Source organism: Alitiscatomonas sp. (genome assembly GCF_037242085.1).
GTDB lineage: Bacteria > Bacillota > Clostridia > Lachnospirales > Lachnospiraceae > Alitiscatomonas > Alitiscatomonas aceti.
Genome location: NZ_JAXXBR010000114.1, coordinates 1 through 57,671, shown reverse-complemented (window position 1 = coordinate 57,671; position 57,671 = coordinate 1). Strand labels below are relative to the sequence as shown.

50 protein-coding genes and 1 pseudogene (1 of these 51 running past the window's edge) are annotated in these 57,671 nt (G+C 52.0%); 6 read left to right on the top strand and 45 right to left on the bottom strand.

Annotated elements, in window-relative coordinates:
- From WIH05_RS12005 to WIH05_RS11970, 8 genes and pseudogenes are all read right to left on the bottom strand, one after another.
- Positions 1-1,490: the 5' portion of a translation factor GTPase family protein gene (locus WIH05_RS12005; RefSeq protein WP_337425436.1), read on the bottom strand. 1,462 nt of this gene lie to the left of the window's left edge; only the first 1,490 of its 2,952 coding nucleotides appear in the window; the start codon lies at positions 1,488-1,490; its stop codon lies off the left edge, out of view.
- Positions 1,491-1,662: 172 nt separating this feature from the next.
- Positions 1,663-1,992 (bottom strand): annotated as a pseudogene (locus tag WIH05_RS12000) (relaxase); the annotation flags it as partial.
- A gap of 83 nt (positions 1,993-2,075) precedes the next feature.
- On the bottom strand, positions 2,076-3,095 hold the full coding sequence (locus WIH05_RS11995; RefSeq protein ID WP_022272157.1) for a PDDEXK nuclease domain-containing protein: 1,020 nt from the start codon (positions 3,093-3,095) through the stop codon (positions 2,076-2,078).
- 407 nt (positions 3,096-3,502) lie between these two features.
- Positions 3,503-5,695 (bottom strand): hypothetical protein, encoded by a 2,193-nt coding sequence (locus WIH05_RS11990; RefSeq protein ID WP_337425435.1) that lies wholly within the window; start codon positions 5,693-5,695, stop codon positions 3,503-3,505.
- Positions 5,696-5,728: 33 nt separating this feature from the next.
- Positions 5,729-6,661, bottom strand: coding sequence for a DMT family transporter (locus WIH05_RS11985; protein WP_337425434.1), 933 nt, complete (start codon positions 6,659-6,661; stop codon positions 5,729-5,731).
- A 51-nt stretch (positions 6,662-6,712) separates the two neighbouring features.
- Entirely contained in the window at positions 6,713-7,879 is a 1,167-nt protein-coding gene (locus WIH05_RS11980) for a CapA family protein (protein ID WP_022273196.1), read from the bottom strand.
- A gap of 129 nt (positions 7,880-8,008) precedes the next feature.
- Positions 8,009-8,443, bottom strand: coding sequence for a RidA family protein (locus WIH05_RS11975; protein ID WP_022273197.1), 435 nt, complete (start codon positions 8,441-8,443; stop codon positions 8,009-8,011).
- Positions 8,444-8,460: 17 nt separating this feature from the next.
- Entirely contained in the window at positions 8,461-9,672 is a 1,212-nt protein-coding gene (locus WIH05_RS11970) for a pyridoxal phosphate-dependent aminotransferase (RefSeq protein WP_337425433.1), read from the bottom strand.
- Between the two features lie 206 nt (positions 9,673-9,878).
- Between WIH05_RS11970 and WIH05_RS11965 the strand changes: the two genes are divergently transcribed.
- Positions 9,879-10,667: a LytTR family transcriptional regulator gene (locus WIH05_RS11965; protein WP_022273199.1), complete on the top strand. Its 789-nt coding sequence runs from the start codon at positions 9,879-9,881 to the stop codon at positions 10,665-10,667.
- A gap of 48 nt (positions 10,668-10,715) precedes the next feature.
- Here the strand turns inward: WIH05_RS11965 and WIH05_RS11960 are convergent, their stop codons facing one another.
- Positions 10,716-11,684: a LysR family transcriptional regulator gene (locus tag WIH05_RS11960; protein WP_022273200.1), complete on the bottom strand. Its 969-nt coding sequence runs from the start codon at positions 11,682-11,684 to the stop codon at positions 10,716-10,718.
- The gene (locus tag WIH05_RS11955) at positions 11,671-12,204 is read right to left on the bottom strand and encodes a shikimate kinase (RefSeq protein ID WP_337425432.1); all 534 of its coding nucleotides are present in this window, start codon (positions 12,202-12,204) and stop codon (positions 11,671-11,673) included. Before WIH05_RS11955 ends, WIH05_RS11960 begins: the two co-directional genes overlap by 14 nt.
- A 138-nt stretch (positions 12,205-12,342) precedes the next feature.
- Between WIH05_RS11955 and aroE the strand changes: the two genes are divergently transcribed.
- A complete protein-coding gene (gene aroE / locus WIH05_RS11950; protein ID WP_022273201.1) occupies positions 12,343-13,212 on the top strand; it encodes a shikimate dehydrogenase in 870 nt (289 codons plus the stop codon).
- Between the two features lie 125 nt (positions 13,213-13,337).
- Here aroE and WIH05_RS11945 read toward each other — a convergent pair whose 3' ends face one another.
- The 5 genes from WIH05_RS11945 to gdhA form a co-directional block, all read right to left on the bottom strand.
- Positions 13,338-14,120: a DUF4179 domain-containing protein gene (locus WIH05_RS11945; RefSeq protein WP_215653210.1), complete on the bottom strand. Its 783-nt coding sequence runs from the start codon at positions 14,118-14,120 to the stop codon at positions 13,338-13,340.
- Positions 14,102-14,668, bottom strand: coding sequence for a sigma-70 family RNA polymerase sigma factor (locus tag WIH05_RS11940; RefSeq protein ID WP_022273204.1), 567 nt, complete (start codon positions 14,666-14,668; stop codon positions 14,102-14,104). Before WIH05_RS11940 ends, WIH05_RS11945 begins: the two co-directional genes overlap by 19 nt.
- Positions 14,669-14,801: 133 nt before the next feature.
- Positions 14,802-15,980, bottom strand: a complete 1,179-nt coding sequence (locus WIH05_RS11935; protein WP_337425431.1) for an amidohydrolase — start codon at positions 15,978-15,980, stop codon at positions 14,802-14,804.
- Between the two features lie 79 nt (positions 15,981-16,059).
- Positions 16,060-17,028 carry a hydroxyacid dehydrogenase gene (locus WIH05_RS11930; protein WP_022273206.1) on the bottom strand — a complete coding sequence of 323 codons (969 nt, stop codon included), beginning with the start codon at positions 17,026-17,028 and terminating at the stop codon, positions 16,060-16,062.
- 201 nt (positions 17,029-17,229) lie between these two features.
- Positions 17,230-18,582, bottom strand: coding sequence for an NADP-specific glutamate dehydrogenase (gene gdhA / locus WIH05_RS11925; protein ID WP_022273207.1), 1,353 nt, complete (start codon positions 18,580-18,582; stop codon positions 17,230-17,232).
- A 443-nt stretch (positions 18,583-19,025) separates the two neighbouring features.
- On the opposite strand from gdhA, the gene WIH05_RS11920 reads away from it, so the two are divergent.
- The gene (locus WIH05_RS11920; protein ID WP_022273208.1) at positions 19,026-20,336 is read left to right on the top strand and encodes a hypothetical protein; all 1,311 of its coding nucleotides are present in this window, start codon (positions 19,026-19,028) and stop codon (positions 20,334-20,336) included.
- Positions 20,337-20,365: 29 nt separating this feature from the next.
- Here the strand turns inward: WIH05_RS11920 and WIH05_RS11915 are convergent, their stop codons facing one another.
- From WIH05_RS11915 to WIH05_RS11905, 3 genes are read right to left on the bottom strand one after another with little or no spacing between them, the layout of a single operon-like run.
- The gene (locus tag WIH05_RS11915; RefSeq protein ID WP_158358445.1) at positions 20,366-20,797 is read right to left on the bottom strand and encodes a flavodoxin; all 432 of its coding nucleotides are present in this window, start codon (positions 20,795-20,797) and stop codon (positions 20,366-20,368) included.
- Positions 20,798-20,816: 19 nt separating this feature from the next.
- On the bottom strand, positions 20,817-21,407 hold the full coding sequence (locus WIH05_RS11910) for a DUF3793 family protein (RefSeq protein WP_022273210.1): 591 nt from the start codon (positions 21,405-21,407) through the stop codon (positions 20,817-20,819).
- 17 nt (positions 21,408-21,424) lie between these two features.
- On the bottom strand, positions 21,425-21,706 hold the full coding sequence (locus WIH05_RS11905) for a DUF2325 domain-containing protein (protein ID WP_022273211.1): 282 nt from the start codon (positions 21,704-21,706) through the stop codon (positions 21,425-21,427).
- A gap of 203 nt (positions 21,707-21,909) precedes the next feature.
- On the opposite strand from WIH05_RS11905, the gene WIH05_RS11900 reads away from it, so the two are divergent.
- Positions 21,910-22,281 (top strand): metal-dependent transcriptional regulator, encoded by a 372-nt coding sequence (locus WIH05_RS11900; RefSeq protein ID WP_022273212.1) that lies wholly within the window; start codon positions 21,910-21,912, stop codon positions 22,279-22,281.
- A 128-nt stretch (positions 22,282-22,409) separates the two neighbouring features.
- On the opposite strand, the gene WIH05_RS11895 is transcribed toward WIH05_RS11900, so the two are convergent.
- The 25 genes from WIH05_RS11895 to yaaA form a co-directional block, all read right to left on the bottom strand.
- Positions 22,410-24,011, bottom strand: a complete 1,602-nt coding sequence (locus WIH05_RS11895) for a D-aminoacylase (RefSeq protein ID WP_022273213.1) — start codon at positions 24,009-24,011, stop codon at positions 22,410-22,412.
- Between the two features lie 25 nt (positions 24,012-24,036).
- Complete coding sequence (locus tag WIH05_RS11890; protein ID WP_337425430.1) at positions 24,037-25,440, bottom strand: DUF2812 domain-containing protein; 1,404 nt, start codon at positions 25,438-25,440, stop codon at positions 24,037-24,039.
- Positions 25,437-25,817 (bottom strand): helix-turn-helix transcriptional regulator, encoded by a 381-nt coding sequence (locus WIH05_RS11885; RefSeq protein WP_022273215.1) that lies wholly within the window; start codon positions 25,815-25,817, stop codon positions 25,437-25,439. Before WIH05_RS11885 ends, WIH05_RS11890 begins: the two co-directional genes overlap by 4 nt.
- 915 nt (positions 25,818-26,732) lie before the next feature.
- Positions 26,733-28,010: a TRAP transporter large permease gene (locus tag WIH05_RS11880; protein ID WP_022273216.1), complete on the bottom strand. Its 1,278-nt coding sequence runs from the start codon at positions 28,008-28,010 to the stop codon at positions 26,733-26,735.
- Complete coding sequence (locus WIH05_RS11875) at positions 28,000-28,506, bottom strand: TRAP transporter small permease (protein ID WP_022273217.1); 507 nt, start codon at positions 28,504-28,506, stop codon at positions 28,000-28,002. Before WIH05_RS11875 ends, WIH05_RS11880 begins: the two co-directional genes overlap by 11 nt.
- A 29-nt stretch (positions 28,507-28,535) precedes the next feature.
- Complete coding sequence (locus tag WIH05_RS11870; RefSeq protein ID WP_022273218.1) at positions 28,536-29,633, bottom strand: TRAP transporter substrate-binding protein; 1,098 nt, start codon at positions 29,631-29,633, stop codon at positions 28,536-28,538.
- Between the two features lie 31 nt (positions 29,634-29,664).
- Positions 29,665-31,269: an amidohydrolase gene (locus WIH05_RS11865; protein ID WP_022273219.1), complete on the bottom strand. Its 1,605-nt coding sequence runs from the start codon at positions 31,267-31,269 to the stop codon at positions 29,665-29,667.
- Positions 31,270-31,296: 27 nt separating this feature from the next.
- Positions 31,297-32,418: an ATP-NAD kinase family protein gene (locus WIH05_RS11860; RefSeq protein WP_022273220.1), complete on the bottom strand. Its 1,122-nt coding sequence runs from the start codon at positions 32,416-32,418 to the stop codon at positions 31,297-31,299.
- Positions 32,405-33,964 carry an aminomethyl-transferring glycine dehydrogenase subunit GcvPB gene (gene gcvPB / locus WIH05_RS11855; protein ID WP_337425429.1) on the bottom strand — a complete coding sequence of 520 codons (1,560 nt, stop codon included), beginning with the start codon at positions 33,962-33,964 and terminating at the stop codon, positions 32,405-32,407. The genes WIH05_RS11860 and gcvPB overlap by 14 nt, the downstream gene beginning before the upstream one ends.
- A gap of 4 nt (positions 33,965-33,968) precedes the next feature.
- A complete protein-coding gene (gcvPA, locus tag WIH05_RS11850; RefSeq protein ID WP_022273222.1) occupies positions 33,969-35,351 on the bottom strand; it encodes an aminomethyl-transferring glycine dehydrogenase subunit GcvPA in 1,383 nt (460 codons plus the stop codon).
- 15 nt (positions 35,352-35,366) lie between these two features.
- Complete coding sequence (locus WIH05_RS11845; RefSeq protein WP_337425428.1) at positions 35,367-36,344, bottom strand: glucose 1-dehydrogenase; 978 nt, start codon at positions 36,342-36,344, stop codon at positions 35,367-35,369.
- Between the two features lie 21 nt (positions 36,345-36,365).
- Positions 36,366-37,844, bottom strand: coding sequence for a PLP-dependent aminotransferase family protein (locus WIH05_RS11840; protein ID WP_022273224.1), 1,479 nt, complete (start codon positions 37,842-37,844; stop codon positions 36,366-36,368).
- A 125-nt stretch (positions 37,845-37,969) separates the two neighbouring features.
- Positions 37,970-40,609 carry a pyruvate, phosphate dikinase gene (gene ppdK, locus WIH05_RS11835; RefSeq protein WP_022273225.1) on the bottom strand — a complete coding sequence of 880 codons (2,640 nt, stop codon included), beginning with the start codon at positions 40,607-40,609 and terminating at the stop codon, positions 37,970-37,972.
- A gap of 256 nt (positions 40,610-40,865) precedes the next feature.
- On the bottom strand, positions 40,866-41,324 hold the full coding sequence (locus WIH05_RS11830) for a divergent PAP2 family protein (RefSeq protein WP_022273226.1): 459 nt from the start codon (positions 41,322-41,324) through the stop codon (positions 40,866-40,868).
- A 22-nt stretch (positions 41,325-41,346) separates the two neighbouring features.
- A complete protein-coding gene (glgA, locus tag WIH05_RS11825; protein WP_022273227.1) occupies positions 41,347-42,792 on the bottom strand; it encodes a glycogen synthase GlgA in 1,446 nt (481 codons plus the stop codon).
- A 125-nt stretch (positions 42,793-42,917) separates the two neighbouring features.
- Entirely contained in the window at positions 42,918-43,730 is an 813-nt protein-coding gene (spo0A, locus tag WIH05_RS11820) for a sporulation transcription factor Spo0A (RefSeq protein ID WP_022273228.1), read from the bottom strand.
- A 273-nt stretch (positions 43,731-44,003) separates the two neighbouring features.
- Positions 44,004-45,320: an ATP-binding protein gene (locus WIH05_RS11815; RefSeq protein ID WP_022273229.1), complete on the bottom strand. Its 1,317-nt coding sequence runs from the start codon at positions 45,318-45,320 to the stop codon at positions 44,004-44,006.
- Positions 45,320-46,966 (bottom strand): dihydroxy-acid dehydratase, encoded by a 1,647-nt coding sequence (gene ilvD, locus WIH05_RS11810; RefSeq protein WP_022273230.1) that lies wholly within the window; start codon positions 46,964-46,966, stop codon positions 45,320-45,322. Before ilvD ends, WIH05_RS11815 begins: the two co-directional genes overlap by 1 nt.
- Before the next feature lie 27 nt (positions 46,967-46,993).
- Positions 46,994-48,007 (bottom strand): ketol-acid reductoisomerase, encoded by a 1,014-nt coding sequence (gene ilvC, locus WIH05_RS11805; RefSeq protein WP_022273231.1) that lies wholly within the window; start codon positions 48,005-48,007, stop codon positions 46,994-46,996.
- Between the two features lie 55 nt (positions 48,008-48,062).
- Entirely contained in the window at positions 48,063-48,611 is a 549-nt protein-coding gene (ilvN, locus tag WIH05_RS11800) for an acetolactate synthase small subunit (protein ID WP_022273232.1), read from the bottom strand.
- A 4-nt stretch (positions 48,612-48,615) separates the two neighbouring features.
- Complete coding sequence (ilvB, locus tag WIH05_RS11795) at positions 48,616-50,277, bottom strand: biosynthetic-type acetolactate synthase large subunit (RefSeq protein WP_215653198.1); 1,662 nt, start codon at positions 50,275-50,277, stop codon at positions 48,616-48,618.
- 488 nt (positions 50,278-50,765) lie between these two features.
- Entirely contained in the window at positions 50,766-51,560 is a 795-nt protein-coding gene (locus tag WIH05_RS11790; RefSeq protein ID WP_022273235.1) for a hypothetical protein, read from the bottom strand.
- A gap of 140 nt (positions 51,561-51,700) precedes the next feature.
- On the bottom strand, positions 51,701-52,339 hold the full coding sequence (locus WIH05_RS11785; RefSeq protein WP_022273236.1) for a hypothetical protein: 639 nt from the start codon (positions 52,337-52,339) through the stop codon (positions 51,701-51,703).
- Positions 52,340-52,483: 144 nt separating this feature from the next.
- Positions 52,484-53,359, bottom strand: coding sequence for a methionyl aminopeptidase (locus WIH05_RS11780; RefSeq protein WP_022273237.1), 876 nt, complete (start codon positions 53,357-53,359; stop codon positions 52,484-52,486).
- Positions 53,360-54,166, bottom strand: a complete 807-nt coding sequence (gene yaaA / locus WIH05_RS11775) for a peroxide stress protein YaaA (protein ID WP_022273238.1) — start codon at positions 54,164-54,166, stop codon at positions 53,360-53,362.
- 203 nt (positions 54,167-54,369) lie between these two features.
- Here yaaA and pcp point away from each other — a divergent pair, with 203 nt between their 5' ends.
- Positions 54,370-55,011: a pyroglutamyl-peptidase I gene (pcp, locus tag WIH05_RS11770; RefSeq protein ID WP_022273239.1), complete on the top strand. Its 642-nt coding sequence runs from the start codon at positions 54,370-54,372 to the stop codon at positions 55,009-55,011.
- A 95-nt stretch (positions 55,012-55,106) separates the two neighbouring features.
- Here pcp and WIH05_RS11765 read toward each other — a convergent pair whose 3' ends face one another.
- Both WIH05_RS11765 and WIH05_RS11760 read right to left on the bottom strand, forming a co-directional pair.
- The gene (locus WIH05_RS11765; RefSeq protein ID WP_022273240.1) at positions 55,107-56,327 is read right to left on the bottom strand and encodes a dicarboxylate/amino acid:cation symporter; all 1,221 of its coding nucleotides are present in this window, start codon (positions 56,325-56,327) and stop codon (positions 55,107-55,109) included.
- A gap of 26 nt (positions 56,328-56,353) precedes the next feature.
- A complete protein-coding gene (locus WIH05_RS11760) occupies positions 56,354-57,397 on the bottom strand; it encodes a threonine aldolase family protein (RefSeq protein ID WP_337425427.1) in 1,044 nt (347 codons plus the stop codon).
- Between the two features lie 143 nt (positions 57,398-57,540).
- On the opposite strand from WIH05_RS11760, the gene WIH05_RS11755 reads away from it, so the two are divergent.
- The coding region (locus WIH05_RS11755) for a LysR family transcriptional regulator (protein ID WP_337425440.1) at positions 57,541-57,671 on the top strand (131 nt) is incomplete at its 3' end.

The window sequence follows — 57,671 nt, the reverse complement described above, 5'->3', positions numbered from 1 at the left end:
CCCGCCGTCAGAGTGATCCTCATATCCGTGATTTCTGAGCCAGTCAAAGTCCCCCGGTATTTTTTTTCTTCCAGGTGGGTCAGCACCAGTCGCTGCCAGTTCCGGTCCAGAAGATCCTCGCTGCAGTCACACCCCAGCACCAGGCCGCTTCCCGGCTCCAGAGGCTCCATCAGCAGATGGACCTCCGCATAATGGCGCAGCGGCTCAAAATGCCCCACTCCCTCCACTGGCCGCTGGATGGTTTCCTTATATACGATATTTCCAGTCCCGAAATCCACCTCCACGCCGAACCGTTCCAGGATCTGGCTTTTCAGGATCTCCATCTGCACCTGCCCCATGACCTGGGCCCGGATCTCTCCCAGAGTCTCATCCCAGACAATATGGAGCAGGGGATCCTCCTCCTCCAGAAGCCGGAGGTTTTTCAGCATTACATGGGCATCTGCCCCATCGGGAAGGATCACCTGGTAGGTAAGTACCGGCTCCAGAAGCGGGCTCTTCCCCGATCTCTCCACACCGAAGCCCTGTCCCGGGCGGGTATCTGATGGACCTGTGACCACGCAGATACAGCCCGCCTCCGCCTCACTGGCCAACTCGAACTTTTCCCCTGAATAGATCCGGATCTGGTTGACCTTTTCCGTCTGCTCCTGATCCAGAAAGCTCTTTACCTTCAGGCTTCCTCCGGTGATCTTTAAATGGGTCAGCCGGTTTCCCTGGCTGTCCCGGGATATCTTAAAGACCCGCGCGCCGAATTCCCGGGAATACCCGGTCCCGGCGGTGAAGGTCTCAAATCCCTTTAAAAACTCCTCCACGCCCGTAAGCTTCAGGGCCGACCCGAAATAACACGGAAACAGCCGCCGCTCCTTCACAGCCCGGCGAACCGGGTCCACAGACAGGATCCCCCGCTCCAGATACTCCTCCAGAAGCTCCTCCCCGGCCATGGAGATCTCCTCAAAAATCTCCTCTCCGTTCTCTCTGTCTCCGCTGTATGAAAGAATCCCGTCCGTTCCAGCCATCACTCCCGTAAAATCTGTTACCGCGCTGTCCAGACGGCGCTTTAATCCGGAAAGCAGCGCCTCCCGGTCCGTTCCCGGCTGGTCCATTTTATTGACGAACAGGAACACCGGGATCCTGTACCGCTTCAGAAGACGCCAAAGGGTCTCCGTATGGCCCTGGACGCCGTCCGCCCCGTTGATCACCAGGACCGCATAGTCCAGCACCTGCAGCGTCCGTTCCATCTCTGCCGAGAAATCCACATGGCCCGGCGTATCCAGGAGAGTCACCGCCGTATTTCCCAGTGTAAGCTCTGCCTGTTTGGAAAAGATCGTGATCCCCCTGGCCCGTTCCAGCTGATATGTATCCAGAAAAGCGTCCTTATTATCCACTCTCCCCAGCTTCCGTATGGTCCCGGTGGTATATAGGATGGCCTCGGAAAGGGTGGTCTTTCCCGCATCCACATGGGCCAACAGACCCGTACAAATATGTTTTTTCATTCCTTCAGGCTTCTGTCCGCCCATGAAAAGCGCCTCCATTCATGATTGCATAATGCTAAATTATACCATAAAAGGAGGCGTTGGTCGAGATGCTGTTGCTCTCGGTTCATATAAACTTTATCGCATAGGAATTTTAGGATAAAGCTCATTGTGATGTGCCGTGGCAGCCGCAGCCTTTTCCTGCCTGCAATTTTGCCTGAATGTCCACCAGCAGATTGACCTTCGGCGGCTCTGCCTGTGTAACAGTTTTCTTTCGTGGGATATGCACTTTCTTCCCGGAGAGAACTGCCTGCAAATCCTCCAATCCATATCCTTCGCCCAGGCTGTCCAGGCGGGCGGCTTTCTCCCAGCCTGGGAGCTTCAGGCGATACGATTTTCCGCGCTTTGATACCTCACAGCCAGACTCTTTCAGCAGTTCCTCAAAGTCAACAGGACTTTGTGATCATGCGTTGTCAATCGCCACACGAAGCAGCTCCCGGCAAGAAGGCTTTGCCTGATCGCCCGACTTTCTGTGCAGCCAAACCAATAAACTGCTGTTTCATTTTCCTGCCACAATTCGGACAGATTTTGTTGTTAGCACCCATATCATTCTTCCAGCTTATAAAAATCGTCCAAATTTAATTCATGCTTCAATTCTTCTTCTGTCGGCAGATAAGTAAAATATTTTGATGCAAATATCTGGTGATTATCTTCCGGCAGCGTGTACTTTACAATAGAGTCGCCCTTGTCTGCACAAAGGACAATACCGATAGGCTGTGAATCTCCCTCATTCATCATTTCACGGGTATAATAGTTCACATACATCTGCATTTGTCCCAGATCCTGATGGGTCAGTTTTCCCATCTTCAAATCAATCAGAACAAAGCATTTCAAAATGTAATTGTAAAATACTAAGTCGATGAAAAAATCCTGTCCATCCAGTGTAAACCGCTTTTGCCGTGCTACAAAAGAAAATCCTCGTCCCAGTTCCAGAAGAAAATGCTGGAGGTGGTCAATCAATGCCTGTTCCAGCTCACCTTCATATACATGGGTATCTGGCTGAATCTGCAAAAATTCCATCACATAAGGATCTTTGATTATTTTTTCATATTCAGGTTTCGGTTCTGTTGTTTGAATTTCTTTTGAAACAGCTGCTTTGTCTTGGCTTGCTAAAATTCTCTGATAGTACATCGTGTTGATCTGCCGTTCTAACTGTCGGACGCTCCACGCAGACTTTACACATTCCTCCATATAAAAGGTTCGTGCCTGTTCATCTGATACACGCATCAAAAGGCGGTAATGTGACCAACTCAATTCAAGACACAGTGTGTCTCGAATTGGGAATGTACAGTAGAACTGCCTCATCTTACGAAGATTTGATTTGTCAAAACCTTTTCCAAACTCAACAGTCAATTGAGCTGAAAGATAGTCCAACAAATTTTTTCCGTATGCTGCTCTGTCATTTTCTCCACACGCTTTATAAATCTGTTCCCCAATTTCCCAGTAGGTTATTACCATTGCGTAGTTCACCGCAGCACTTAACTTATGCTGTGCTGATACAATAGACTGGCGAATAGAATGATAGGTCTGTTCTGCATTTTGATTTATTTGCAAATTGTTATCCATTTTGTACCCTCCTCACTGTGGGTGCTATTAAAATATTGTACCACAAAAGGAGCTTCTTGTTCATCCTTTCATATCATTATTTTTCATGATATATTTTTTCCTTGAAAACTGGATGAAAGGGAGCAGAAATCCCAAATATAGAAAAATCCTGCGTTCCAGCAGTGGATCGGAGGATGGCCTGCGTGTTTCCGATATTCATGCCCGGAAAAACTTTCTAAAGACCAGAAGATACTGGATCACATGGATAGTGAGGAATCAGGCGCAAACCTGTTCCGCATTACACAGACGGAGGCCAGAATGCGCCGGGATTCTCCACAAGGGCTTGATGAGCGCCGGCCCCATCCTCCATACGGGGAAGGCCCAGGGTTTGGAGGTATGATGGACCGTGCTGTAAATGCTCTGCTGCCTTACGGCTCCCACACGCCGTTTTCATCGACCCAGTAGCCGTCCGGGGTGCGGCTGTTTTTATAAAGGACCCCTTCAGTGCTGTCCTGGATCTCCCGGAAATAGTACCATACGCCGCCGATCTGGTGCCAGCCGGTGTACATATAGCCCTGTCTTCCATCAGAAACCACATGGAGGTAATAGGTCCGTCCGGCTGCGTCGGTAAACCAGCCGGTCTGCATATAGCCTCTCTCGTCAAAACGATACCATTCTGCCGTATTCTGGTAAGCCAGCCTCTGCCAGCAGGACACCGGATAGGTGCCGTTGGCTTTCCGGTACCACCAGCCAGTCTGATCCCGGACCCAGGTCCCTGCCGGTACTGACCAGGTATCCGGGCTTCCGGAACCGCCGGAGCCATCGGAGTCGTCGGAGCTGTCGGAGTCGTCGGAAGAAGAGCTTCCGCCGCCGGAAGAGCCGCCATTGCCGACGTCTTTCTCAAACACTGCTTTTACGATCACATTTTCCCCCGGCATGATAAACCGGCCGCCGTTCATGATAACACCTCCGGCAACGTCCTCCCATCCTTTGAAATAATAGCCGCTGGCTGCGTCTGCCGTCAGCGTGACGGTTTCTCCCATCGCCGCAGACGCAGGGGAAGCAGAAGCAGTGCCCTGCCCCTCCGTTTCCACGGTCACGGTATATTCCGCCAGGTCATAAAAGAGGTTCAAACTAACAGTAACAACACCGTCCCCAGTTAAAGTACCCACGCCTTCCAGTCGCCCATCCCCGGTGATGGTGCCGTGGTTGGTGAGAGTTACGCCTTCGGGAATGTTTAAGCTTCTAGCATCAGGAATGGTCAGCGTTACGCCCTCTGGAATGGTATAGCTGGCGGGATACTTAGGCAGGGTCAGGCTGCCCCAGACCTCATAGCTGCCGCCGTCGGTGGGCCGGATACCCTGGCCGTCATCCCACTGGCTAGGTCGTCCGTCTGTAAATCCAAACCCTCCGCCAATGGGATTTTCTCCTTGACTGCCCTCTACCTCTACGTTTTTCCCAAGAATCACGACCATGCCGCAATCTTCACCTGGGCCACGCATTCCGGCTGGCCAGGTACTTTTTCCATTTTTCCCGCCTATCCCTACGCTGCCCATGCCGATCGTTCCTGTGCCTCCCATTACAGACAGAAAACCTTTTCCCTGGATAACAAGCACAGCGTCCTTTGGAACATGAATCCCCGGATTATTTTCATCCACTTTAGAATAATCAACGCTTATTGTATTGGTGGATCCTGCTTGAAGTATAATGTTTAAAGCTGCGCCGCTGCTTACATCAATAGCGCTTTCTTCATTATCAAATGTTCCGCCAATATTCACACCGTTGAGGATGACCGTGGCCTTTGCACCACTGTCAATCACAATACGGTCAGACGTCTGTCCGTTGGTGGAGATCGTCAGCTCTGCACCGTTATTGATGGTCAGGACGCCGTCGGCGTAGGCGTAGTCGTTCCCCGATGTGCCGCCAGTCACTTCAAAGCCACCGGCAGCAGCAGCCGCATTTATCATTCCATTGAACACACCAAACAGGCTTTCAAAAATCCCTGCCCCGGTGACTTCTGCTTTCTGCCCGTCCGTGAGAGCCTCATAAGCGTCATAGGCTGCCTGCAAATCGGCGTAGACCTCCTGCTGTTCCTCCTTTGTCATGGCCTGCAATTCTTCCGCTGTGGGCAGGTCGTCGATCATTTCCTGCACCTGCTCCGGAGTGACCGCCAGAGCGTCGGGCGGTGCAGCGGGAAGCAGGCCTTTGCAGGCGGCGAAATCTTCGCTGCATACAGGACAATCCTCGTTGATCTTATCCCCGGTACAGGGTTCTGTGCAGATACATTGATCCTGGCCGGCCTGGGGCTTCTCCTGGGAATGGCAGGTCCCGCAGACATAGGTGCAGGGAGTTCCCTCTGTGGCAGGAGTATAGCCGCACTCACTGTCGTGTTCGTGGCGGCAGTCCAGCACCTGCTTCACACAGCCGCTGTCCTCGCTGCACCGGTGGGTACATTCTGTCGGTTCCCGCCGCTCTGCGCCAGCCGGAGTGGCCGTATTGTCAGAAGTGTCATCCTGCGGGTAACAGTCATCCGTATGCACATGAATGCAGTGTTCCGCCAGCTTATAACAGTCTTCCGTGTGCCGGTGACCGCAGGCTGTCCCCTGCTTTGTTTCGTTCATAATTTTTATTATATCAGCATTCCTGCCGCCTGTCTAACGTTTTTGCACAGAAGCTCCGTTCCCCTTCTTCAGATCTCCATATCCCAGTATCAGGATCGTGGCAATGATCATGGAAAAACCCAGAAAATCAATGGGCTTAAACGGCGCCTTCAGCCACACAGCCGACAGCAGCGTGGCCGCAATGGGCTCCACACAGGCGTAGAGACTGGCCCGGGCCGGGCCGATGAGCTTTACCCCCTGCATATACAGGGTAAAGGCCGCCATGGACCCCAGAAAGATAATGGCCCCCAGGGCCAGAAGAAAGGGGAGATCCAGGGTATAGCGGTATCTCCATGGCTGAAAGACCAGGGCCAGGACGATCCCGCCGATGGTCATTCCCCAGGCCAGAAGGTATGCTGTGGGATAATAGGCCATGAGCCGCCGGGGCTGCATATTGTAAAGGACCACTGTGGCCGCCGACAAAAGCCCCATGACCAGGGCCTCCCTGGAGATCACCATCTGATGGACATTTCCATGGGTAGCGATCAGAAAGATCCCCGATATGGCCAGGATAAGGGACAGGACCTCCACTGCCCTGGGAAGCCGCTTTTCCATAAAGCACACCAGCACCATGATGAGCACCGGAGACAGGTACTGGATCACAGTGGCCGTTCCGGCATTGGAAAGCTCGATGGTGACAAAATATGTATACTGGCAGAGCATGAGACCGGCGATCCCGTAGATCAGCACCTCCGCCGCGTCCCTGCCCTTTTTCCAGATCCGGAAGGCCGCTCCTCTTTCCTTAAAAATATAATACAGCAGCATGGTCAGGCCGGCCATGGTCAGGCGGATCGGCACCAGCCACCCCGAGGTCACGCCCTTATACTCAAACAGATACTGTCCGCAGGCCCCCGATAGCCCCCAGAGCGCTCCCCCCAGGATCGTGATCAGGACTCCCGCCTGTGTTCCCATAGTCTTCCGTTCCATGCTCCGTTCTCCCTTCTTCTGCTTTCCATGCATTTTCATACGCCTATATTTTTATTTCAGCCTTGTGTATCCGCCGGAAGAGGTACACGGGATCTCCGTCACCTGGATCTCCTCCCCGTCCAGCACCACCTTAAACAGAATGGTGCTGGGAATACTGCTGCCAAACACGAAATTCCCCAGGCTGTACACAATGGGCTTTCCATTATAGTATTCCACCGGCTGCAGCACATGGGGATGGCTTCCGATGACCAGGTCAGCCCCGGCGTCGATATACTGGCGGCCCATGGCCCTCTGGTAATCCTTTGGCTCTGTCTCCCGCTCCACGCCCCAGTGGACGTAGACCACCAGGTAATCACACTGGCCTCTGGCCGTCTTTATGGCCTCCAGGGCCCGGGCCGGATCATAGGTGGAAAACACACCGGGATGGTCCGGTCCCGCCGCCCAGTCAGCGGACATATAGACCCGGGACGTCCCCAGGAACCCGATCCGTTTTCCATGGACCTCCAGGATCTCCAGGCGCTCCGCCTGGTCCCTGTTTTCTCCTGCCCCCACATGGCGGATCCCCGCCCCGTCCAGGGCTTTTATACTGTCGGTGATCCCCTCCGGACCAAAATCCAGGATGTGGTTATTGGCCAGGGTCACAAGATCCACGCCCATCTCCGTGAGTATGGACACCTTTTCCGGCGGCAGACGGAAGGTAAACTGCTTATCTGCCGCCTTTGTTCCCCGGTCTGTAAACGGGAACTCCTGGTTTACCATAAAAATATCCGCTCCCAGAGTCTCCTTAAGGATCCCCTGGTCCAGGACTCCGGTGATATTTCCGGCACGGCTGTACGCGCCCAGCACATGCTCCGACAGATAAACGTCCCCGGCAAATAAAAGAGTACACGGCTCCCCGCTCTCCCCTCCGGCTTCCTCCGGCACGTCCGCATCCGTTTCCATCTCCGTTTCTTCTGCCGCCGTTTCCAGCCGGATGCTGGTCTTTGTTTCCTGTCCGTTCTTTATTTCCTGGCTGTCCTTTATTTCCTGTCCAGCCTCTGCCCCGGCTGTCTGCCCCTCTGATGGCTCTGGGTACGCCTGGGCTGTTTCTCTCTCTCCTCTGTCCACTCCCGGCCGCGGCTTTAAGCCTCCGCCTGCCAGAAAGGTCCCGGCCATGATCCCCATGGCTGCCAGGATCACAAATAAGAGTGTCAGAAGGATCCGTTTTCCTTTTTCCATATCATCCTCCTTCCGTTTATTGTAACTGGCAGAGAGAAAAAGCACAAGTATTTTCACAGCCCTGCATTTACAAAAACCGCCCGGACGATCTTCCCAGGCGGTTCCATTTACATCCATGATTTTTCTTTTCTAATGGTTCTTTTTCACACCCGCCACAATGGAGATCTCCACCGGCGCATTTCCAGGCAGAGACGCCACACCCACGGCGGCGCGGCTTCCGACTCCGGCCTCCCCTAACTCCTCGCAGAAATACTCTGAAGCCAGGTCTGCGATCTTCGACTGCTTTGTAAAGCCCTCCTCTGCATTCACATACACGGTGACTGACAGGATCCCGGCGATCTCCTCGCCCTCCTCCAGCCGGTTCTTTGCCGCTGTCAGGGCATTTCTTGCCGCCTGGCGCACCGCATCCCTGTAATCCTCAATGGCGTCTGCACAGAGGACCTTCCCCTCTTTTATGAGGACTCCATTATTTCTCGGAGTCATCCCCGCCGTAAATACCAGATCTCCGAACCGGACGGCCGGAACGTATTTCCCCTGGGGGATCGGATTTGCTTCTTTTCCCATTGTCTTTTCCTCCCTATTTACTGTTTTCTGTACCGCTCCATGACTGCAAACAGCCGCTTCATGGCCGCCGCTGCGTTCTCCTTATCCTGGGAGAAATTGATGCGGAACTGGTGGACATACTGGGGGCCGAACTCGGTTCCCGGCGTCACGATCACATCCGCCAGCTCCCGGACGATACGGATGAACTGGTGAATGGATACATCCAGCTCCGGGATCGTCACAAACAGATAGCTTCCGCCCTCTGTGGGCTTTGCCGAAACGCCCGGCACGTCCCGGATCACCTCCATGACCGCGTCCCGGATCTCTTTATGGGCCCTGACCCTGGCCTCCAGCCATCCCTCCGGCTCATGAAACCAGGTCAGGAATACTGCCTGGTTATAGCCGCTGCACCGCAGGGCCATGATGGCCTGGAGCTTTTCCATCCGTTCAATGATCTCCGCCGTTCCAAAGGCCGCTCCCAGGCGGAAGCCGCTTAAGGATTCTGTTTTGGACGGCCCCAGGATCGTGATCAAGTTCTCCGGGATCTCCTTCTGGGCACACAGATGGGTATAGGGAACGCCAGGATACACCTGGCGGGAGTACAGCTCATCCACGATCAGCGTCACTCCATATTTCTTTGCCAGAGCCGCGATCCCTGTGATCTCCTCATAGGAATAGACACAGCCCACCGGATTGTTGGGATTGGAGAATAAGAACAGCTTCACGCCGTCCTTAAACGCCTCCTCCAGGGATTCCAGGCTGATCCCGGCGCGTCCGCCCTCGTTCTCATACTCCAGGACCACCGGCACCATCTGCCCGCCGAAAAACTCCACCATCTTCCGGTTGGCAAAATAATCCGGCTCCACGATGGCCACCTTGTCTCCCGGCATGATATTGGCCCCCATGGCCAGGAACAGGGCTCCCTGGGTCCCCGGCGTCAGGATCAGGTTTTCCTCTGGATCGATGCTGGCCCCTGTAAAGCCAGAAAGACTGGCGGCCACATGGTCCAGGATCTTTTTTCTGCCCCGGTACGGCGTATACGCCTGGCTGCCGCCCTCTTCAAAGCCTTCCTTAAAAACATCAAAGCTCCCTGGCGTGGGCATATGAGCGTCCACATCCCCATGGGAAAAGTCAACTCTGGCCCCCAGAAGCTTCTCTCCCCGCAGGTCCAGGGCCTCCTTTTTTTGGAGTGCCTCCTGTCCCGGCGCATTGTCAATGCCCAGGCCGGCAAATTTTTCCTGAATCGTCATTCTGCAAACCTCCCATCCATTTCTTTTCTCCAGCATACCACCAGAAACGGACTCTGTCCAATACAGAGACCGTCATAAGCCTATGTCCGGATCCGCATGACTCCGCCCTGGACCGGCGCTCGGGAAAAAATGCGTCCTCTGCCCTCCCGGACTTGCGCTGGCCGCAGTCCTCTGGTAAAATAAAAGGCCAGCGAAGGAGGTCTTTTATGTCCAAAACAAAAATCGACTGCGAACAGGCAGTCTGTCTCTCTCAAGAACTGTTCCACGCCCATTTTGCCGGAGAACCTGAAAAATGGTTTTCATACCTTTCCCCGGACAGCATTTATCTGGGCACCGGGGAACCGGCGTTATTCGGCAGAGACGCCATCCAGGCCCGTTTCAAGGATTTTTCCGGAATTCTCCTGGATATCCTGACCGAAGAATACCATCCCGTTCCGCTGGATTCTTCTTCTGCCCTGGTCTGCGGCCAGATCCTGGTCCAGAACCAGCGAAAGACTTTCTGCGTGATCACCCGCTTCACTCTGGTTTACCGGAACGCCGGAGGCAGGCTCCAGCTGTCCCATATCCACAATTCCTATGAGTATGTGCCCGCTGGGGAAACTCCCTCCCTGAAGCTGGACCTGAATACCTTGAAGTTCGTCCGCAGTCTGATCTTAAAACAGCATTCCGGAAAACGCATAGCAGTCCGCAGCGGAAACCAGACTATCTTCGTCGATCCCTATACGGTCCTGTACGTCCAGAGCCAGAATAAGCGGACCGAGCTCGTCTGCGCCGATCAGGTCATTTCCTGCAATAGCTCTTTAAGCGATCTCGCCCGGGAGCTTCCTGATATTTTTTATCCCCTGCACCGGGGATATTATGTAAACACCCTGTATATCACCGCCATCCGCCGCTTTGAGGCAGAGCTGATCTCTGGGGCCGTGCTCCCCATCCCGGCTCTGAATTATACAAAGATCCGGGATGATCTCCTGGACCGGATACAGATCAAGCCATAAGAGCGCCTGCACAGATCTTCTATGGCTGTCATAACAGGCGACAGGAGATCATAAGCCGACAGGCTTCGGCCCTCTGCCGCTCCATCCATCCCAGCTTTTCAGAAACTCCACAAACTCCCTCTGCCGCGCCGTCCGTTCTCCCCTCTGTCTTTGCAGGATCCGGATCGGTCTCGTCGTTTCCCGGCTGTCGATCCTGTAAAACCGCAGCTTTTCTGTTCCTCCGGCATAATACGGAAGCTCCTTCCGTATGAAGGCGGCCCCTTCTCCGGCAGCCGCCAGATAGTAGGCGGTCATCATCTGGTCCAGCTCCATGACGATCCTGGGGGAAAATCCAGCCTCCCGGCAGAGCCTCATGCCCCGCTCCCGCATATCGTTTCCCGGCTTCATAAATAAAAAACGCTCCTCCGCAAACCGCTCCAGAGGGACTCCCGGAACCTCGTTCCCGCAGACCGGATCCAGGACATACGCCTCCAGCCCCCGGTTCACCGGAAAGCCTGCCGGGACCGCCAGGATGATGTTCTCCATTCTCAGCACCTCCGACTCCATATCCGGCGCAGTATCTCCATTGGCAGAGATCCCCAGCTCCGCCACCCCGGCCCGGAGGAAATCCACCAGGTCCCGGTCATTGGCCTCCACCAGACGGATCTCCCAGTCCGGATACCGTTCCTTAAAGGCAGCGATCACCGGCGGCAGCCCGTAGGTACAGAAAAACGACGGAGCCGCCACCGTCAGACCAGGCCCGCCCTGCTGTCCGGCGGTCTCACAATACTGCTCCAGCTCCATACGGAGCTTCTGCATCTGCTCAAAATATTCCAGCACCTTCTGCCCCTGGGGCGTGGGCTTTAAAGGGATGGAGCTGCGGTCAAAGAGCGTCACCCCCAGGTTTCTTTCCACCTTCCGCACCACCCGGCTTAAGACCGGCTGGGATATAAAATGCTTTCTGGCGGCTCCGGAAAAGCTCTGCTCCTCATGGACCGCCATCACATATTCCATATCCCGGAATTCAACGGGCTCCATGGGATTCCTCTTTTCTCTGTTCCAGGATCTCTTCACAGATCTCCTCCGCAGTCCGGCCGTCTGTGGCCACAGCCGCGTCCGCCGCCGCCTCATACCTGGGCCTGCGTGCTTCCATCAGCTCTTTAATATAGGAAAGGTTCATATTTCCGTTGAGCACCGGCCGGTCTGCACTCCCCTTCACCCGGTCAAAGACCGTCTCCGGCTCCGCCGTTAAAAGGATGATCCTTCCGGCCGCCTTCATAAGGGCCACGTTTTCCTCCCGCAGGACAGTCCCTCCGCCGCAGGAGACCACCATGGGCTCCATATTCCCGATCTCCTTTATAAGATCTGTCTCCAGATCCCGGAAATACTCCTCCCCATGGACCCGGAAGATCTCCGTTATCTCCATACCCTGGCGTTTTACGATCTCCTGATCCATCTCTATCTGCTCTGCGCCGGTCATCCTGCACAGACAGGCCGCGCAGGTGCTCTTCCCGCAGCCCATGAAGCCGATCAAAAAAATATGCTGGTCCAATTTCATCTGTTTCTGCTCTTCCTTCACTATGATTTTCCGCCGTCCCGGCGGACCCTTTCCATGAGTATACCAAAGATCGGCTGCCGTTGCAATCTTCTCCCTCCGCTGATATAATAGCTTCATTAAATCTATCTGGAGGCTTATATGAAACATACCATCACCGGGCATACGGGCCTCATCTGCCTCCTTGGCAGCCCCTGTGCCCACAGTATTTCCCCCATGATGCACAATGCGGCCTTCGAGGCCCTGGACCTGGACTACCGCTACCTGGCCTTTGACGTAAACGAAGAGACCCTTCCCGCCGCCGTGGACGGTCTGAAGGCCATGAATGCCCGCGGCTTTAATCTGACCATGCCCGATAAAAACAGGATGGTATCCCTCTGCGACCAGCTTTCCCCCGCAGCCCGGCTCATAGGGGCTGTAAATACCGTCGTAAACGACAACGGCGTCCTCACCGGACACAATACCGACGGCGCAGGCTATATGCAGTCTGTAAAGGATGCGGGCTTTCAGATTTCCGGAGAAAAAATGACCCTCCTGGGAGCCGGAGGAGCTGCAACAGCCATTCTGGTCCAGGCGGCCCTGGACGGAGTACGGGAAATCTCCGTCTTTTTAAGGCCCTCCAGCCGCTTCTATGACCGGGCCAGGGAAACGGCAGAGGCGCTGAGGAAAAAGACCGGCTGCATTATCAGCCTCTGCGATTTTTCCGACCATGACCGGCTGCGCTCTGAACTGTCCCAGAGCCGGATCCTGACCAACGCCACCTCCCTGGGAATGGCCCCCAGCGAGGATGCCTGCCCCATTCCCGACGCAGCCTTCCTTCCGGACGGCCTCATCGTCTCCGACATCATCTATAATCCAAAGGAGACCCGACTCCTTTCCATGGCCCGGGCCAAAGGCCTCCCCGCCTTCAACGGATCCTATATGCTCCTCTATCAGGGAGCCGAGGCCTTCCGTCTCTGGACCGGAAAAGAAATGCCTGTGGCCCTGATCAAAAATATGTTTTTCTCTTAAACAGCAGCGGAGCCGCTGCTTTATAGATGACTTCCCATCTATTTTGCAGCGGCCCCTTTTCTTTCAGAAAACCTCTTCCACGTCAGGATCTCCTTCCGTCCCATGGCGTTCCAGGCAGAGTATTTCTATTCCTGCTCTGCCACCTCTTTTGCCATGGAAAGCAGCTCCTCCGCACTCATACTCTCTTCAAATGTAAACAGGCAGTAGCTGATGTCCTCCTGTTCCCATGTCACCGAGGCAGAGGTCATGACCTCGACTTCATCGCTTCCGTAGGCCACGTTCAGCTTTCCCTCCTCCTGGAGCTTCTTCTCTTCCTCTGTGATCTCATAATCCGGCGGAACGAACTTATTGACCGTACTGGAATAAGAAAGCACGGTGCCGTCCTCCAGGGTCATGACCTGGTCCGCAGAGCTTTTGTCCTGCATCCCCACAAAGAGGCGGCTTCCGGAAAGCTCCACGTCCTCCATCCCCTCTTTTTCATAGGTAAATGCCATGGACACGCCCTGGTCCAGACGGTTTTTCCCCTCATCCTGGGTCTCCTCATGTTTGGGGACTGCCTCCTTAAAGGTATAACCGTTGGAAAAGCCCTCCACAGATTTCACCCGGCCGTCATAGCCCTCCTGCATCTGTACCGCCTGTCCATAATCCCTTACGATCTCATTGCGGCTGCTTCCAGACAGGATAAACGCCGGACGCCCCACGGCAACGGCAGTCATGGTCCCAAGGATACAGATGGCGGCTGCTGCAACTGCTGTTTTTTTCCAATTCCTATGTTTCATATTTTTTTCCTCCTCAATGGCTTCAAAAACTCTTGTACGGATCCTCTGGTCTGCCAGGGAGCCGCCGATTTCCTCTGACTTCTTATTTAAGGTCTCTTTTAAATTTTTTTCTAAGATAAGATCGTCCATGTGGCGCCTCCTTTTTGATCCTGTTTCGTCAGGGCTTCCTTTAATCTGGCCTTTCCGTGAAAAAGACGCGATTTGACGGTCCCCTCCAGACATCCGCAGGCTGCGGCTATCTCCTTTATGGTCATCTCATTATAATAATAAAGGATGATCACGGTCCGCTGCTTCACCGGCAGCCTTAAGATCTCCCGGTAAAGGGCCTGCTCCTCCTCCTTCAGTATCACGCGGCTTAAAAGCCCGCCCGGAGCCTCTTTTTCCTCCGGATACACTTCCTCTGCAGGCTGTTCCCGTCTGGCCTTCCGGCAGACCCTCCAGGCCGTCCGGGACAGGGTCTTATAGAACCAGCCCTTAAAGGCCTCCGGGTCCCGGATCTGCTTCCGGTTGATATAGCAGGATGTAAAGGTCTCCTGTACGATATCCTCGCTGTCAGCATAGTTTCCAGAGATCAGGTACGCAGCTCTCAGAGCCTGTTTCTGATATATTTCCATTAAACCGGCAAACGCGTCTTTATCGCCGGATATCATTTTTCTTACCAGCTCTGCTTCTTCCATCCGCCTGCTCCTCCTTCCCTCTTATTTGGTGCACCTGCTATATAGAGGACTGAAGCCGTCAAAAGGTTCAAAAAAATATAAAACAGAAAAAGGAAACCGGAGTCTTCCCCCGGCTTCCCATAAAATTCTCCGCTTATGCGTTCAGATAGTCGATGGCCGTCTGGGCTAAAAGCGCGGCCCCTCTCCATAAAATATCCTCGTCCACGTCGAACCGGCTGTTGTGGAGCGGCCATGGAGTCTTTCCCTCCTGGGCGGTTCCCAGCCATACGAACGCTCCTTCCTTCTCCCTCAGATAGAAGGAAAAGTCCTCGGCGGGCATGGCGGGATTCTTAACATCCACCACATCCTCTTCTCCAAATAAGGACACAGCCGTCTTTTTGATCAGGACCGCATCCCTTTCGTGATTGACCAGGGCCGGATATCCCCGTCCGTATACGATATCCGCTGTGGCCCCGGACTGGAGGCAGATGGCGTCCAGGAGCTTTCTCATGGAATCCTCGATCATATCCCTGGTGTTCTCGTTGAGGGTCCTTACGGTCCCGTCCAGAACACACTCTCCGGCAATGATGTTATACCTGGTTCCCGCATTGAAGATCCCGAATGTGACCACCGCATTATCCAGAGGATCCACCTTCCGGCTGACGATGGACTGGGCCGCCATAACAAACTGGGCTCCCAGGACCACCGCGTCAATGCCCTGGTCCGGCTTTGCTCCATGGGCCGTCTTTCCGTGGATCGTAATGGTAAAGTGGTCGGTGGCAGCCATTAAGGGACCTGCCTTTACTCCCACCTTTCCATGGGGAAGGTCCGGCCATACATGAAGTCCGTAGACCGCCTTCGCGTCATCCAGATATCCGGACTCCAGCATCCCTCTGGAGCCGCCCACGGGAGACAACTCCTCTGCCGGCTGGAACACCAGCTTTACAGTACCATGGATCTGGTCCCGCCGCTCTAAAAGGAGCTTTGCCGCTCCCAAAAGCCCGGTCATATGGTTATCATGGCCGCAGGCGTGCATGATGCCGTCGTTTCTGGATCTGTACTCCGTCTCATTCATCTCCTGGATCTGCAAAGCGTCCATATCTGCCCGGAGAGCCACCACGCCGCCTTCCGAAGCGCCCTTGATCACGCCGATGACGCCATGGCCTCCCACATGCTCGATCACCTGGTCGCAGCCCATTTCCTTTAAATAAGCAGCCACCTTTTTAGCCGTTTCCTCCTCTTTTCCGGAAAGCTCCGGATATTCATGGAAATCCCTGCGGATCTTTATAAGCTCCGGCAGCAGCGCTTTTGCGGATTCTGTCATCGTACCCATGCCATCCCCTCCTTATTAAAAAGGAAGGGCCCCAGTGGCCCGGCCGCTGGAGTTCCCTCCCATTTATGGTTTTCTGTTTTTAGAACTTGTTCGCTGCAAACTTTGCATCTTTCCCGTCAACAACGGCGCAGATGTCGTTGGCAACGGTCTCGCAGCAGCGGATCACAGACTGCTCTGTGGTAGCTGCAGTATGCGGTGTCAGGATCACATTGTCAAGGCTGTATAACGGGCTGTCCAACGGCAGCGGCTCTTTCTCTGTTACGTCAAGACCGGCACAGGTGATCACATTCTCCTGCATAGCCTGGATCAGCTCTGCCTCGTTTACGACCTCGCCGCGGCTGGCGTTGATGAAGGAAGCCGTCGGTTTCATCAGCTTAAATTCTCTCATACCAATGCTGTGCTCTGTCTCCGGAGTCAGCGGAGTATGGAGGCTCACAAAATCTGCCTGCTTAAATACTTCATCCTGGCTCTCCACAAGTGTGATCAGGTCGCCCAGCTGCTCCTGCTTTAAGAACGGATCATAACCGATCACATTCATGCCAAAACCACATTTTGCGATGGTGGCTAACATACGTCCGATACGGCCGCAGCCCACAAGACCCAGGGTCTTTCCCTGAAGCTCATAGGTATTGGTCAGGCCGAAACGTACCTTGTAGTTTCCAGAACGGAACTGTCTGTCTACATAATTATAGCGGCGTGCGCATGCCAGCATTAAGAATGCGGCCTGCTCAGCAACGGACTGGGCATTCTGGCCCGGTGCGTATACCACGCGGATCTTTCTTTCTGTGGCTGCTGCAATGTCGATATTATCGAGGCCTGCGCCCTGTTTGCCGATGACCTTTAAATTGGGGCCGGCGGCGTCCATCATCGCTGCGGTAATGGGCTCTGTACGGCACATGATCGCTTCCGGCTTTAATGCCTTTAATTCCTCAATGTAGCCAGCCTCGTCGAAAAAGTGGTTTGTTACAACGGCTTTTCCACCCGCTGCTTCAAAGATCTTTGTTGCAACGTCGCTGATCTGAACGGTGTAAAAAACTGTAAATGCCATTTCCAATACTTCCTTCCTATTTGTACATCGTATTGATATTAACGGATTTCGGGTTCTGATCTCTCGCCCCCGCCGGTACCAGAGGTTTACAAGCCTCTGCTGCCAGGAATATATAAGGGGCCGCCGCGGGCATATTTACCCGTAACAGCCCCCAATATTTCAGTTGGATTCAGTTAAGACACTCAATAGACTGCCAGCTAATTACCAGGCAATACCCTGAGCCATCATAGCGTCAGCTACCTTCTGGAAGCCAACCAGGTTAGCACCTGCAACCAGGTTGTAGCCTAAGCCGTATCTCTCAGCTACTTCTGCAGATCCATCATGGATACCAGTCATGATCTGATGTAACTTGGAGTCAACTTCCTCAGCTGTCCAGGAGTATCTCTCGGAGTTCTGGCTCATCTCAAGACCAGATACGAGAACGCCGCCTGCGTTTACAGCCTTGGACGGAGCAACAACCATATTCGGCTGACTCATTAAGTACTTAAGAGCATCGTTTGTTGTCGGCATATTGGCAACCTCGATGTAGTACTTAAGACCGTTGGCAACCATCTTCTCAGCCTCTGCCATGTGAACGTCGTTCTGCATAGCTGCCGGCATAACGATGTCAACCTTCTGACCGAACGGCTTCTCACCCGGGAAGAACTGTACGCCAAACTTGTCAGCGTAATCCTGAACGCGGTTGCGTCCGGATGCTCTCATTTCCAGCATGTAGTTGATCTTCTCTTCTGTTACAACTCCGTCGGGATCGTAGATGTATCCGTCCGGACCAGACAGTGTAACTGCCTTTGCGCCTAACTCAGCAAGCTTCTTACAGATACCCCATGCAACGTTACCGAAGCCGGATACTGCAACTGTCTTGCCAGCCAGTGTATCGTTCTCATGTTTCATAACAGCTTCTACGTAGTAAACAGCGCCGTAACCAGTAGCCTCCGGACGGATCACGGAACCACCGAAGGAACGTCCCTTACCTGTGATCGTGCCGTTCTCGAATGCACCGCGGATCTTACGGTACTGGCCATACAGATAGCCGATCTCACGAGCGCCTACGCCAAGGTCACCAGCCGGGATATCTACATCCGGACCAATGTGACGGTATAACTCAGTCATGAAGGACTGACAGAATCTCATAACCTCTCCATCGCTCTTACCGTTGGGGTCAAAGTCAGAACCACCCTTTGCACCGCCCATGGGGAGTGTTGTAAGGCTGTTTTTGAATGTCTGCTCGAAACCTAAGAATTTCATGATAGACAGATTTACGGACGGAGCGAAACGTAAGCCTCCCTTGTACGGTCCAATTGCGCCGTTGAACTGTACACGGTAGCCGCGGTTAACATGTGTCTGGCCATTATCATCAACCCACGGAACACGGAATTCGATGGTTCTCTCCGGCTCTACCATTCTCTCAAGAAGGGCAACTTTCTCATATTCCGGATGAGCGTCAACGATCGGTGCTAAGGTTCCTAACACTTCCTCAACAGTCTGAAGGAATTCCGGCTCGTTTGCGTTTTTCTCTTTAACTTCCGCCAATACTCTGTCAATATACTTGCTCATTTCGCAAATACCTCCTTAAAATTTGGATTACTTAACCCCTGTGCTCTGCACAAAATAAGAGACTCGGAATACATAAAGGCTTTTATGGGACACCTGCGTCCCAATTAAGGTTATAAAAGAGCCACTCCGGGAGGATATTTCCATCTTTTGTCCCTACTGTTCAGAAAAAATATGTAATATCCAGCAGTTCTGCGGAGTTTCGAGGATATCGCTACCCTTGTCCATTCCGTTTCCCCTCCGTATCATCCGTTTCCCTCGGCGGAAAGTAAACAGCAGAAAAGCTCTTTTATTTCGGACTTATGCATTTCACGTCTTTTATTTGTCTTCATTTTAACATACGCTTTTGACATTGTCAAGAATCTGTGATACGATTTTACTGCAAAGCGATTTATCGACATAACTGTCATTAAAAGACTTTTTGCGCCTCAGAAAGGAGCGTTTCCATGATCACCATCAGCATCGTAAGCCCACAGAAATCCATGGATCTCATCGACCGTGCCATTGCAATGAAGGATTTCGGCTGTCTCTTCCATAAATATGTGTATGACCGCCTGGAGGAGATCGAGGATATTTACGAACAGTGCAAGGATTCCTGCGACGTTATGTTCTTCTCCGGGGAGCTGGGCTATTCCTACATGCTGACCCATGTACCGGATATCAAGGTCCCCTGTACCCTGATCTCCTATGAGGATAAGCACATCCTGTCCATCCTTTTAAACTTTGTGGTGCGGTATCCTCATATCCCGCTGACCCGCGTCTACATCGATTTCCTGACGCCGGTCAACGATTATATGAACCTGAAGCAGTATCTGGCCCCCGCCCACATGCCTTACCTGTTTGAAAATCCCGTATACAATTATGAGACCTTAAAGGAACGGGCCGAGGAGCTGTGGAAAGGCGGAAAGATCGATATCATGCTGACCCGGACCACCAACCAGCTCAACGTGCTCAATAAGCTGAAGATCCCATACATCCATATCCTGCCCACAGAGGAGATGATCCGTGACTCCATAAAGAGCGCGGTCAATGCCATCCGCCTGAAGCAGCAGAGCCAGGACACAAAGCTCATCGTCCTGGTGAAGCTGATCTATCCGGAGCACATCACCTCCCAGGACCGGGAGTATCTGGAGATCACCCTGCACAAATATCTTCTGGACTTCCGCCGGGAATACCATTATGACTTTGCCATCCGCTCCGTATCCAACCGGTTCGAGCTGGACATGGACACGGATCTTTATAAGAAGAGCTTCGACCGGATCCAGGATCTGATCTCCTATCTGGACCAGAAGGGAGACCTGGAATTCCGCCTGGGCGCCGGCTTCGGGAACTCCCTGGGGGAGAGCCATTACCAGGCGGAAAAGGCCCTCCAGGAGGCCATCCGTTACGGAAAGAACGACGGGTTCATTATCCACGGAGATGAAAATGTCCTCACCGGCCCACTCTCTCTTACCAGGAATTTAAATTACAGCTACTCCAATACCAAGGCTCTGGCCTACTCCCAGAAAAACGGCATCAATGAGAGCAATCTTCTGAGGATCGTGGGCCTGTTCCAGATGGACAATGATGCCGTGGTCACCGCTGCCTCCCTGTCCCAGCTTTTGAACATCACCAGCCGCAGCTGCAACCGGATCCTGCAGCAGCTCCTGGACTCCGGTCTCATTGAAGAGATCGAACCCCTCCGCCAGGAGGGAAAGGGGCGGCCCACAAGACAATACCGTTTCTTAAAAGAACAGTTCATCGATGCCTTTTTCTAAAATGCAGGCTGCCCTGGAAGGCGCGCTTTCTAAATGGAGGCCAGCTCCCGTCCCAGGGCCCTGCACTGCTCCAGGGCGTCCTCGTCCGGCGCTTCGTTGGCGATGACACCCTCTCTTCCCACAAGGACGGCTCCAGCCGCTTTCATCCTCTCCTCCCAGTCCCGCATCCACTGGCCGTCTCCCCAGCCGTAGGAGCCGAACAGACCGATCCTCTTTCCCTGGGCAAAGCCCTCCACTTCCATCACAAAGGGCTCCATCTCCCCCTCCTCCAGCACCTCAGCCCCCATGGCCGGGCAGCCCATGGCAAATACCTGCGCCTCTCTCAGGCTGTCCATGGACACCTCCGAAATATGACGCACGTCCGCCTTTTTCCCGGCGATTTCCACGCCTTCTCCCACAGCCTCTGCCATGGCCTTTGTATTTCCTGTCTGTGTCCAGTACGCGATGATGATCATATCCATTGATTCTTCCTCCTGTGATTTATGATGTATATTTTATAATGTCCCGGATCCCGGTCCCGTTTCCCGCCATACGGATGGCCGCCTCCCTGGCCCTGTCGTATCCGTCAAAGATCCTTCTTGCCCTGGCGGGGTCCTTATAGACCTTCCAGTAGCCGGAACAGAGGAAATTTTTTCCTCCGTTTTCGATAAAGCCGGACACATCCTCGGGCGGATATCCCAGAAGGAGACCGATCTCATGGGGGAAGTCTCCCCTGCCGTCCATATGGCGCTGATACCGGTCCGAAAGCCTGGACAGGATCTCCGGAAGCTCCATGCCCCTGTATCCAAAGGAATCCAGAAGCCTCCGCACCTTTCCCACCGAAAGGAAACGCTTCAGCCTCTGCTCCCTGTATAGGAAAACAGAGATCCGGCCATTCTTTTTATAGAGGATCCGGCTGGAGACCGGCGTTGCTTCAAACATGGAAGCCACCTCCCTCTGCTGCCCTTCCCGGACATGGAGGAGGTTGGACATTTTGATCCCCGTAAGGAGCGGCGCGCACTGGAGCACTGCCTGAGTCTCAGCCCCCTCCAGATCCATTTGCGTCATAATGCGAAAAGCTTCCTCGCTCATGAGTCTCTCCTCCCTCCTTAAACGCTGTGATTCTCCAGGATCTCTGTAAGGGCACTCTTACTGCTGGTGTGGCAGCGGACGACGCTGGTCCTGGCCTCGTCGATCCCATCCAGTACGCTGCGGATCATTTTATGGGACACCGTGCTGGTAAACAGGATCAGAAGATCGGGACATCCGATCTGTTTATCCAGTCCGGTCCGCATCTGGGTAAATACCTTCGCCTTCCACTGATGGTCCTCGCAGATTTCCTTATACTGCCTGACCATCCGGTCATGGCCTCCAACGATCACAACGCTCATATCCATTCTCCTTCCCGGTCTGTGATTTCTATTTTAGTTAGCTCTATCTAACTTATGCTTATAAGTTAGCACATGCTAACCTTTTTGTCAAGCTTTTTCAATTTGACCCACGGATCTTCCTATGCTATACTGGTCATAAAAGATGCCGGGCGGACGGCTTTTGGTCTCCGGTATCACTGCAAAATGTTTTTGGGGGTGCTCGTTTGAAAATACAGGAATCAGCAGAAAATTATCTGGAGACCATACTGGTCCTCAGTCTGGATAAGCCATACGTCCGTTCCATCGATATCGCCAATGAGCTGGGATTTTCCAAGCCCAGCGTCAGCGTGGCCATGAAGAATCTCCGCAACAGCGGCCATATCCGCGTGGACGAAAACGGCCACATTACCCTGGCTCCCCCTGGAAAAAAGATCGCGGAAATGATCTATGAGCGCCACAGGATCCTGTCCCAGTGGCTGGAATCCCTGGGCGTCAGCAGAGAGACTGCCTCCGAGGATGCCTGCCGGATCGAGCATGTCATCAGCGAGGAGAGCTTTGCCGCCATTAAGGACCATTTAAAGCAGACGTCCGTATAAAGGACAGGGCAGGAAATGGGATCCATTGTGATCCCATAAACGCATTTTAGGTAAGACCCACGAAAAAAAATCGCTGAAGCCTCACGGCCTCAGCGATTTCTCTTTAAAAAGCTTTTTACAGCTTTCTCCTATCTCTCCCTCTTCATCCGAAGGACCTTTCCATTCTTAACTCCCGTAAACTCGCCATTCTTTACCGCGGTCTTTCCGTTTACGATGACGTATTCGATCCCGTTGTTTTTGCGGAACGGATGGTCGTAATCGGCGTTGGCCCGGACATTCTTATAATCAAAGACCGTAATGTCGGCGTTGAGCCCCTCTTTCAGCTTACCGATCATGGGAAGTCCGTAGACCTCTGACGGCATGCCGGTCAGACGGTAAACGGCGTCCTCCAGCGTCCAGAGGCCGTTGTCCCGGATCAGCTCCAGGCGGCGGGCCATGGTTCCCATGGCTCTCGGATGGCTTCCATACTTCTTCTCACGATCCACCACCGCTCCATAATCGCTCCAGTCGCTGCCGCACATCACCCAGGGCTGGCTCATGAAGTTTAAGAGGTCGCTGTCGTTCTGGGAAAAATAAATGCCCTGGACAATACCGTCGTTGGCCGCCAGCAGATCGATGCAGGCGTCGAAGGGAGTCTTTCCCTGTTCCTCTGCCAGCTGCGCCAGAGTCTTTCCGATATGCTCCTTTGTTTTATATGCGCCGGCGATCAGACAGCCCTCATAGCCCGCGGAGTAGATGTTGCTCTCAAACTCATGGGCCTCATGGAAGATGGACCACTCCGCCTGCTTTCTCAGCTCTGCGCTCTCTGCCAGGCAGCGCAGTCCCTCGGCCTTTCCTGCGGTCAGATATTTGGGCGGGATCTGGGAGATCAGCGGGGCTGAGCCTCCGGTGAACGGATACTGGTCGGCGGTGATGGTCATTCCGGCCTTCTGGTTCTCTTCAATATACCGGATGATGTCCCGGCTGTTTCCCTCATTCTGACGGCCGATGACCTTGATATGGGAGATATTCACAGGGATCCCGCTTTCCCGGCCGATGACCAGGGCCTCCTCGATGGATTCCTTCAGCTGGTTTCCCTCCCCGCGGATATGTGTGGTGTATACGCCGCCATACTCATGGGCTACCTTGGCGATCTCCACCAACTCATGGGTGCCGGCAAACACCGACGGCGTGTATACAAGGCCCGTGGAAAAGCCCAGACAGCCGCATTCCATGGCCTCCCGCATCAGACTGCGCATCTGTTCCAGCTGTTCCTCATCCGGAGTTCCGTCGCCAAAGCCCATGACCTTGCCGCGGATGGGGCCCTGGCCTGCAAAAAACGCCAGGTTTGCGCCGTGGGGGATGCTGTCCACATATGCAAAGTAAGAAGTATAGCTTTCACAGATCCTCTCATATTCTTCCTTGGAGATCCCATGGGACGGATCAAATTCCCCGTAATACGGAGCTGCCATGGAACCGCACTGGCCTGCCAGCTCCGTGGTGGCCCCATCCTCCAGATGGTTGTAGCCTGTGGTCTCCGGGCTGAAGACCGTACCGTCCGAATGGGTATGGGTATCAATGAAGCCGGGAGCCACCACCAGCCCCCTGGCATCGATCACCGTCTCCGCCTCTTCTGCAATTTCCGGAGCGATCCTGGCGATCTTCCCGTCCTTCACAGCCACATCCGCCTGGAAACGGGGCGCTCCCGTTCCATCCACTACGGTTCCGTTTTTGATTAAAAGATCATACATACCTTTTTCTCCTTTTTATTTTATATTATTTTTTACCTTCTTCCACTTTCCCCGCCAGCTTTTCCGCCGCCGCGGCCATCTGCCATTTTGACGGCTCCCAGCCAAACCGGATCTCCAGGATCCTGTCTTCATAAAATACCAGATATACGTTCAGATAGCTGTCTCTCCAGTATACCCGGTATGCGTCCAGGGCCTTCCAGGGAGCCGGATCCACCGGTTTGTAGTGATATGCCATGACCACCTTCTGGTCGGTCACCACGTCCTGCTGCTCCCAGAGCAGCCGTTTCTTTAAAAAGCCGTATAAAAAGCCAGCCTTTACCTCCGTCACCTCATAGCGGAGATCTGGGACAGACTGGTCCGTTGTCAGGGGCTGCTGGCTGTATTCCGTATGGGCCAGGAATATCGTCTCCGCCCGGTCCGCCATAGTGGACCATTGATCGCAGCCCGCATCCCTCAGATCCTTCATTTCCAGGGGAATGGGATCGTCATACACCTCCATCTCCCAGCCGCCCTTGTCATAGGTCCCCACAGGCCTGCTCCGCTTCGTGATCCCCACAGAAGATACCATGGCCGTTAGGGCCACCACAAAGCAGAAGGACATGATCACTGTCAGACCAATGGTAAAAAAGAGATTCTTTTTCCGGGAGGCCCCACGTTTCTTCATACGCTCCCGGATATATATGACAGCACCCGTCATGGCCATGATCCCGCCCAGAACCACCGCCAGCCACGCTGTCCCCCATGGACCGCCGCTCATCTGGCAGAGGATCAGCCCGCTGAGGAAAAGAGCCAGGAGAGCCAGAGCCAGGGACAGTCTCCGGTTCCCCCGGAGCCCGTAAAATCTGCCATTTTCTGCCGCTTTCTCCGCCCGCCTTGTCCAGGCCAGGAATCCCCAGAGCTCGCATAAAACAGCGCAGAGGACCAGGAACCAGACCGGGATCATATACGCGGTGGCCGGTCTTGAAAGGAAGCGCACCGGGGATTCCCAAAGCTGCCAGCCCAGCATCATAAGCTGCATCACGCTCAGTCCCGCCAGCAGAAGCCGGCCTGGAAGCATCCCCTTTTTCATGGCCGCCCGGACGGTCTCCACCTGGATCACCGGATCGGTTTCAATGGGCACCGGATCTTTTTGCTCATTATAAAAGATCTGCATCTGGCCCCAGCGGGCCGCCAGGATCCAGCCGTCTCTTTTACACAGCTCCTCCAACTGTATCTGGCCCTCGGTGGGGCTGGGATCGAACTCTGAAGCCTTGGGAAAATAGACCACGTTCACTGCCAGCCTCTTTGGTTCGATCCGCCGGTATTTCCAGAAATACGGCCCCGGCTGTTCCACCAGCCATCCTTTTTCCGCCATATGGGCCGCCCGGTCTTCAATGGCTGCCTTATCATAAAAAGCCAGGTTTTCCAGCTGTCTCTTTCTGTCCTTCATGCCAGCGCCTCCTTTCCCGTCATGGGGCCCTCCCAGCCTGTGTCCAGAACCTCCCGTTCCGCCTTTCTGTTCCCGAATATCTCCTGGTAATCCCGGGCCTGAGCGCAGATCCTTTCATATTCCCGGCCCAGCCGCTCCCTTCCCGCGTCAGTGAGGAGATAGCTTCTCCGTCTCCCCTCCACCTTTGTCTCCCGGATCATCCCGGCCTCTGAAAACTGCTCCAACAGGTTATAAAGCGTTCCGGATCCCACGGTCACCCGGCCCCCGGTCATGGACGGCACCCGGTCCAGGATATCCGTCCCGCAGCACTCCTCATCCAGGCAGAGAAGGACGTAAAACATCTGCTCTGTCAGCGTGTGGAATTTTTCTCTCGCCATGCCATCCCTCCTTTATATGTGGATCTTGTCTCCGTTCATAACCTCGATCATCGAGTATCTGTAATTTTATTGTATACTCGATAATCGAGGTTGTCAACAAAAAATCCTGATATGGATTTACAATAAATCAGCCAAAGACAATGTTTTCAGATCTGGGAGCCGTAGTTTTGTGACAAATCTTCTATTGTGCAAAAGATTTGGTCCTGGTGGTCATTACGAAGTTAAAGTACAGGGAAAAAGCTATGGGGGAACAGATCGATAAAAACGACGTTTTACCAGCGCAGACAGGAAAAGTAGAATGATATGATCGAGAAACCGGAAAAAGTGCGCTATACCGGCAATGCAGAAAATCTGAGTGCATAAGGGCGGCCTGGCTTCCCATCTTCGGAGGGGGCTAACACTCCAGATAAAAGAAAAGAGGGCAAGCCAATGTATTCTACATATCAGAACTTGTTCCAGATTGGAATGTTCATTGCAGCCCCCGTATGATCCTGTTATACAATCTTCCTGGGAACGAAATAGCCGCCACTACTGTCAATAGTGACGGCTTATAAAATGTAAGATTTTAACCGTATCGCTCTGGCCTTCCCTTTTCTATTATCAATAGGGCATCTCCGAAGGCGGGATGTAAGAGGAAAACCCACTTTTTCACACTCTCTACCTGCATACCTCATAAGAGATATCTGTACTTGATAACCAAATGTCAGACAGTCCGGCAGCTCGTCATGTGGAATGAAAACATGGAGCAGGCAGGAAACCACAGTAACGGGGGGCGGGACCACAGGGGAATGCATATGCTTTTCCGGTGTACTATTCCTTATCAGGTCCTTTCCTGCCATCCTGCTTCATTGTTTCATCTATGACACGGGTTACGAAAGCATTCATACTCTGTGCCCTTCATCACATGTCATTATCTTACAGAAAATCTAATATTCCTACGGAAAGCGCCGGTATAAATGTCAGCGCCATCAGAACGATCAGCATAACGCCAATCATTGGCAGTATCTTTTTTGCAATATCGACTACCGATACATTTGAGATCGCAGATGCGAAGAACAGATTGCATCCATAGGGAGGCGTAATAAATCCAATAGCCAGATTCACAGTCATAACGATACCGAACTGGATCGGACTCATCCCGATCCCTGCCACGATCGGCAAAAGGATCGGCGTCAGGATCACTGTGGAAGAAATATTATCAATAAAGCATCCTACCACCAGAAGAAACAGGTTGATCACAAGAAGAATCGCAATGGGATTGCTGATACCTAAAATACCCTTTGCAAGGGTTCCTGGAACCTGGGACATAGTCAGAAATCTTGCAAATGCCATGGAAATTCCAACCAGAAATGTGGTCTGCCCATTGATCAGCGCCGTTTCTTTAAACGCTTCTAAAATACTCTTCAGATCCAGTTCATGGTAAATAAATGCGCCTACAAAAATGGAATAGAGGATCGCCGCTACTGCTGATTCCGTAGGGGTAAAGATTCCTCCATAAATTCCTCCAAGGATAATAACCGGTACCAGAAGCGCCCATATGGAATCTCCCAAAGTACGGAGCAGATGACCCGCATGGAACTTTTTTGTATGTCCGAATCCATGTTTTTTCGCCGTCACATAGTTTACGATCATAAGCACTACTCCAATGAGAATCCCTGGAATAATACCAGCCAGGAAAAGATCCGAGATCGAACACTGGGCGGCAACTCCGTAGATAACGAACGGAATACTTGGAGGAATGATAACGCCAATGGTACCTGCTGCCGCTGTAATGGCCGTAGCGTATGCAGGATCATATCCCTCATCTTTCATCTCCGGAATCGTGATGCCTCCAATTGCTGTCACAGTTGCCGGAGATGAACCAGAAAGAGCCGCAAAAAACATGGATGCCACGACAGTTACCATTCCGACGCTTCCCGTTACCCAGCCCACGACGGCATCAGCAAAATCCAGGATCCTTCTGGATATGCCGCCTGATTTCATCAGATTTCCGGCCAGCATAAAAAAGGGAATCGCCATCAGAGGAAAGGAATCCAGCCCACTCAGACAGGCCGTCGACATGGTTGTCAGACTGATATTTGTAGTAGCTGTCATGGTAACCATGGTAGCTACTCCCAGAGCTACTGCAATGGGAGAGCCGATCATCATGAGAAGGAACATGGTTCCAAACAGGACGAGAATCTTAATTACCATTCACATTCGCCTCCCTCTTTTTTTCTGTATACGCTTTTACATCCTTATAGCAGTTCTGTATCAGCCGAAAAGCCATCAGCCCCATGCCGGTGGGGATAGATGCATAGGGAATCCACATGGGAATCCCGCTGCCGGTAGCTGTCTGGCCGCCAGAGGCCACGCTCAGGGTCAGTTTCATGGAAAGCTGCACCATCATAAGGAGAAATGCCATCCATATAATATTAGTGATCACTTTACAGATCATCTGCCCCTTTTCCGGCAGCTTCTCATACACAAGATCAATGCTTACGTGTTTTCTTTCCTTGGTGGCATAGGAAGCCCCCACCCAGGTCAGCCACAGGAAAAGATAACGGGCGATCTCTTCGCTCCATGGAAGCGGAATTTTAAATACATACCGGGTCACAACCTGCATGGCCACGATCACAACCGCCGCGATGAGAATGATGACCAGGAAAATCTCCTCCAGCTTTTCATCTATCAGTTTCAGGACCTTCATAAGCAGACATCTCCTCTTCTTAAACGCAGCTACTTGTTATGATTTGCAGCCATATCGATCAGTTCCTGTCCATAGGTTTCTGCGGCAGTCTTGTAAACGGTATCCTCAGCTACCTTCTGGAAAGCCGCCTTCTGCTCATCCGTAAGGACCGTCACTTCCACACCGGCCGCTTCGATTTCAGAAAGAAGACTTTCATTCTCTTCTGTGATCAGCTCCCGCTGATACTCCATGGTATTCTCTGCCGCTTCTTTAATCGCTGCCTGGTAGTCCTCTGGCAGACTGTTGTAAAAATCAGAAGCAATATTAAGAGCCACCGCTGTAAAAACATGCTCGGAAACGCTCATATATTTCTGGGCTTCATATAAAGCATTGTTGTAGATCAGTGCCGTAGGATTTTCCTGTCCATCCACTGTTTTCTGCTGCAAGGCAGTAAAAAGTTCAGAGAAGGACATGGGCGTCGGAATCGCTCCCAGGGCCGTAAAATATTCCACATGCAGATTATTTGTCATGGTACGGATCTTTAATCCCTTCAGATCATCCGGCGAAGTGACCGAATGTTTGGAGTTGGTCAGATTACGGAATCCCACATCTCCCCATGCGAGTGTTGTGATCCCTGCCTGCTCTTCCAGCTTCTTGTCCAGAGCCTGTCCAAAATCTCCGTCCATGGCTTCATGAGCTGCATCCAGGGATGTCCAGAGGAAAGGAAGGCCTACCAGATTGTACTCTGGTACAATACCCGCAACAATGGAATCATTCAATGCAGCCATTTCAAGATCTCCGATCCGCATCGCCTCCATATTTTCTGCCAGGGAGCCCAGCTGGGAATTGGGATAAAGTTCCACAGTGATATTCCCATTGCTGGCGTTCTGCAGCGCATTCTGGAACTTCTCTACAAATGCTTTGTGGGACGGATGGGATTCTGCCACATCGTAAGCCAGGCGGATCGTAATCGGATCTGTGGAAGTGATCTCTGTTTCAAGCCCCGGATCGGCCGAAGCCGTATTGGCAGTATCAGCCTCCGCATTCTGTGCCTTGGTCTCTGATGACGGATCTCCGCCTTTTCCTCCGCATGCCGCCAGTGAGAAAACCATAGCTGCTCCAAGGACAACACTTAATGTTCTTTTCATAGTAACCTCTCCTTTTCTCGTCGTTATTTTTTCATTGCAGGCCGCTTCCTCTTTCATATACCATCCGTCCGCCCAGATATGTTTTTTCAACCTGGATATCCTTGATCTTTTCCGGCTCCGTATGGAATAAATCTTTATTAAGTATCACAAAATCTGCCAGCTTCCCAGTTTCAATGGTTCCTTTCAGATCCTCTTCAAAGGAAACATACGCCGCGTTCTTTGTATACATTTCCAATGCTTCGTACACCGTCACCTTTTCTTCCGGGAACCAGCCTCCCTCCGGGTATCCATCCATCCCGCACCGGGTTGTAACGGCATAGATGCCGTCCATGGGATCGTAAGACTCACACGGCGAATCGGATCCCGCTGTCAGGATCATATTGTTATCCAGAAGTGTTCTCCAGCAATAGTGATATCTGGAACGTTCATGGCCTACCCGGCTCTCCGACCATCGCACATTGGTAGATACAAACATGGGCTGGATATCCAGAACCACCGGAAGGTCCGCGATCCTGGAAATTATGTCCTCATTCAGCAGGGACATGTGGATCATGCGGAACCTCGGGTCCGGCTTTGGATTTTCCCTGTACGCCCGTTCAATGGCCGTCGTCAGCATATCAGCAGCTCTGTCGCCGATCACATGGGCTCCCACCTGGATATTCCTTTCATAAGCAGTCCTTACCTTCTGATCCAGCTCCTCCTGGGTGTAATTGGGGATCCCTGTGAAATCCGGATCATCGGAATAAGGAGAAAACAGAAGCGCTGTCCTTCCTCCCATATTTCCATCCACATACAGCTTATAGAACCCGTATTTGACCATCTCATCCCCAAGTCCTGTACGGATATGGCAGCCAGGAAGTTCATCATATCCCAGATACACCCGCACAGTCAGGCGCTCGTCATCTGCCAGAGCCTGGTACACATCCGTATATTCCGGCAGGTTACAGTGGATTCCCTGGATTGCATGGACTCCTGTAAGCCCATGGCTGTTCAGCTCATGGCACGCCTTTTCCACTGCATCCTTCTTTCGCTCCAGCGTGGCCAAAGGATCCGGGATCGCTGCGATAATATCCGCCGCTGCCTGATCCCTTAAAGTCCCCGTAGGTTCTCCATTTGCATCAAACTCTACCGTGCCTTCCACCTTTGCCTGGAACCCCCGTCCGATCCCGCCTGCTTTTAAAGCAAGAGAATTGGCCACATTCACATGAAGGCAGTACCGGGTAATGATCAGCGGATGATCCGGACACACCAGATCCAGCTCCTCCCTGGTGGGAAGTTCTTTTTGGTCGGTAAACTTCTCGTGGTCAAATCCGGTTCCAAGGATCCACTCTCCCTCGGGTGTGTGCAGAGCTCTTTCCCGAATCATTTCCAGCAGCTCTTTTTTGGATCCTGCCCCCTTTAAATTTAATTTCAGGAGATCTCTCGCGTACGCAAATAAGTGCTGATGAGTATCGATCATTCCTGGTATAACGGTCTTTCCTTTCAGGTCTACCACCTGGCATCCTTCTCCAAAAGCCCTGGCTCCTTCATCCGTCCCACAATACATAAATTTTCCGTCATCCACCACAAATGCCGTGCATTGATCGCCTTCATGACGCATGGTATAGACCGTTCCGTTCACATATACAGTCGCCATTACGCTTCCTCCACCTGCCTTTCATTTTTATTTGCACCGGAAGGAATGAAAATATCCATATCCGCATAATACATTATAATATCCATTCAGACTTTTTTCGACATATTCGTCTCCACAATCCACATGTAATGTGTGTCCAGGGATCGAGATCAGTTTTGATTCCGGTGCGATCACCTGAATATTTTCTTTTCCCACGACCTTTAAAATGCGGGCGCTGAACTGATGATTTCCTCTTCCAAAAATAAATCCCTGTCCCCCAATGGGGGAAACTATGATCCGGACAGGATTCCCAGAAGCTATCTCCCACAGTTCCTCTTCCGTCATGTCTTTTTTTACTAATTTTTTATTTCGGACCAGATCAACGCCCAGAAGCTCATAGTCAATTCCGAGCCGTCTGGAAATACACTTGGCAGTAGATCCCGATCCAATGGCATAAAATATATCATCTTCCATTTTTTCTTCCAGATATGCAGCGATCCCTCCCATCTGGTCATTTTCAGAAGAAAAACCGCTCTGTTTCATGTTCTGGACATAGGATGGTTCGTATGGGACTCTGAGCGAACCATAAAGCTTTGAAGAAACACGTCCCTTCCTGTATTCATCCTCATTCAGATCCACTACCTCCCGTTCCGACATGGATACGGGAAGTCCCTGGGCTACCATAGCCGCCATGGCCCCGGCTGCTTCCGGCGTAAGCCCGAACACAGCAGACTGGATCTTTACTCCCGCAGGAATCCCCAGAACCGGAACGCGTTCTCCAACAGCCTGGCATATATTTCTGGCTGTGCCGTCTCCTCCCGCAAACAGGAGGAGATCCACACCTTTTTCCGTCATGATCTCTGCTGCCGCCACTGTATCATGTTCCGTGGTCTCTTCCCTACTTTCATAAACTATCGTGTAGGAAAAACCCATTTTTTCACAAAGCGCAGCTCCCATCGTCCCGGAAACCGTGAGAAGCTGAAGCTGTCCCGAATAGGGCCTCAGCTTCTCCAGCGCCCTTTCCGTCTTTTTCAGCGATTCCGGTCTGGCTCCTCTCTCTCTGGCCTTATCCAGCGTTTCCTTCCCATCGGTTCCCTTTAAGGCCACCTTTCCGCCCATGCCGGCAATGGGATTGATCACCAGACCGATCACCGCCTTACGGTCTGCCATGCTGCTTCAGATAGGACCGCCATGTAACCGCCAGCTGGTCCACGGCTTCAATATGATCATTTTCCAACGCTGAAATGGGACCATTATGAGGCGCCGTCAGAACTACCTCCGGAGTACTGTATGCTTCGTCGCTGATTTTCTTCAGTGCCGCCACATATTCGTCAATATCAGCCTTTGAATAGGACTCCGTAGGCTCCGGCGTATATGGCTCCGGTACGATCAGCGGATGATGGCTCGGGAAAAATCTCTGGAATCCGAAATCCAGCATATGGCGGTTCACATGCTCTGCATCCACGCCGGTTTCCTGTAAAAGCGTTTCAAAGCTATACCGCACCTGCTCCAGGCGGTTGGGAGCTTCCTCTGCCCATGACATGGAGATACCGCGTACTTCATTCAATACCCGCTTCATCATGTAATTGTTATTAAGGATCGCCGTCTCCGCGACAGCTTTCAGTCCATCCACTCCAAGGCTCATAACCCAGGAGTATGCCCGCAGTACAGCTGCCAGACTTCCCTGGAACTGGCGGATCTTTCCCACCGAGCTTTCATCGTCATAATCTGTGTAATATCTGGTTCCATCGAACCGTACCCTGGGTCTGGGGAGATATTTCTCCAGTTCCGCGCTGACACACTGGGCTGCACAGCCGGGTCCCATGCATGCATGGGGGGACGCAAACGCTTTATGGAGATTGAAGTGACACATATCGGCTCCCAACTCCTTGGCCCGTACCAGACCGAAGAGCCCGTTATAGTCGGCCATATCGCAGACGCATAATCCGCCTGCCTCATGGACCACATCCACAAATTCACGGATAATGGGGTTAAACACTCCGGTGTCCTCTGGGTTTGTAATAAAAATTCCAGCAGTTTTCTCTGATACCACAGCCTTCAGATTTTCCAGGCTGGGATAGCCATTCTCATCCGGGTAAAGACTGATCACCTCAAACCCCTTTGTCGCAGGGGCCGCACTGTCCAGAGGGTGCGACAGGATGGTGGTGATGATCTGGGTCCTCTGATCCGCCTCGCCTTTATCCTCAAAGTATTTCTTTAACACAGCCGCATTGGCGTAAATTCCCTGTCCGCCGCCGCCAGCCTGAAAGGAAACAGCATCCAGACCAGAAATTTCCTTCATGATCTGTTCAAAATCATATATGATTTTCAAGATTCCCTGAGCCGTGTCATCATCCTGATATGGGTGCATCTCTGTAAACTTAGAAGAGCGGACAAACTGTTCATTGATTTTGGGGCTGTATTTCATAGTACAGGTACCCAGACCGATATCAATATTAATATCCTGGCCGATGGTCTCCTGGGACAGCCGGAGATAATGACGCAGTACCTGTGGCTGGGCCATTTCTGGCAGTGCAGGACTTTTCTGTCTTTTCAGATGATCTGGGATAAGATCTGACACATCTCCTGTCACTGGCATCGCCTTCTGGGACACATCTGGAAACAGAATGCTGCGGCTTCCCGTCACGCTCTGTTCAAAGATCACTGGCTCATCCCATTTTGCTTCATGGAAATTGCGTAATTTCGGATCTGACATTTCCTTACTCCTCCTTTGATAAAATCTTCTTTAAAGCTTCTGCCAGCGTATCAATATCGGAAAAATCTGTTTTCTCGGTAACGCAGACCAGCATGGACTGTCCCATAGAAGGCATCTGCCGGCTCAGATCATATCCTCCAAAGATCCTGTATTTCAGAAGTTCTTTGTTGATCTCGGCAACGGTCTTTCCTGTGCCGTCCACATTGATGACAAATTCCATAAATCCTCTGCTTTCTTTGTATGGCAGACGGATTCCCTCCACTGTTTCCAGCTTTTTCTGCGCATAATTGCATTTATAGAGGATATTTTCCCCCATTTCCTTCATGCCTTCCGGTCCCATGACCGCCAGGTAAACAGCCGCTGTCACAGCCCACAGGCCCACACAGGTTCCCAAGTACTCAACGGCTTTTTCCCTGACGTAGTAGCTGGTCCTCTCGGGAAGGGCTCTGGCATATCCAAATTCTCCTTTTGAATTCTTAAATATACTGTATAAATGATGGGGATAGTTCATCACATACTGCTCTTCCTGCCTTGTTGCCAGATATCCGCCTAATCCCCCTCCATAGCTCATATGGATCCCCAGCGGCTGGATATCTCCACATGCAATATCTGCCCCATAATCCGCTGGTGCGGAAATGATCCCCAGCGAAGCCGGATCCGCATATACAATGTACTGTGCACCAGCTTCATGGGCTAAGCATCCGATCTCTTTGCACTGCTCCTCAAAAAATCCAAGGAAGGACGGATTCTGAATAAATACACAGGAAACATCATCGGATAATTTTCCCTTCAGATTCTCCAGATCGATCTGTCCGTTTTCCAGAGGCCTGACTTTTATCAGATCCACTCCCTCACAATAACATTCCAGCTGTGACAGGAGATTGGGATTCATCGTTTCCGGGATCAGCACCTTTTTCCTATGATTAATTCTGTGTGACATCATAACTGCTGTGGAAGCGGCCTGCCCTCCGTCATATGTGGGGAAGCTGACAACATCCATATTCAACAGTTCCCCCATCATACTGGTAAACTCAAAGAATGTCTGGAGCTTTCCATGATCCGCATAAGTGTCGCCGCTGTACGCCGTAAGGAATTCAGATCTTCCATTTATTTCATCACATACTGCGGGTACATAATGGTTGTAGCATCCTGCCCCCAGGAAGCTTATGTTTTCATCACAGGTGCTGTCCTTCATTAAAATACTGTCCACATGCTTTTTCAGATCCATTTCCGATGTAAAAGGTTCTGGAAGATCCAGCGGCCGTTTCATTCTCACTTCATCAGGAATGAATGCATAGATTTCTTCCACTGACTCCGCTCCAATGAAGTCCAGCATTTCCTTACGGACCGCTTCGTTGGAGTTAGGAATATAAGGATAATGCAGCATTGAATTTTTCCTCCTTTATGCGTGTAAAATATCAAATGTTTCTGGAAGGGTGCTCCCTCCGTCAATGACCATTTCGGTTCCTGTGATATATTTTGCTTCATCTGAAGCCAGAAAAGCGACCAGATCCCCAATTTCATCGATATCACACAATCTTTTTAAGGGAATAAAACCAGCCATATCCCTAAGTGCGCTTTCCGGATCTTCTGGCCTGCTGTCTGCGGCTACCTGCTCAACCTTTGGAGTCCGTACCCACCCCGGAAGGACCGCATTAACAGTAATGCCATACGGACCGGCTTCGTATGCCAGAGCTTTTGTAAAACTCGATACCGCACCTTTTGTAAGTGCATAAGTCGTCTGCCCTTCGTCAACGACCCTGGTTCCTGTTACAGAAGACGTATTGATGATCCTGCCATATTTTTCCTTCAGCATATATGGATAAACTGCTTTTGTCATATTCCATACTCCAAGGATATTGACTCCCATAATGAAATCTCTGGTCTTCACATCCAGGTTTTCAAATCTCACCCTGCGGTTGACTCCCGCATTGTTATGAAGTATATCGATCTTACCATATTTTTCTATGATCCCATCTGCCATTTTCTGGACATCCTCCAGACTGCTCACATCCACACGGAAATGATCCGCTTTATATCCCATATTTCGGATCTCTTCTGCTGCCAAAGCGACACTTTCAGAAAAATCCACCAGGATTACGGTCGCTCCATGCTTTGCCATGACCTTCGCGCATCCATACCCGATTCCCTGGGCTGCCCCTGTGACAACTGCAATTTTTCCATCCAGTTTTCCCATCTGCTTCTTTTCCTCCTGAATTTCTATTATATATTTTGGATAATTCTCATTTGTTTTTATCTCTATTTTTATTGTATATGCACAATCCTTTTTTGTTCCCAACCAAATTACAAAAAAATACCAACCAAATATATCGGTTTTTAGACAATAAAAGAACTGCTGTGATTGCAATTTTACAAACACAACAGTTCTTCTTCTTTTGTTTTAATTTAAATTTAACCGCCGGATTATATCCGACAAATGCACCATTCCCGACTCCATCTCCTCTTCGCCCAGAAAACCGTAGCTGAGACGGATACAGGAAGAACAATCTGCATCATAAATACTTCCTGGAGGAACCAGGATCTTTTCTTTCAGTGCGCTCTCAAACACCTGCTGGGCCAGAACCTTCCCCTTCAGCCGCAGCCATATAAAGAAACCTCCCGATGGAAGATTCCAGACAGCCAGATCAGAAAAATACCTTTCCAGAAGCTGACCCATCTGATCTCTCCTTTCCCTCAGGGAATCTCGTATATTTTTCAGACCCTCTTCATAAAGTCCGCTCTCAAATAATTCCTGGGCGATCTGCTGGGACAGGGAGCTTACGCCGTAATCCATCTGCATCTTCACATCTGCGAGACGCCGTATAACCCCCTCAGGCGCCACGACCCATCCAACTCTGAGGCCAGGAGAAAAACATTTTGACATGCTTCCAATATAAATCACATTATTGTTCCCATCCAAAGACTTCAAGGGAGGCGGCGGTACCTCGTCCAGCCACAGGTCATACAATGTATCATCTTCTATGACTGGTATATTATTTTTTAAACAGCACAGAAGAAGCTCCTTTCGCCTCTCCAGAGGCATGGTCCTTCCCGTTGGATTCTGAAACGTGGGAATTGTATAAAGCAGTGCCGTTCCCTTGGAAGTTCCTGGAATCATCCAGGGCAGGATCCCGCTCCTGTCCATAGGAACCGGAACCAGATAAGACCCTGTAGACTGGAAAATATTCAGAGATTCCAGATAGGAGGGGCTTTCTACATAAACCCTGGATTTCGGAGGTACCATCCCCGAAGCGATCAGGTGAAGCGCCTGTAATGCTCCTGATGTTACCAGTATATTAGAGATCGGCACTTCGATCCCCTTTCCTCTTAAATGACTCCGGATGGCTGTTCTCAACCCTGGAGAACCATAGGGATTGGAATAATTAAGCTCCAGGTCCTTTTCAGAAAGATGATCCAGCGCCCTCTTTACCAGCCCTTTCTGAATGATATCCGGCGACAGCTCCCCCGTACACATCCGGATATACCCCGGTTCAAATTCAAACCGGTTGATCAGCTGGACGGCTGAGTGATTGGAATAAAAATTCCCCGCATCAACATAATTTTTCCAATGAGAGGAATCCGCATGCATCATATGCAGCCAGCTGTCCCGTGTTACTTTCGTCCCCCCGCCATAGCTTGTTTCCAGAAGTCCCATGGAGATCAGTTCTGCAATGGCTTCTACTACCGTGCTTCGATTTACGTCGAATTCCCTGGCCAGCTGACGCTGGGAGGGCACGTTCTGTCCTCCAGTCCAATTTCCGGTGGAGATATTGTCTGTAAAATATGTGACGATCTGTGCATACAAAGGAACATCCAGATTCTTGTTCGGCTTCCAGTCAATCGTAACAGTCTCTGCCGCTTTCTTATTGAAAGAGGACAAATCTACCCCTCCTCTGTCCTTTTTTATGATCCATCCGCCGGATGCGATGTCTGCTTTGAAAAAAAGGGGCTCTGGCCCAACAGCCAGAACCCCCTCTGTTTTTTCACCTTACGGTGATCCCAATCCTATTTATATCCTTTCTCGTGCAGAGCAGCCTGGGCAGCAGCCAGTCTTGCGATCGGCACACGGAACGGAGAACAGGATACATAGTTTAAGCCTACCTTATGGCAGAACTCTACGGAAGACGGATCTCCGCCGTGCTCGCCGCAGATACCGCACTTAAGCTCCGGACGGGTTGCGCGTCCTTCCTTTACAGCCATTTCCACAAGACGGCCAACACCTGTCTGGTCAAGTCTTGCAAACGGATCGGACTCGTAGATCTTAGCCTTGTAGTAGGAATCTAAGAACTTGCCGGCGTCGTCACGGGAGAAGCCGAAGGTCATCTGTGTCAGGTCGTTGGTACCGAAGGAGAAGAACTCTGCCTCTTCAGCTACCTGTCCGGCTGTCAGAGCCGCACGCGGGATCTCGATCATGGTACCGATATGGTACTGGATGTCGGAGCCTTTCTCTTTCTTAACCTGCTCAGCAACTTCAACAACGATGTCCTTAACGAACTTCAGCTCTTTCTTCTCACCGATCAGCGGGATCATGATCTCCGGAACGATGTCGTAGCCGCACTCTTCCTTAACCTCGATGGCAGCCTCCATAACGGCACGGGTCTGCATCTTTGCGATCTCCGGATAAGTAACAGCCAGACGGCATCCACGGTGACCCATCATCGGGTTGAACTCATGGAGCTCATCACATTTTGCTTTGACAACTTCAACAGTCAGACCCATATCCTTTGCAAGGTCAGCCATCTCCTCAGTTGTCTTCGGAGTGAACTCATGCAGCGGCGGATCTAAGTAACGAACGGTCATCGGTCTTCCTTCCAGAGCCTTGTACATGCCCTTGAAGTCGCCCTTCTGGAACGGGATCAGCTCGTTTAATGCAGCCTCTCTTGCCTCAACGGTATCAGAAAGGATCATCTTTCTTAAGCTGTGGATTCTCTCGGGCTCGAAGAACATATGCTCGGTACGGCAGAGGCCGATACCCTCAGCGCCAAGCTTCACTGCGTTTGCAGTATCAGCCGGTGTATCTGCGTTGGTACGAACGCCCAGCTTACGGAAGCTGTCAGCCCAGTCCATGATCCTCTTGAAGTTTCCGCCAACGGAAGCCTCCTGAGTCTGGATATCGCCTTTGTAGATCTTACCTGTGGTTCCGTCTAAGGAGATGTAATCGCCTTCGTGGAAGGTATATCCGCCAAGGGAGAATTCCTTCTTCTCTTCGTCGATCTTGATCTCGCCGCAGCCGGATACACAGCAGGTACCCATACCACGGGCAACTACTGCTGCGTGGGAGGTCATACCACCGCGTACAGTCAGGATACCCTGTGCAGCGTGCATACCCTCGATGTCCTCCGGAGATGTCTCCAGACGAACCAGGATCACTCTCTCGCCCTTGCCGCCGATGCCTGCAGCCTTGGCAGTCTCTGCGTCGAAGCATACCTTACCTGCTGCTGCACCCGGGGAAGCCGGAAGAGCCTGTCCGATCACCTCGCCAGCCTTTAATGCAGCCGGATCGAAGGTGGGATGTAATAACTGGTCAAGAGACTTAGCCTCGATTCTGCATACAGCCTCCTCGGGAGTGATCTGTCCCTCGTCTACGAGATCGCAGGCGATCTGGATCGCAGCCGGAGCAGTTCTCTTACCGTTACGTGTCTGTAAGAAGTATAATTTGCCTTCCTCGATGGTGAACTCCATATCCTGCATGTCGTGGAAATGGTTCTCCAGCTTCATTGCAAGATCGATAAACTGCTTGTAGCAGTCCGGAAGGTCTTTTTCAAGCTGGGTGATGGGCTGCGGTGTACGAACGCCTGCAACCACGTCCTCACCCTGGGCGTTGATCAGGTACTCACCGAAGATACCCTTTTCGCCAGTGGAGGGGTTACGTGTGAAGGCAACGCCTGTACCGGATGTCTCACCCTTGTTTCCGAATACCATGGTCTGTACGTTTACAGCGGTACCCCAGTCGCCCGGAATATCGTTCATACGACGGTATACGATGGCACGCGGGTTGTCCCAGGAACGGAATACAGCCTTAACGGCACCCATTAACTGCTCCTTGGGATCCTGCGGGAACTCTTCCCCGTTCATAGCCTCTTTGTAAACGGCTTTGAACTTGTTTGCTAATTCCTTTAAGTCGTCAGCGGTCAGCTCTGTATCGAAATGAACGCCCTTTGCCTCTTTCATCTCGTCGATGATCTTCTCGAAGTAGGACTTGGGAACTTCCATAACAACGTCAGAGTACATCTGGATGAATCTTCTGTAAGAATCATATGCGAAACGCGGATTGCCGGTCTTCTTTGCGAAGCCCTCAACAGCCACGTCGTTTAAACCAAGGTTTAAGATGGTATCCATCATACCCGGCATGGATGCTCTTGCACCGGAACGAACGGAAACCAGCAACGGATCTTCGGTATCACCGAATTTCTTTCCGTTTACGCCCTCTAACCATGTAATAGCCTCGAAGATCTGGTTCTGGATCTCCTCTGTGATCTGCTTGCCGCTGTTGTAGTAATCGGTGCAGGCCTCTGTCGTAACAGTAAAGCCCTGCGGGATCGGCATGCCAAGGATCGTCATCTCAGCCAGGTTGCAGCCTTTACCGCCGAGAAGGTTTCTCATCGAAGCATTACCTTCTTCAAACTTATAAACCCACTTTGCCATAAGTTTTTCTTCCTCCTATCAAATTTGTAGAAAAGTTTCTACGTGACTAGTTTCTCCATTTCCCGGTTCCTGCCATGCGTTTTCCCATGTCCGCTGCCAGGACATATGGTTTGGAAATTTGCGCACAAAAACAGCAGGCCGGAAAACGGTCTGCTGACATTATAAGGGATATTGCCAGATATTGCAATATCCCCTAATGATTTTTTCGCCAAAATATATAGCTTATGAGGTTTTCATCCCCATTTTTCCGCGGATCCTAGTAAAAACTGCTGATGACCAGAGTCATGCCGATCCCCAGGACCGCGCCTGCCGCCACCTGGAGAGGCGTATGGCCCACATACTCCTTCAGTTTCTCCTGGAGCAGGACTCCGTCCAGGTTCAGTATATTTTCAAAAAACACACTATTTAAAAGCTGCGCCTGTTTTCCCGTCTCCCGGCGGACGCCCATGGCATCGTACATGACGACCATGGCCACCACAAAGCTGATGGCAAATTCAAAGCTGCCCACGCCGTATTTAAGCCCCGATGCCGTGGTCAGCGCGCATACCGTGGCCGAATGGGAACTGGGCATCCCGCCAGAGCCGAACAGCCGCTCCGGGTTGAACGACCGGTTTAAGACCACGTCAATGATGGTCTTTAAGACCTGGGCCACCGTCCAGCCCGCCACGGAACACACCAGCACCTGGTTCCCTAGTATCTCATTCCAAATCTCCATGGTTTCCTCCAAACTGCATTCCCTAGTAGCCCAGCAGCCAGTCGTACAGCTCCTGGTATTTTCCTGCGGATGTATTCCAGGAAAAATCCACCGCCATATCCCGGTCCACGATCTTGTTCCACTCACGCTTTTTATTGTAGTAGATATATTTTGCGTAGCGGATGATGTTTAACATCTCATGGGCATTGTAATTGGCAAAGGAGAAGCCGGTCCCGGTCCCCTCGTATTCATTGTACGGCCATACGGTATCCTTTAAGCCGCCGGTCTCCCGGACAATGGGCACAGTGCCGTACCGGAGAGCCATCAGCTGGCTTAAGCCGCAGGGCTCAAACAGGGACGGCATCAGGAAGGCATCGCAGGCCGCGTAGATCTTATGGGACATGGGCTCCGAATAATAGATCTGGGCAGATACCCGGTCATGGTATTTCCAGTCATAATGACGGAACATGTTCTCGTATTTATCGTCTCCCGTTCCCAGGACCACCAGCTGCACATCGTCGGTACAGATCTCGTCCATCACGCACTGGATCAGATCCAGGCCCTTCTGATCCGTAAGACGGGAAACGATGCCGATCATGAATTTCTTGTCATCTCTTGCCAGTCCCAGTTCCTCTTGGAGCGCCAGCTTATTCTTTGCCTTTTCCTTCCGGAAATTTTTCGCGTTATACTGCTGGGCGATATAGGGATCGGTCTCCGGGTTGAAATCATCGTAGTCGATGCCGTTGACGATCCCCCGCAGGTCGTTGGCCCGGGCTCTCATGAGTCCGTCCAGGCCCTCGCCGTAAAACGGGGTCTTGATCTCCTCTGCGTAGGTGCTGCTCACGGTGGTGATGGCGTCCGCATATACCAGGCCGCCCTTTAACATATTGCCGTCCTTGTAGGCCTCCAGCTTATCCGGCGTAAAATAGTAATCCGGAAGGCCGGAAAATCTCTGGATGGTCTTCACATCCCACACACCCTGGAATTTCAGATTGTGGATCGTCATGACCGTCTTCATATCGCGGAAGAATTCTCCGCCGCGGAACCGGTCCTTTAAATAGACTGGGATCAGTCCCGTCTGCCAGTCGTGGCAGTGGACGATATCCGGCTTCCATCCGATCACCGGAAGGGCCGAAAGGGCTGCCTGGGAGAAGAAGGAGAACTTTTCCAGATCATAATACCAGTCGCCGTAGGGCTTTTCCCCCCAGAAGTAGCTTTCATTATCGATGAAATAAAATGTGATCCCTTCATATACATACTGGAGGATCCCCACATAACGGCTCTGGCCCAGATAATCCATATAGAAATGGTCTATATAGGTCATTTCATTGCGGAGCACTTCTTTTATACAGAGATATTTGGGTATCATCACACGTACGTCAAAGTATTTTTTGTCAAAACATTTGGGAAGAGAACCCACAACGTCCGCCAGGCCCCCGGTCTTGATAAAAGGCACAGCCTCCGAAGCGATAAATAATATGTTTTTCATACTGAACCCATCCTTCCGCTAATACAGCTTTCGCTCATTTTCACTAGGTTCAGTATACCACATTCCCAGGGATTTAGAAAGTAGGTCCATAAACTTTTTAGATTCTCTTATATATGGCTGGACGGTTACATTCTCTTATAATCCAGGCGGATCTTATCTGCGATCAGTGCCACAAATTCTGAATTCGTCGGTTTTCCCTTGCCCCCGTTGACCGTATAGCCAAAAAGTTCATTCAGGGTATCCATCTTTCCCCGGCTCCAGGCCACCTCAATGGCGTGGCGGATGGCCCGCTCCACACGGCTGGACGTGGTCTGATGACGCTTGGCAATGGTGGGATATAAGATCTTTGTCACCGATGACAGCATCTCCGCGTCCTGCACCGACATGATGATGGCATCTCTCAGATACTGATATCCCTTAATATGGGCAGGGATCCCGATCTCATGGAGCATCTGGGTCACATCGGTCTCCAGGTTCTGCTCCATGTACGCCGCCTTATCCAGATATGGCTGTACCCGCCGCACGCCTCCGTGGTCGCCGGCAGCAGCAGCCCGTACCCTTCCCCGGCTGACCCGGCGTATCTTATCCAGCACCACATCCCGGCTGAACGGCTTCATTATGTAGTAATTGGCTCCCAGACGGAACGCGTCCTCGGTCACATCCTGGCTGCTGGCAGCCGTTACCATAATGAAAGAAGGAGTTCCCTTCATCTGGCTGTTGTTCCTGACCCGCTCCATCACGGAAATCCCATCCAGTCTCGGCATGATCACATCCATCAGAACGATATCCGGGTTCGTCTCCACGATCATGTTATACGCATCCTCACCGTTGTCCGCCTTTCCCACCACATGGATCCCGTCTTCCTTCTCAAGTATCTCTCCCAACAGATTTAATGTCTGTCTGTTATCATCCGCGATTGCAACCGAAACCTCTGCCATAGCATTCCCTCCTGAACTGTCATAATCAATGTCTATCCCCCTGCATTTTCCATTTTCTTTTAAAAAACGGGGAACAAGCGGTTTTATTATAGGCTTTTAACCGAGAAAGAAGCAATGAAATTCGTCCGCAACTTTCGACAACGTTTGACAATTTGCATGGAACGCAAAAAAAGCATCATCATTTTTCATGATAGACGCTTTTTTCTGAACATAATGTAATAATATGTCTTTTATCGTTTTTCCCTTGTGTCCTTCGGATCCCCTGTCCCCAGGCTACCGCTTCACTGCCACAAGATGGTTGACGAACTGCTGGGCCGTCCGGCCGGAAAGACCGCCGCCCCGCATCTCAAACCGGTTGGCCTCATAACCGATCTCCTCATCGCTCATCTCCTCCGGCGTGATCCCGGCCCGGCGTGCCAGCTCCACAGCCATCGCATTGAAGCCGCTCTTATCCGGCTTGGCGTAATAGATGGTAAGGCCGAACCGGTTCACCAGGGACAGCTTTTCCTCCATGGTGTCGGACCGGTGCATGTCCTCTCCGTGCTCCATGTCGTCCCGGTCACGGCTGGTCTCTTTTATAAGGTGACGGCGGTTGGAGGTGGCATAGATCAGCACATTATCCGGCTTTGTCTCCACGCCTCCCTCAATGACGGCCTTTAAGAACTTATACTCGATCTCAAATTCCTCGAAGGACAGATCATCCATATAAATGATGAACCGGTAATTCCGGTTCTTCACCTGGGCGATGATGGCGGAGAGATCCTTGAACTGGTGCTTGTAGATCTCGATCATCCTGAGGCCGTCGGGGTAAAACTGGTTCACGATGGCCTTGATGCTGGTGGATTTTCCTGTACCGGAATCTCCAAATAAAAGGACATTGTTGGCAGCCCTTCCCTCCACGAAGGCCCGGGTATTATCCACCAGCTTCTTTTTCTGGAGCTCATAGCCAATGAGATCGTCCAGCATCACTGCATCCATATTGTTGATGGGAAGGAAGCGGACGGTCCCGTCCTCATTCCCGGCAATGCGGAAGGCCTTATTCAGTCCGAACATACCCACGCCGTAATCCCGGTAAAACCCGGTCACATGGAAAAAAAAGGCCTCTGCATCCTCTGCCTCCGCCAGTTTTTCACTCAGGGCCCGCACCTTCTCACTGACGTTCCTGTTATACATCAGTTCCTTTTTCCGGATGGCCTTATAATGGGTCAGATGGTAAAAGCAGTCGATGGAAAGCGCCTCCTCCATCCAGGAAAAATCGTAATGGAACAGCTGCCGGAACATTTCAAGATCATGTTTTACAAAAATATTGACCGTTCCGTCCTGGGCTCCCACCTTTTCACATACCAGGCTGAAGGGATTCTCACTGGTGATCAGAAGAAAGGTCAGGTAATTCTGCCAGAGGTTTTTATCAAAGGCATAATCAGTGGATACAGAAAGGAGGTTTTTCACCTGGCCGAATACCCGGGTGCGCAGCACGTCCCTGTCCTGGCTCCCGTCTTTTAATCTCATGCAGATATCAGAAAGCTGCCAGAGGATCGAGTCCTCCGGCAGTTTTCCGTATACCAGCAGATTGGATACGATCTGGTTCATTATTCTACGATTGCTCCTCTGTCTGCTGAGGATACCATTCTGGCATACCGTTTCAGATATCCGGTCACCTGCTTCGGCTCCTTTAACTTCATGGTCCTTCTGCGCTCCTCCATCTCCTCATCGGAAACCAGCAGCTTTATGCTGTAATTTGGAATGTCGATGGCGATCTGATCCCCATCCTTCACATAGGCGATGGGGCCTCCGGCCGCTGCCTCTGGAGAAATATGGCCGATGGCGGCTCCGCAGGACGCACCGGAAAACCTTCCGTCCGTCAGAAGGGCCACGGTGGTATCCAGCTTCATTCCCACGATGGCGGAGGTGGGGGAAAGCATTTCCCGCATTCCAGGTCCGCCGGACGGACCCTCGTAGCGGATCACCACCACATCTCCAGGCACGATCTTTCCGGCATAAATGGCTGCAATGGCCTCCTCCTCAGAGTCGAAGCACCGGGCTGTCCCTGTGTTCACCAGCATTTCCGGCTTTACGGCAGAGCGCTTTACAATGGCTCCGTTGGGCGCCAGGTTTCCAAAGAGCACTGCCAGCCCTCCGGTCTTTGTATACGGACGGTCCAGAGGCCGGATCACCTCCGGATCGCGGTTCTTCGCATGGGCCACGTTCTCACCCAGGGTCTTTCCTGTGACGGTCATACAGCTTCCGTCGATCATCCCGCCGTCCAGCAGCTCCTTTAGCACGGCGGAGATCCCTCCGGCCTGCATCAGATCCTGCATGTGGTGATGGCCCGCCGGAGCCAGGTGGCAGAGGTTGGGCGTCTTCTCGCTGATCTCGTTGATCATATGGAGATTGATGGAGATCCCCGCCTCATGGGCAATGGCCGGAAGATGGAGGGCTGAGTTGGTGGAGCAGCCCAGGGCCATATCTGCGGTCAGTGCATTCTCAAAGGACTTTTCCGTCACGATGTCCCTGGGACGGATGTTGTCCTCCAGAAGCTTCATGACCTGCATCCCCGCCGTCTTTGCCAGGCGGATCCGCTCGCCGTAAACCGCCGGGATGGTCCCGTTTCCGGGAAGGCCCAGGCCCAGGACCTCTGTAAGGCAGTTCATGGAGTTGGCCGTGAACATACCAGAGCAGGAGCCGCAGCCGGGACAGGAGCTTCCCTCGATCTCAGCCAGCTCACCGTCGCCGATGAGACCGGCCTTCCTGGCTCCCACGGCCTCAAACACGGAATTTAAGTCTCTTTGTCCAATGGAGAGCATGGGGCCTCCGGACACGAAGATACAGGGGAGGTTCAGGCGCAGGGCCGCCATGAGCATTCCCGGCACGATCTTGTCGCAGTTGGGAATGAACACCAGGGCGTCGAAGCAGTGGCCGCTTACCATGCATTCGATGGTATCCGCGATCAGCTCCCTGGAGCTTAAGGAAAAATGCATGCCCTTGTGGCCCATGGCGATGCCGTCGCAGACGCCGATGGTATTAAACTCCATGGGAGTCCCGCCGGCCGCCAGAACGCCGTCCTTGACGGCCCTGGCAATGGTCTGTAAGTGTACGTGGCCCGGGGCGATCTCATTGAATGAGTTGACCACGCCCACAAAGGGGCGGCGGATCTGCTCGTCGCTGTATCCGTCGGCTTTTAAAAGGGAACGGTGGGGAGCACGCTCCACACCGGATTTTACCTGATCAGAATTCATATGCTGCACTCCTGTCCTTCCTTAAGATTATTTTGCCTCGTCTAAGTTCTGGGCCTGCTTCCAGCCCATCTTGGCCCTTAACTCACGGCCGGTCTTTGCTGCCAGCGTGTCCGCATGGGCGGCTCTGGCTGCGTTGAACATGGTGCGGCCTACCTGGTTTTCCAGGATCCAGTTCTTGGCAAAGGTGCCGTCCTGGATCTCTGTGAGCACCTGCTTCATCTCTGCCTTTACGGAATCGGTGATGATCCGCTTTCCAGTCATGTAGTCGCCGTACTCAGCCGTATCAGAGATGGAATAGCGCATTCCCTCAAATCCGGCGTTGAAGATCAGATCTACGATCAGCTTCATCTCATGGATACACTCAAAATATGCGTTCTCCGGCTTATATCCGGCCTCCACCAGCGTATTGAAGCCAGCCTCCATCAGGGCGCACACGCCGCCGCAGAGGACTGCCTGCTCGCCGAACAGATCGGTTTCTGTCTCTTCTTTAAAGGTAGTCTCTAAGATCCCGCCTCTGGCTCCGCCGATGCCTGCTGCATAGGCCTTTGCCACCTCCATGGAATTTCCGGAGGGATCCTGCTCCACGGCCACCAGGCAGGGCACGCCCTTTCCGGCCACATACTGGGAACGGACGGTGTGGCCCGGACCCTTGGGAGCGATCATGATCACGTTCACGCCGGCCGGCGGGATGATCTGTTTAAAGTGGATATTAAAACCATGGGCAAAGCACAGGGTCTTTCCGTCGGTCAGATTTTCCCTGATATCGTTTTTATAAAGAACCGCCTGCTTTTCATCGTTTACCAGGATCATGATGATATCGGAGGCCTTTACGGCGTCAGCGGTATTCATTACAGTAAAGCCGTCCTCTTTTGCCTGTACGGCAGATTTAGAGCCCTCATACAGACCCACCACCACGTCACAGCCGGAATCCCTTAAGTTCAGCGCATGGGCATGGCCCTGGGAACCGTATCCGATCACAGCGATCTTCTTTCCATCCAGAAGTGATAAATTGCAGTCTCTCTCATAATACATTGTAGCCATAGTTTTTTCTCCTTTTTTATATATAAAATTTGGTTAAAGCCTTTTTCATCCGCGCTTACGGTTCCGGCTGATCTTCCTCCGCCTCCCTGGGGGCGACGCTTAAGGTATTGTCCCAGCCGATCCCAATGGCGATATCTCCGGAGCTGCTTAACTCCAGGATCCCAAACTTGCGGATCTTCTCCACGAAGGAATCCACCTTTTCCTTGGTCCCTGTGATCTCGGCAGTCAGGTGCTCTTCTCCAAAGTCCACCACCTTCCCTCCGTATTCATTGATCAGCTCCAGCACCTGGTGCTTGGAGGAGCCGCGCTCCGTTCCGGTCAGATGCATCTTTACAAACATATGCTGGGCAAATAATGTATGCTCCTGTTCCAGGAGGGCCACAGTCTTCACATCATAAAGCTTATAAAGCTGGCGTACCACCTGGTCCTTCATATACTCATCTCCCGTGGACACGATGGTGAGCCGGGTGTATTCCGGGTTCTCTGTGGGTCCGGCGGAGATGGCGTCGATGTTATAGCAGCGCTTGGCGTAAAGTCCGGCGATCCGGTCCAGGACACCAAAGCGGTTGTTGACGATCAGGCCAACGGCAAATCTCTCTTCCATAGGCTTATCCTTTCACTATCATGTCTCTGGCCGACCGACCCGGCGGGATCATGGGGAGCACCTTTTCGTCCATACCGATATGGCAGTCGATGAGCACCGGTCCGTCGCTCTGATCCGCCTCGTCCAGGGCTTTCTTCAGCTCCTCCATGGTATGGGCAGAAACTCCTTTTGCCCCGAAGGCCTCTGCCAGGGCCGGAAAATCCGTCCTCCGGTCCAGGGTGGTATGGGAGTAATGGCAATCGTAAAAGATCGTCTGCCACTGTCTCACCATGCCTAAAACATCGTTGTTCATCACCACAATGGTCAGGGGCAGGTTCTGGCTCACCGCCGTGGCCATCTCGTTTAAATTCATCCCGAAGCTTCCATCCCCGGTAAAAAGCACTGTCCGCTTTCTTCCATTGGCGATGCAGCCTCCGATGGCGGCTCCCAGGCCGTAGCCCATGGTCCCCAGGCCGCCGGAGGTCAGAAGTCTCTGGGGCTTTTCAAATTTATAAAACTGCATGGTCCACATCTGGTGCTGTCCCACGTCGGTGGCCACCACCGTGTCCGCGTCCCCGTGGCGGTTCACCTCTTCAATGATCGCCCTGGGACTGAAGCCCTTTGCAGGCGGCAGGACCTCCGCGCTCTTATACTCTTCGATCTGGCGGAGCCAGTCCGGATGCTCACACTGGGGAAGCACATCCAGGATCCTTTGAAGGATCATCTTCACATCTCCCCACATGCTGATATCGGGACTCACATTCTTTCCGATCTCCGCCCGGTCGATATCGATATGGACCGTCATGCATTTGCTGGTATATTCATTCAGGTCGCCGGTGGCCCGGTCCGAAAACCGCACGCCCACAGCAAACAGCAGATCGCACTGGGACTGGGCCATGATGGAGGCGTACTGTCCGTGCATGCCGCACATGCCCAGGTTCAGCGGATAAGAGGCCGGCACTGAGGTGAGGCCCATCATGCTGAGTCCCACGGCCGCATCTAACCGCCTTGAAAGCTCCAGGACCTCTTTTTCAGCACCCGAGGCGATCACGCCGCCGCCTGCATAAATAAACGGCCGCTTTGCTTTCTTTACCATTTCCAGCAGCTCGTCCAGGCTGCTGATGCTGGTCTTTCTCGCCTTCTTCACAGAAGGCGCCTTCATATCCGGATCGTATTCCCACTCCGCCGCCTGGACGTTTTTTGGGATATCGATGAGCACCGGCCCCTTCCTCCCGTCGTTGGCGATCTCAAAGGCCTCCTGGATCGTCCTCTGGAGATCCTTAATATCCCGCACCATGAAATTGTGCTTCACGATGGGCTGGGTGATCCCCACGATATCCACCTCCTGGAAGGAGTCCTTCCCCAGGCTGCTGACTGCCACGTTTCCTGTGATGGCCACCATGGGCACTGAATCCAGGTATGCGTTGGCAATGCCGGTCACCAGGTTGGTGGCTCCGGGCCCGCTGGTGGCCAGGACCACTCCTGTTTTCCCGCTGGCCCTGGCATAGCCGTCGGCCGCATGGGCCGCTCCCTGTTCATGGGCCGATAATACATGGCGGATCCGGTCTGATGCCAGGTAGAGCTCATCATAAATATTTAAGACCGCGCCGCCCGGATATCCAAATATCACTTCCACTCCCTGATGGATCAGCTCCTCCACCAGGATCCGTGCACCATTCATTTTCATAAAGTCTTCCCCTTGTCTGGTTGATGGAAACAGATCTTCCGGGCCGCCTCCGCAGAAAATTTCCCTTCCGCCGCACAGCGGTCCCCGCAGAAAGCGTTTTTTATATCATAGGATGTACTTTCCCATGATACAAAAAAACCTTACAGCGTCGTGCTGTAAGGTTTCTCTCTATCCCAAATTTCTTTGAGTATACTGCCGTCAGATCCCTTAAGTTTCAGCATAACGCAAATAAGCATTCCCGTCCACGACGATAATGCTGCCAATAATTCGGATCACGACTGCGATTAGTACCAGTTCCATCATCATTGTATCTGCGTCTCCTTCCCTTAATGTTAGTTTATATTATACAAATTTCATCTGAAATTGCAAGTGCTTTATTTTCATATTTTCCATAAATCTTGGTTATGGTACGACGAAACCGTGCGCCCCGCTGCGGGGCCAGGCGGCCGGTCGTCTTCCCGGCAGAGTCACAGTGCTCCGGCCTTCGGTCATCTTCCCGGCAGGAACCGGTCTGCCGGCACATGGATGTCCACACTGAACGCCGTTTTTATAAGCCAGAGGAAGAACCACAGCACCAGCACCGGGATCACACAGTTAATGATGATCAGGACCGCCACTGCATCCACAAAGCGGCCCAGCGCCTTTTTGGCCTGATCCACTGCTCCATTGAGCTTCTCTCCTACCCCTAAGATCCAGCCGGACAGTCCCTTTTCCTCTCCGGATGCCTCCGCCGCTTCCTCTTCCACCGCTCCTGCGGCTTTTTCCGCCTCCTCAATGGTCTGGCTGACCTCAAAGGCCTCCTCGATCAGACTGCTGACCTTTAAGCTCGCGGGGATCACCATAAATATGGCAAGGCCGGTCACAGCAAGGCGCAGGGCTAAACGTTTTAAAACACCGGAGGATAAAAACATTCCCAGGATCCCCAGGACGCAGGCAGCCGGGATCAGAAGAGAAAAGGCCGCATGGCCCGTAATGGCCAAAAGGAACTTCTCCAGCATCACAGCCCCCGCGGCGATCATCAGATAGCTCCCAAGCTCTGCGATCTGGTCCGCCAGGGGAGTCGTGGCGTCCCCCGGAATGGCTGCCACAGCGATGGAGCTGGCCGCCACAGCCGCCGTCATCTCCATGACCGTAATCTTCTTTTCCTCCAGGGCCTCCATGGAGGCCTTATGGTATTCCGGCGCAGATACTCTTTCCGATACTACAAAAGCCGAAAGCGCCGCCACTGCAAGCAGCACCAGGGCCAGGACCGTCTTCTGCATCATATTTTTATTTAATTCCATGTTCTGTTATCCTTTCTCTTATGGTACGGCTTTCTCTCACGGAATGGGGACCCCGGAAGGACCGGCTGCCGGCCGCTTTTTCCTATGCATAAAAAAGGCGTCCAGGGACAGCCGCAGGACGCCGTTTTTCGTTTTCCCGTTTACAGTTTTGAATATCCGTATGGATTGATCAGCGCATCCAGCTTCTTTCCTTCCTTGCAGATCGGACAGTTGCGGTAATCGCTGAACATATAATCCGGCAGCTCCCGCTTTCCGAATACGGATTTGATGGGGATCCCGTTCATCTCGTCCAGGGCGCTGAACACTGCCGATACGCTCTGGATGATGCCGCCGTAATACTGGATTCCCTCGATGCCCTTGTTGATGGTAAGACCCGTGGTCACGGTGGCAGTCAGAAGGATCACATTCTTCCCGTTTAACATGGGACGGAAATTATCCTTGAACATGATCTGGCTGTTGCTGTTGAATTCGGGCTTGATGATATAAATGGTCTTGTGGGCGTTCAGGGACAGGAAGCCGCCCTTTGTCAGCTCCTCTGCCAGAAGCGTTCCGATGACCTCTGTTCCTTCCATGCATACGATGGTATCCACGACCATGTCGTACAGGTACATATGTACCAGTGCCCTGGCGATCTCCTGGGCCTCACTGACGCGGCTCTTGATGGTCGTCAGATCGATATAATAATTGGTGTGGGCATGGTTGGTGGCAAAATGGCCTTTTGTGACCTTTAAGCCAACGTCGGTTCCGGGTGCATAAATTTTCTCGTACTTCAGCTCCATAGATCTGCCTCCTTTTCATAGGGTTCACGTACATAACCGTTCAGATATCTGACTCTATTATACTAAACCTTCCGAGGTATCACAAGAAAAATTTACACATTTTATCTATTTTTTTGAAATAGAGTTACTATTTTTCCATTTCCTTTACCAGGCCAGCACCTCATGACCGTCCTCGGTCACCAGCACCATGATCTCCCACTGGGCCGACGGCTTCCCATCCTCCGTATAAATGGTCCAGCCGTTTCCATCGTCCACAAAGATCTCGTCGCCGCCCATGTTGACCATGGGTTCAATGGTAAAGATCATGCCCGGGGCCATGAGCATTTCCGTTCCCCGACGGGTCACATAGCTGACAAAGGGATCCTCATGGAATTCCAGTCCCACGCCGTGGCCTCCCACATCCTCCACCACTGTATAGCCGTGCTTTTTCACATGGTCATGGACGGCCTGGCCCATGTCTCCCAGATATCCCCATGGCTTCACCTCCTGGAGTCCCTTTTCCACCGCTTCCCTGGCGACGCGCACCAGCTTCTCCTTTTCCGGTCCCACATCCCCGATCATAAACATACGGGAGGAATCGGAATAATAGCCGTGGAGGATGGTGGACACATCCACGTTGATGATATCGCCCTCCTTTAAGACCACGTCCTCTGACGGGATCCCGTGGCACACCTGGGCGTCAATGGAGGTGCAGACGCTTTTGGGGAAGCCCTCATAGCCCAGAGGAGCCGGGATCCCTCCGTGCTTTGTTGTATAATCATACACCCACTGGTCGATCTCCGCCGTTGTGATCCCGGCCCTGATCCGCTCTGCCACGTAGTCCAGCACCGCCACATTGAGCTTTCCGCTCTCCCGGATCCCCTGGATCTGCTCCGGCGTTTTTATGATCTTGTGGGACGGCACCTCATGTCCCATGAACCGGGCCCTGCTCACCTTCCTGTCGAATTCCTGGTGGCACTGGCCGTAGGGCTTTCTGCTCCCGCACCAGCATGGGTCTCCGCTTCCGATTCTCTTTAACATTTATTTTTCCTCTTTTCCATGATTTTTTATGAACACAAAGCTGTTTTCCTCCGAATGCTCCGGGGAATACCCGTAGCCGGATACGGAAAACCCTTTGACCGCTTCCACATCTGTAACGTTGTTTTCTGCAAGAAAACGGACCATCTCTCCTCTGGCCATTTTGGCCTCCGTGGCCTTTATCTTTACTTTTCCGTCCTTCAGCACGCCAAAGACGCAGGTAACAAACCGGATATCCGGCGTCAGGAACGGCTCGATGGCTTTGCTGTATTCCCTGGAGGCCAGGTTTAAGATCACCGGCGTATTTTCTGCCTTCCCGCCGCTGCCCGGCTCCGTCTCCTCTTCTGTCTTTCCGGTCAGCTCCTCAAACAGACTGCTCCCCCAGAAATCGTACAGGTCCTTCTTTCCATCCACTGCCAGCCTGGCCTGCATTTCCAGGCGGTAGGGAGTTACCCGGTCGTCGGGCCGCAGGATCCCGTAAAAGCCGCTCAGGATCCGCAGATGGTTTTTTACGTATTCCCACTGACCATGGGAAAACAGGTGGGGCGCCATATACTGGTACTGGATCCCCACATAGGAAAGAAGGGCCGGCGTCAGCGCCCGGTCCAGATCCATGGCCTGGTACCGTTCAAAATTTTCCCGTGTGATCCGGTCGTTGGCCTTAAACAGCTCCTTAAGCTCCTCTTCCGACATGGAGCAGAGCCGTTCATGCAGCCGTTTTGTCCGGTCCAGAAACACCGGAAAACCGCCGGGTTCAAACATGTCACTGCATTCTTCCATTTTCTTTGCGGGGGAAATAATGATCTTCATCAGATGTTTTCGCTCCTTGCATATTTTTCCAGCCTTCGGTATAATGAGGATATCAGAGGGCCGCGCTCTGCGGCCCGGGGCTCCGGCTCCGGCACTGGATATTTCCGGCTCCGGCCCGGGTCCCCGTCACTTATCATACATTCACAGAATGGGTTTGTCAAACCATTCTGCGCAGGGGTGTACCGCAGGAAAGGGGAAACGTCATGAAGGTATTAGTCACAGGGTTCGATCCGTTTGGCGGCGAATCCATAAATCCGGCCTGGGAGGCCGTAAAATGTATCAGAAATGAGATCGCCGGGGCAGAGATCGTCACCATGCAGATCCCGACCGTAGTCGGCAGATCCATCGAAAGGATCCATGAAAAGATGAAGGAGCTCCAGCCGGATATGGTCATAAGCGTCGGCCAGGCAGGCGGCAGGTTCGGCGTAACGCCGGAGCGGGTAGCCATCAACATCACCGATGCCAGGATCCCCGATAACGAAGGAAACCAGCCCATTGACGAGCCGGTATTTGCGGACGGGGATGCCGCGTACTTCAGCAATCTTCCCGTGAAGGCCATGGTCCAGGCCATCAAGGACGCCGGATATCCGTCCAGTCTGTCCAACTCCGCCGGAACCTATATCTGCAACCATGTGATGTACGGGATCCTCTATTATATCCATAAGGAATTCCCGGATGTCCGCGGCGGCTTTATCCATGTGCCCTACGCCGCATCCCAGGCAGTCAATAAGCCCAATACGCCGTCCATGGCCATTGCAGACATCACCGCAGCCCTGGAGGCCGCCATTGAGGCCGCCGTCCGCAACACATGCGATATCCGGGCAGTGGGCGGGGAGATCCATTAAGGGGCATTCCTGTGGGGACGGAAGAGGGCTGCGGCTCATACGAACCGCAGCCCTTTGTCTGGAACTGTCTTTTTCCCAACAGCAGCTTTAACCGCCTACCTCCTGCTGCGTTTTTCCTCCAGCCTGGAAATCAGCACCGTTCCCACCAGATCTCCCAGACAGTTATTGGTTGTGGTTCCCATATCGAAAAGCCGATAGAACGCAGCAATAATACCGACAATTTCTGTTGGAAGGTTAAATGCCTCCACCACTACTAAAAGCTTTACAATACCGCTTCCCGGAACACCTCCGCCTCCTGTGGACAAAATTGCAGACAACAAGACGACTCTTAACATCATCTCAATACTTACTGCCTGTCCGCAGACCTGACAGATAAACATGATCACACATCCGTAAAGCAGGACACTTCCATCATAATTCATCTGAGAACCCAGAGGCACGGTAAAACTGGAAATACGATCCGGTACATTGAATTTTTCACGCGCCACTTTCATATTTACAGGAATTGCAGCTACGCTGCTGCATGTAGAAAGGGTATAGACCCATAGCTCCGCACTTTCTTTTATAAATTTAAAGGGATTGATTCCGGCGCCAATAAAGAGTATGCCTCCATACACAACCAGAATATGTACCAGACAGGATAAATAATATGTTCCTAACAGGGTGGCCATGGATGTAAAAATTCCTGTACCATATTTTCCAAAGGACGCACCCATAAGGAATAAAATGCCAACCGGAGATGCCTTCATGATCATTCCAATAAGAGAAAAAACCATACTGCATAAAGCATCACATCCAGAAATCAGTTTTTGACGATGGTCCTCATTTTTCACCAGCATAATAGCCACACCGATCAAAATGGCAATGATGACTGTCTGCAGAATATTCGCCTCCACAAAGGTCTGGAACATGTTCGCAGAAAACATATTAATGAAAAAATCTGCAATGGTTATATCCGCAGAGCCAGAAACCTCCTTAGACTCCAGACCGGTGAAATTCGCATATTTTCCTGGCTGGACGATGCCTGCTACCAGCAACCCCACCACACTGGCTATCAATGTTGTAATAATATAAAAAGCCATGATACGTACAGCGATCCGTCCCAGGGTCTTTAAGTCCTTCTGAGATGTAATACCAGTAATAATCGTCATTAAAACCATGGGGACAACGATCAGCTTAATGCAGTTCAGCCATACGGTTCCAATAAATTCCAGCTTCACCATGACATCTCCAAATAGCAGTCCCAAAACTGCTCCCAGTATCATGGCAGAAAAAACCTGCGTGCTCAGCCCTATTTTCTTTCCCGCTATCTTCATCTTTGTAATCCCCTTTCCCCCAGTATTTACAGAGAACGATCAATCTCAAGAACAATTTCCGCAGCCCTGACCGCATCCTGGCGCGTAATTCCCTTATAGAGCACCATCCGAACCTTAACCAGGCTCCGGAAGGGACGCATGAGAAGACCCTTTTTTTCTGCTATTTCACAGAATTCCTCCGCATAAATTCCAGCTTTGGACAGATCCAGCATAATAATATTGGTCTGTACCTCCTCCTGTATGCCAATTTTTTTCATCTTTCCCTTCAGCATATCGTAGATCACACTGGCATTTTCAATATCTTCCCTTAAACGTTCGATATTGTTTTCCAGGGCATAAATTGCCGGAGCTGCGGCCACACCTGCCTGACGCATGACGCCGCCGAACAGCTTACGATTCTCACGGGCTTTTTTACAGAAATCCTCTGTACTGCAGAGTAAAGAGCCTATAGGTGCGCCCAGACCCTTTGACACACAGAACATGACAGAATCCGCATATTGGCAGAGCTGGCTGGCCGTCGTATCCAGATATGCTGCAGCGTGAAACAGCCGGGCTCCATCCATATGGATCCATGCGCCATGCTTATCAGCTACTTTTCTTATTTTTTCCAGCGTGGAACAATCAATGCAGTATCCGCCTGCCGAATTGTGAGAATTTTCCAGACATACCAGCTTTGACCCACTTTCTGAAAGCAACCGGTCAATCTCTTCCGGATCCGGCATGTGCTTGTGATCCAACCTGTAACAAACGGGAATCAAACGTCCATAATCTTTCTCAAATACAAATTTCTCTGTCAGTAGAATATGCTGCTCCTCTTCAACTAAAACCTTGTCTCCAGCATGACAGCATGTCATAATCGCTGTGGAGTTTGCAAAGGTTCCGGTCGGCATAAAAACTGCGGCTTCCTTTCCGGTTATTTCAGCTGACAAATCTTCCAACCGATTCACTGTGGCATCTTCTCCACGGCCTCTGGAATCCGTTCTCCCATCATCCCCTAATTTTGCCGCTAATATAGTCTCTAACATAGGTAAATCCGGCATCGTTAATGTATCGCTTCTTAAATCAATCATAACTTTTCTGTACCCCCAGAATCAGTAAATTATAAAATACGCGTAATTTATTAAGATAATTAAAGCATCCTCTTGACAAATAATCCAATACTAATATTAATATATAATTATAAATAAAAATCTATACTATGGAGAATTCTGCAATGTTTAATCATATGGATTACGTTTATTCAGTTTATAAAGAGCGCAGCTTCAGTAAGGCAGCCGAGGCACTCCACATATCCCAGCCTTCCCTGAGCGCCACCATCCAGAAAATTGAAGAACAAGTTGGTGA

Bases quoted from the DNA above. Each gene is read 5' to 3' on its own strand.
- WIH05_RS11995 (WP_022272157.1), bottom strand. From the start codon at position 3,095: ATGGATAACAATTTGCAAATAAATCAAAATGCAGAACAGACCTATCAT.
- WIH05_RS11780 (WP_022273237.1), bottom strand. From the start codon at position 53,359: ATGTTAAAGAGAATCGGAAGCGGAGACCCATGCTGGTGCGGGAGCAGA.
- WIH05_RS11865 (WP_022273219.1), bottom strand. From the start codon at position 31,269: ATGGCGACTGTATATGTGAACGGAACGGTCTATACCATGCGTCATGAA.
- WIH05_RS11930 (WP_022273206.1), bottom strand. From the start codon at position 17,028: ATGGCATTTACAGTTTTTTACACCGTTCAGATCAGCGACGTTGCAACA.
- WIH05_RS11945 (WP_215653210.1), bottom strand. From the start codon at position 14,120: ATGGACGATCTTATCTTAGAAAAAAATTTAAAAGAGACCTTAAATAAG.
- WIH05_RS11990 (WP_337425435.1), bottom strand. From the start codon at position 5,695: ATGAACGAAACAAAGCAGGGGACAGCCTGCGGTCACCGGCACACGGAA.
- WIH05_RS11955 (WP_337425432.1), bottom strand. From the start codon at position 12,204: ATGAAATTGGACCAGCATATTTTTTTGATCGGCTTCATGGGCTGCGGG.
- WIH05_RS11965 (WP_022273199.1), top strand. From the start codon at position 9,879: ATGTCCAAAACAAAAATCGACTGCGAACAGGCAGTCTGTCTCTCTCAA.
- WIH05_RS11895 (WP_022273213.1), bottom strand. From the start codon at position 24,011: ATGTATGATCTTTTAATCAAAAACGGAACCGTAGTGGATGGAACGGGA.
- WIH05_RS11910 (WP_022273210.1), bottom strand. From the start codon at position 21,407: ATGAGCGAGGAAGCTTTTCGCATTATGACGCAAATGGATCTGGAGGGG.
- pcp (WP_022273239.1), top strand. From the start codon at position 54,370: ATGAAGGTATTAGTCACAGGGTTCGATCCGTTTGGCGGCGAATCCATA.
- aroE (WP_022273201.1), top strand. From the start codon at position 12,343: ATGAAACATACCATCACCGGGCATACGGGCCTCATCTGCCTCCTTGGC.
- WIH05_RS11940 (WP_022273204.1), bottom strand. From the start codon at position 14,668: ATGGAAGAAGCAGAGCTGGTAAGAAAAATGATATCCGGCGATAAAGAC.
- WIH05_RS11935 (WP_337425431.1), bottom strand. From the start codon at position 15,980: ATGGGTACGATGACAGAATCCGCAAAAGCGCTGCTGCCGGAGCTTATA.
- gdhA (WP_022273207.1), bottom strand. From the start codon at position 18,582: ATGAGCAAGTATATTGACAGAGTATTGGCGGAAGTTAAAGAGAAAAAC.
- WIH05_RS11830 (WP_022273226.1), bottom strand. From the start codon at position 41,324: ATGGAGATTTGGAATGAGATACTAGGGAACCAGGTGCTGGTGTGTTCC.
- WIH05_RS11905 (WP_022273211.1), bottom strand. From the start codon at position 21,706: ATGAGCGTTGTGATCGTTGGAGGCCATGACCGGATGGTCAGGCAGTAT.
- ilvN (WP_022273232.1), bottom strand. From the start codon at position 48,611: ATGGAAGAGAGATTTGCCGTTGGCCTGATCGTCAACAACCGCTTTGGT.
- WIH05_RS11890 (WP_337425430.1), bottom strand. From the start codon at position 25,440: ATGAAGGACAGAAAGAGACAGCTGGAAAACCTGGCTTTTTATGATAAG.
- WIH05_RS11920 (WP_022273208.1), top strand. From the start codon at position 19,026: ATGATCACCATCAGCATCGTAAGCCCACAGAAATCCATGGATCTCATC.
- WIH05_RS11960 (WP_022273200.1), bottom strand. From the start codon at position 11,684: ATGGAGCCCGTTGAATTCCGGGATATGGAATATGTGATGGCGGTCCAT.
- WIH05_RS11980 (WP_022273196.1), bottom strand. From the start codon at position 7,879: ATGGAAAAAGGAAAACGGATCCTTCTGACACTCTTATTTGTGATCCTG.
- WIH05_RS11975 (WP_022273197.1), bottom strand. From the start codon at position 8,443: ATGGGAAAAGAAGCAAATCCGATCCCCCAGGGGAAATACGTTCCGGCC.
- WIH05_RS11815 (WP_022273229.1), bottom strand. From the start codon at position 45,320: ATGAACCAGATCGTATCCAATCTGCTGGTATACGGAAAACTGCCGGAG.
- WIH05_RS11915 (WP_158358445.1), bottom strand. From the start codon at position 20,797: ATGGATATGATCATCATCGCGTACTGGACACAGACAGGAAATACAAAG.
- WIH05_RS11875 (WP_022273217.1), bottom strand. From the start codon at position 28,506: ATGAAGGTCCTGAAACTGATAGATGAAAAGCTGGAGGAGATTTTCCTG.
- glgA (WP_022273227.1), bottom strand. From the start codon at position 42,792: ATGAAAAACATATTATTTATCGCTTCGGAGGCTGTGCCTTTTATCAAG.
- WIH05_RS11790 (WP_022273235.1), bottom strand. From the start codon at position 51,560: ATGGAATTAAATAAAAATATGATGCAGAAGACGGTCCTGGCCCTGGTG.
- gcvPB (WP_337425429.1), bottom strand. From the start codon at position 33,964: ATGTCAGATCCGAAATTACGCAATTTCCATGAAGCAAAATGGGATGAG.
- WIH05_RS11765 (WP_022273240.1), bottom strand. From the start codon at position 56,327: ATGAAGATAGCGGGAAAGAAAATAGGGCTGAGCACGCAGGTTTTTTCT.
- WIH05_RS11885 (WP_022273215.1), bottom strand. From the start codon at position 25,817: ATGGCGAGAGAAAAATTCCACACGCTGACAGAGCAGATGTTTTACGTC.
- WIH05_RS11860 (WP_022273220.1), bottom strand. From the start codon at position 32,418: ATGGCAGACCGTAAGGCGGTGATCGGTCTGGTGATCAATCCCATTGCC.
- WIH05_RS11970 (WP_337425433.1), bottom strand. From the start codon at position 9,672: ATGACGATTCAGGAAAAATTTGCCGGCCTGGGCATTGACAATGCGCCG.
- ilvD (WP_022273230.1), bottom strand. From the start codon at position 46,966: ATGAATTCTGATCAGGTAAAATCCGGTGTGGAGCGTGCTCCCCACCGT.
- gcvPA (WP_022273222.1), bottom strand. From the start codon at position 35,351: ATGCTGCATTATCCTTATATTCCTAACTCCAACGAAGCGGTCCGTAAG.
- WIH05_RS11880 (WP_022273216.1), bottom strand. From the start codon at position 28,010: ATGGTAATTAAGATTCTCGTCCTGTTTGGAACCATGTTCCTTCTCATG.
- ilvB (WP_215653198.1), bottom strand. From the start codon at position 50,277: ATGAAAATGAATGGTGCACGGATCCTGGTGGAGGAGCTGATCCATCAG.
- ppdK (WP_022273225.1), bottom strand. From the start codon at position 40,609: ATGGCAAAGTGGGTTTATAAGTTTGAAGAAGGTAATGCTTCGATGAGA.
- yaaA (WP_022273238.1), bottom strand. From the start codon at position 54,166: ATGAAGATCATTATTTCCCCCGCAAAGAAAATGGAAGAATGCAGTGAC.
- WIH05_RS11785 (WP_022273236.1), bottom strand. From the start codon at position 52,339: ATGGAGCTGAAGTACGAGAAAATTTATGCACCCGGAACCGACGTTGGC.
- spo0A (WP_022273228.1), bottom strand. From the start codon at position 43,730: ATGGCAGAGGTTTCGGTTGCAATCGCGGATGATAACAGACAGACATTA.
- ilvC (WP_022273231.1), bottom strand. From the start codon at position 48,007: ATGGCTACAATGTATTATGAGAGAGACTGCAATTTATCACTTCTGGAT.
- WIH05_RS11870 (WP_022273218.1), bottom strand. From the start codon at position 29,633: ATGAAAAGAACATTAAGTGTTGTCCTTGGAGCAGCTATGGTTTTCTCA.
- WIH05_RS11760 (WP_337425427.1), bottom strand. From the start codon at position 57,397: ATGATTGATTTAAGAAGCGATACATTAACGATGCCGGATTTACCTATG.
- WIH05_RS11985 (WP_337425434.1), bottom strand. From the start codon at position 6,661: ATGGAACGGAAGACTATGGGAACACAGGCGGGAGTCCTGATCACGATC.